Origin of the sequence: Amycolatopsis sp. CA-128772 (assembly GCF_002904295.1) — a bacterium.
Classification (GTDB): domain Bacteria; phylum Actinomycetota; class Actinomycetes; order Mycobacteriales; family Pseudonocardiaceae; genus Amycolatopsis.
In genome coordinates this window covers 112,809-160,838 of record NZ_PPHG01000069.1, presented here as the reverse complement: position 1 = coordinate 160,838, position 48,030 = coordinate 112,809, and the positions used below count along the sequence as shown (strand labels likewise).

Below are 48,030 nucleotides of genomic sequence, written 5' to 3'. Positions count from 1 at the left end.
CCCAGCCGCTGCCGCGGCCGGTGCCGCCGCCCCCGGCGCGGCCCGCCCCGGGTGGCGCCGAGTCCGGCCAGTACGCGCGCCCGGTCCCGCCGGAGCCGGGCCAGTTCGCTCGGCCGCCGCAGGAATCCGGGCAGTTCGCCCGCCCGCAGGAGCCCGCGCAGCCTCCCGCGCCGCCCCAGCCGTCGCAGCAGCTGCCCGTGCCGCCGCGCGGCGCGCCCCGCCGGCAGCCGCCCTCGCAGCAGCTGCCGACCCCGCCGCAGCCGTCGCAGCAGCTGCCGGTCCCGCCGGCGGCCGAGGAGACCCGCGGGGCCGTCCCGCCGGTCCGGCGCCGTCCCGGCCCGCCGCAGCCCTCGCAGCAGCTGCCGACCCCGCCCCAGCCGTCCCAGCAGCTGCCGGTGCCGCCGCCCGGCGGCCCGCTGTCGGCCCGGCTCGACGGCCTCAACGGCACCCCGGACGCCGAGATCGACGCCCCGCTGGGCCCGCCGATGCCCAGCGGCACGTTCGCGACGCCGCCCGCGGCGCCCGGCCGCCCGCGGCGGGCCCCGTCCCGCCGTCCCGAGCCGAAGCGCGAGGACCACACCGAGCAGTTCTCGGCGATCCCCGACGACGAGCCGCCGGCCCCGCCGGTGCCGCCGAAGGGCAAGAAGCCCGAGCCGCCGGAGCCGTCCTCGCCCGCGGGCCTGGCCAACTGGCGCAAGCGCCGCCAGAAGGAGCAGATGGAGGACACCGAGATCGGCGTCATGCCGGCGGTGCCCACCGACGCCCCGGACGACGGCTACCCCGAGGACGACTTCGAGCCCGACGGGTTCGCTCCGGAGGGCAGCGGCTACCAGGCCGCCTACGACGGGGGGCCGCCGACCGGCGCGTACCCGCCGCCGATGCCGTTCGCGCCCGGCGACCGCGCCTCGCGGGCGCCGATCCCGGACGACCTCGCGCCCTACGAGCGCGAGTTCGCCGACGACTACCCGGCGGACGGCCCGGACTTCGAGCAGGACGACTACGCCTACGAGCAGGGCGAAGGCTACGAGGACGACGAGTACGACGACGTCCCCGAGCCGGCCGCGGAGCCGGAACCCGCGGCCTCGCCGGGCAAGCAGTGGCTGGCCCTGGCCGGCCAGCTGGCGATGGGCGTGGTCGGCGGCGCTGCCGTCTGGCTGGGCTTCAACTGGCTGTGGGTGAACATCCCGGCCGCCGCGCTGGTCGCCGCGCTGCTGGTGGTCGTCGCGCTGGTCTGGATCGTGCGGAAGATCCGCCGTGCCGAAGACCTGCAGACGACGGTGCTCGCGGTGCTCGTGGGCCTGGTGGTGACCGTGTCGCCGGCCGCGCTGCTGCTCGTCGGCCGCTGACACGCGCGGTGATCCGCGTCGCGTTGGCGGCCCGGCGGCGCCGCCCGCCCAGCGCGGGCGGGGCAGGATGACGCGCGTGACAGACGAGCAGCCGGTCCCGGTGGGCCTCAGCACGGCGTCCGTGTGGCCCCTGAAAGCGGGCACGGCCTTCGAGCTGGCCGCCGAGCTGGGCTACGACGGCGTCGAGGTGATGGTCTGGGCCGACCCGGTCAGCCAGGACGTCACGGCGCTGCGGCGGCTGTCACGGCGCACGGGCGTGCCCGTGCTGTCGATCCATTCGCCGTCGCTGCTGATCACCCAGCGGATCTGGTCGCCGGACCCGGTGGTGCGGCTGCGGATGTCGGTCGACGCCGCCGTCGAGCTCGGCGCGCGCACGGTGGTGGTGCACCCGCCGTTCCGCTGGCAGCGCCGCTACGGCGACGCATTCGGCGATCTGGTCCGGGAACTGGAGGACTCGAGCGGCGTCGAAATCGCGGTCGAAAACATGTTCAAGGTCCGGCCGCCCGGTGGTTCGAAGAATTCGCGCGTGTCCGCGTTCCGGCCGTCGATCGACCCGACGGACGTCGGGTTCCGGCACTACACGCTCGACCTGTCCCACACAGCGGCAGCCGAGACGGACGCGCTGGCGCTCGCGCAGCGGATGGGGGCCGGCCTCTCGCACGTCCACCTGGCCGACGGCACCGGCGTCCCGAAGGACGAACACCTGGTACCCGGCCGTGGCGGCCAGCCCTGCGCCGAACTGCTCGAGAAGCTGGTCAGCAACGGTTTTGCCGGCCAGATCGTGCTGGAGATCAACACCCGGCACGCGGTCACCGCGGCCGAGCGCGTGCGGGATCTGGCCGAGGCGTTGTTGTTCGCGCGGTTCCACCTCGGGCAATAACTGAGCACGTTCCACCCGGACACCCCTGCTCCCGAGTGCATTTGCGCCGGTCCAACCCGTAAAGTTCGGACCGTGAACCCGTCGCTCTCGTTGCTCGTCACCTACCGGAATTCTCGAAACGGCGCGGACCGTTCGTGAGCGGAATGGACGGCACCGCCGTGTCCTTCGACACGGCGAGTGCGGCGCGGTCGCTGGGGGACGGCACCTTCACCGCGGTGCTGCGTGCGGAATGGGCCATCGGCTCCCACCCGCACGGGGGTTTCCTGCTCGCTCTGCTCGCCCGCGCGGCGATCTCCGCCCTGCACGAGCGCGGTGAGCCGCACGCGGAGCCCCTGGTGGTCAGCGCGGAGTTCCTGCACGCGCCGGCGCTCGGCCCGGTCCTGCTGCGCACGGACGTCCGCAAGGTCGGCCGCCGCGCGACGGTGGTCGAGGTCCGCCTGGAACAGCGCGGCCGCAGCTGCGTCGAGGCCAGGGTGACGACGGGCCGGCTCCCGATGCGCCGCCCGGAATGGACGGACGTGCCGTCGATGCCGGCCGAGCCCCCGCCGGGCGCGCTGGCGATGGCCGAGAGCACGGAGGGGCCGTTCAACCTGGCCAAGGGCTGCGAGGTCCGCCTGGACCCGGCCACGGCGGGTTATCTGGCGGGCCGCACGGACGAGCCGCCCCGGATGCGGCTGTGGGTGCGGCCGCGGCACAGCCTGGTGGACCCGTTCTTCACGCTGCTGGCCTCGGACGTGAACCCGCCGGTGGTGATGAACCTGGGCCGCATCGGCTGGGCCCCGACGGTCCAGCTGACGGCGCTGCTGCGGACGCGCCCGGCCCCGGGCTGGCTGCGGGTGGTGGTGGAGTCGAGGTCGGTGCACGAGTCGTGGTTCGACTCGGACGCAACGGTGGTGGACGCCCAGGGCCGCCTGGTGTGCCAGGCCCGCCAGCTGGGCCTGGCTCCGGCACCGGGCGGCTGAGCGCCGGCCGCGGGACGCCCGGGACGCCCGGGGCGGACGCACCGACCGTCCCGGTACGCGAGCCGACCGTCCCGGTACGCGAGCCGACCGCCGGGGTACGCACGCCCGCGCCCCGGCACCGGCGTCCTGGGCGGCGTTTGGCACGCTTGACCGCATGACGGTCATCGCGGTGCTGGGTGCGGGAAAGATCGGCGAGGCGTTGCTCTCGGGGCTGCTGCACGGCGGCCACGAACCCGGCGACCTCCTCTTCACCGAGCGGTACCACGCCCGCGTCGAGGAACTCACCACCCGCTACGGCGTCCGCGGCGTCGAGGTCGAGGAAGCCGCGAAGCGCGCCGATGTGCTCGTCGTCGCCGTCAAGCCGCAGGACATCGAGCCCGTTCTCGACGAACTCGCGCCGCTGCTCGGGCCGTCGTCGCTCGTCGTTTCGCTCTGCGCCGGGCTGCCCACCTCGCTCTACGAACGGCGCCTCGCCGCGGGCGTGCCCGTCGTGCGGGTGATGCCGAACACACCGATGCTGGTCAACGAGGCCATGAGCGCCATCTCCGCCGGGCGGTACGCCACCGCCGAGCACCTCGCCGTGGTGCGGGACCTGCTCGCGCACGTCGGGCGGGTCGTGGAGGTGCCCGAGGCGCAGCAGGACGCCGTCACCGCCCTGTCCGGGTCCGGCCCCGCCTACTTCTTCTACCTGGTCGAGGCCATGATCGACGCCGGGATCCTGCTCGGCCTGCCGCGGGCGCTGGCCGGCCAGCTGATCATCCAGTCGGCGGTCGGCGCGGCGAAGATGCTCGCCGAATCCGACGAACACCCCGTGCTGCTGCGCGAGGCCGTGACCTCGCCGGCCGGCACCACCATCAACGCCATCCGCGAGCTCGAGAAGCACGGCGTCCGCGCCGCCCTGCTGGCCGCCATCGAGGCCGCGAAGGACCGTTCCGTAGAGCTCGGGAAGGCGCACGACGAAGCCTGATTTCGCCGGAACGGGCGATTCCCCGGGTCTTGCACGCGCGGGTGCTTGTGCGTTAGCGCTGGTAGGAGCCCATCTCGGTGACAGGCGTCGCATTAGTCCCACCAGTCCCGCTACTCTCGATAGAGCACGTGCGTGTCGATACCACAGGTGGGGAAGCCTCGTGGCGCGACACGTGTCGAAGGACGCGGTAAACATGTCGCCGAACAAGAAGGAGGATTTGCCCGCCGTCGGGCAGGTCCAGTTCCTGACGGTCGCCGAGGTGGCCACGCTGATGCGGGTCTCCAAGATGACCGTCTACCGTCTCGTCCACTCGGGTGAGCTGCCCGCCGTCAGGGTCGGGAAGTCCTTCCGGGTGCCGGAGAAAGCAGTGCACGAGTACCTGCAGGGTGCCTATTACGACGTGGGTTGAACCGGTCTCCGGGCACGGGCGCACAGCGCTACAACGTGCCCGCCGACCGGCCCTCGCCGGGTGACGGGTAACCTGGAAAACCGCTCGTGCCTGTGCGCTCCACCCGTTGGACGCTGCGCCGGGCAGCGTGACCGACGACGACCTAAGGAGCGCCCATGGGCTCTGTGATCAAGAAGCGCCGCAAGCGCATGTCGAAGAAGAAGCACCGCAAGCTGCTGCGACGCACGCGAGTGCAGCGTCGTAAGGCCGGCAAGTAAATCCGGCAGAGCGTGACCGTGGCCCGTCCAGCTTCTGGACGGGCCACGTCCATGTGGTGGGCACGTTCCCCCCGTTCGAGTGAGGCGTTCGTCGCTTTCCGGGGGAACCGTGGTCGATAGCACGTGAGACCGGCCTGAGCTACCACTGAAGAGCGGTAACATCTCAAGGGCGTCCGCGCGATCCTTCCAGTGAGTGCAGGTTCGCGCGCCTCGGGTGACCGTCCACCCCCCACATGCCCTACGCCGCAGGGAGTCGCATGCCGTCGAACATCGTGCTCGTGACCGGGGTCGCCGGGGAACTGGGCGGGAAACTGCTCGCCCGGCTGGGCAACAACCCGGACTTCGAACGGGTCATCGGTGTCGACACGGTCCCGCCGGACAAGACGGTCCTGCAGCGCATGGGGCACGCGGAGTTCGTCCGCGCGGACATCAGGAACCCGTTGATCGCCAAGGTGATCAGCACCGCCCGGGTCGACACGGTGGTGCACGCGTCCTGCACCGCGCACCCGGCCGGGCCGGGCCGCCGCACGGCGATCAAGGAAGTCAACGTGATCGGCACCATGCGGCTGCTCGCGGCGTGCCAGCGCTCCCCGCTGGTGCAGAAGCTGGTGGTCAAGTCGACCGCGGCGGTCTACGGCGCCGGCGCCCGCTCGCAGGCGGTGTTCACCGAGGACTCCGAGCTGATCCCCACCTCCACCAGCGGCTACGCGAAGGACGCCGTCGAGATGGAGGGGTACGTCCGCGGCCTGGTGCGCCGCCGCCCGGACATCACCACGACGCTGTTCCGCTTCGCCAACATCATCGGGCCGGAGACCGACACCGTGCTGGCCCGCTACTTCGCGCTGCCGGTGGTGCCGACGGTCTTCGGCTTCGACGCGCGCATCCAGCTGCTGCACTCCGCGGACGCGCTGTCCGTGCTGGAGCGGGCCACCCTGACCGATCACCCGGGCGTGTTCAACGTCGGCGCGGAGGGGGTACTCACCCTTTCGCAGGCGATCCGGCGAGCCGGCCGGGTCGAGCTGCCGATGCCGCGGAGCGTGGTTCCGTCGGTCGGCAAGGTGCTGCGCGGCGCCCGCGTCGTGGACTTCTCCGCCGACCAGGTCCGGCTGCTGAACTTCGGCCGGGTCGTCGACATCGCCAAGCTGAAGCACGAGTTCGGGTACACCCCGCGGTGGACCACGCGAGAGGCGTTCGACGACTACATCGCCGGACGCGGGCTCCGTCCGGTGCTCGACGGCGGCAAGCTGGCCGGCCTGGCCGGCAAGGTGCTCGTCGCGGCCGCGACGGGACAGAGCCGGTGAGCAGGCCGCACGACTTGGACGACTTCGGAAGCGAGGCGGGAACGGTGGGCGGTGCCGAGGCGCAGGTCATCCCCCTGCACGGACCGGGCCGGGAGAAGCCGGAGGCGCCGGCGGCCGGGCGGGACCTCCGTGAGCAGGAGGGCGCGCCGGTCGTCGCCTTCCCCGGGGCGGACCAGCCGCCCGCTGCCGACCCCCTTTCGGACGCCGCCCGTTCGGCGCTCGGCTTCATCCGCGACCGGCTGACCGGCGACTACACGGTCGACGAGTTCGGTTTCGACGCCGAGCTGACCGAAGCGGTCTTCCTGCCGCCGCTGCGCGCGCTGTACAAGAAGTGGTTCCGCGTGGACACCCACGGCGTCGAGAACCTGCCGGCGGCCGGTGGCGCGCTGCTCGTGTCGAACCACTCGGGCACCATCCCGCTCGACTCCCTGATGACGGCCGTGGCGGTGCACGACGAGACAGGCGGCCGTCACCTGCGCGGCCTCGGCGCCGACCTCGTCTTCCAGGTGCCGCTGGTCGGGTCGTTCGCCCGCAAGTCCGGCCAGACGCTGGCCTGCCACGCGGACGCGGAACGCCTGCTGCGCAAGGGTGAGCTGGTCGGCGTGTGGCCGGAGGGCTTCAAGGGCGTCGGCAAGCCGTTCGCTTCGCGCTACAAGCTGCAGCGCTTCGGCCGCGGCGGGTTCGTGTCGGCCGCGCTGCGCGCCGGCGTGCCGATCATCCCGGTGTCGGTCATCGGCGCCGAGGAGATCTACCCGAAGCTGGGCGACATCAAGGTGCTGGCCCGCATGCTGGGCCTCCCGTACTTCCCGGTGACGCCGTTCTTCCCGCACTTCGGCCTGCTGGGCGCGCTCCCGCTCCCGACGAAGTGGAGCATCGAGTTCGGCGAGCCGATCCCGACGGACGCCTACGACCCGGACGCGGTCGACGACCCGATGCTGGTGTTCCAGCTGACCGACCAGGTCCGGGAGTCGATCCAGCAGACGCTGTACCGCCGCCTTTCGCAGCGGAAGTCGGTCTTCCGCGGCTGAGCGCCGGCGTCACGCGACCCAGTGCTGGGTCTCTGGCCCACGTGCCGGACCAGGTCGGTGACGGTCCACTCCGGAGCCGCCGGCACGGTTCGAACGACGGCGGCGAGGATCGACACGCTCCCGAAAAGACCGTCCGAACGGACCTCGCGTCAGCGGCGGCGGTAGGCCATCCCCGCCGCCACCGCGCCGGCCAGTGCGCCCGCGCCCAGCACCGATGGCACGCCGATCTTGGCTGCCTTGCGGCCGGTGCGGAAGTCGCGGATCTCCCAGCCGCGGGCCCGGGCCACGTCACGGAGGCCGCCGTCCGGGTTGACCGCCACCGCTGTGCCCACCGCCGAGAGCATCGGGATGTCGTTGGCCGAATCCGAATACGCCGTGCAGCGCTTGAGGTTCAGGCCCTCGCGGGATGCCAACGCCCGCACCGCGTGCGCCTTCGCGCGGCCGTGCAGGAGGTCGCCGACCAGGCGGCCCGTGTACACGCCGTCGCGGGTTTCGGCGACCGTGCCCAGTGCGCCCGTCAGGCCGAGGCGGCGGGAGATGATCGCCGCCAGCTCGATCGGGGTGGCCGTCACCAGCCAGACGCGCTGGCCCGCGTCGAGGTGCATCTGGGCCAACGCGCGCGTGCCGGACCAGATTTTGTCCGCCATCAGCTCGTCGTAGATCTCCTCGCTGATCGACGTCAGCTCGGCCACCGTGCGGCCGGCCACAAAGGACAGTGCGCGCTCGCGGTGGGTCTTGATGTCCTCTTTGTTCTCGCGGCCGCCGAGGCGGAACTTGATCTGGCCCCACACGAACCCGGCCAGGTCCGCCGACGTGAAGAACTTGCGCGCCGCGAGCCCGCGGGCGAAGTAGAAGATCGACGCGCCCATCATCATCGTGTTGTCGACGTCGAAGAACGCGGCCGCGGTGAGGTCCGGCGGGGCGGGCGGTGCGACGGGTCCCGCGGCCACCTGGGCGGCCTCGGCCGACGCCTCCCCCGCGAGCGCGGCGAGCCGTTCGAGCTCCTGACTCTTATCCCTGCCACGCCAAGCTGACACGCACACCGCCTCCACGTTCGCCCAGGTCCCGGCGACCGGGGAAGTCCGGGTCCTTCGCACAGCGTAGCGAGCCGCCCACCGCCCCGGCGCAGGTGTGGCCCGGACCTCAGCCGATGACGATGGGCGGCAGACCCGGCAGCAACGGCGGGATCGAAACCAGCGGCGGCGGGGTGGTCGTCGACGTCACCGGCGGCCGCGGCGACGTCGTCGGCACCTGGCCGTAGACCGGGGGCGGGGTCACCCCGCCGGTCGGCGCGGGGATGCCCGGGGTCGCCGCGGCGTCCGACGGCGGCAGCTGCGTGCCGGTCGGCGTCGGCGAAGTGCTGTCCGACGACGAAGGCGCGACGGACACGGGGGACTGGCTGACGCCGCCGGCCGCCGGAGCGGGCCGCTGCGTGCACTCGCCGGTCGCCGGGAGCGGGCCCAGGTCGTCGGACGTGCCGGTGGTGATCTGGTAGCAGTTCATCCGCGCGACCAGGCCGCTCGTGCGCTCCTGGACCTGGCCGAGCAGATCCCGGACGTTGCCGAACACCGGCGCCGCGTCCGCCGGGAGCGGCTGCGAAGCCAGCCTCGACGCCTGGTTGCGCGCCCACAGCCGGACGTCGGAGAGCGCCTGCGCCCCGCTGCCGTCGCTGGTCGCCACGGCCGACATCTGGGCGACGCCGGCCCGCAGGTCGGCGGCGAAGTCGTCGTAGGCGGTCCGGTAGTCGGCCTCGCTCCCGCCCTGGGCGGCCAGCTCGCCGAGCTCGGTGATCCGGTTGGTGGCGAACTCCAGGTGCTTGCGGGCCTTCTCCTGGTCGCCGAACGTCAGGCCGAGCGTCGTCGACTCCCCGGCGCGCTTGACGCCGTAGAGCGGGTCGCCCGGCAGTGCGGTGCGCGAGAGCACCAGCGACAGCCCGGCGAGGACGAGGAACAGGAAGAGCGCGGCGGCCACCAGGTCGGCGGTCCGCGGCCGCCACCTCCGACGGGGGGTGGTGGCCGCCGCCGTCTCCAGGCGGCCCGCGATCTCCGCGCGGATCCGCTGCCGCGTCTCCAGGTCGGGCGCCCCGGCCGCGCCGAGCTCGCGCAGCGCGCCGACGAGCGCGAGTTCGTCGGCGAACTCGCCGTCCCGGGGAACCGGGGACGGCTCGCAAGCACGCGCGAACCGCTCGCTCTCGGCTCGCTCCCGGGCAAACCTCACGGCGCTGTTCTTCCTCTCGGCCCACGGCCGGTCTGGCACCGGTCTGCGAGGGGTAACGATCCAGAAGCCGTGAGGGTTACCGGTTTGGGCCGACGAACGCAAAAGTTCGCGGGTTCAGCGCAATCCGGTGGGCAGAAGTTGTGCCAATCGGCGTACGGCGCGGTGCTGCAGCGCCTTGATGGCGCCTTCGTTGCGGTTCATGATCTCGGCCGTCTCGGCCACCGAGAGGCCCTGCAGGAACCGCAGGACGATGCATTCCCGCTGGTCTTCGCCCAGTTCCGCGACGCAGCGCAGCAGCTCGGTGCGGGTGGCGCGGCTGATCGCCTCCTGCTCGGGGCCCGCCTGCGCGGTCGCGCCGACGCTGAACGGCGCCGAGCCCGGCTCGGTCACCTCGTCGGTGACCACCTCGAGCTTGAACCGGCTCGACTTCACGTGGTCGAGCACCAGGTTGCGGGCGATGGTGACGAACCAGGCGCCGACGTCACGCCCCTGGTAGGTCACCGACGTGATCCGGCGCAGCGCACGCAGGAACGTCTCGCTGGTGACGTCCTCGGCCAGGTCGCGGTCGCCCAGCCGGAACAGCACGTAGCGGTAGACCACGTCGACGTAGCGGTCGTAGAGCCGGCCGAAGGCGGACGAGTCGCCGTCCTGCGCGGCTCGCACCAGTTCCCACGCCTCGGCCTTCGCCGCCTCGGCGCGCTCGTCGTCGGAGGCCTGCCGGCTCAGCGGTACGGCCGAGGGACGCCCGAAGACGCGCTCGGCGAACATGAAGACGGGCCCGCGGCTCACGGCGGTCGGGACGGTCATCGGGCGGCACCTCCGGCGGCGGCTTCGACCCAGCGGGCCACGGTACCCCCGGAACTCCGGCGAGCAGGGGCCGGCCGGCTCGCGTGCCCCACGACCTCGTGGGCAGGCAAGTTCGTCACGGCGACTCCCTCTCTCCGGTCGCTCCGGTGATCAACAACACCGGTGCGACGCAGTGCAGCATACGTGTTGTTACCGCTAAGTAGGTAGTGGTTCCGGGGTTGCGCAGACGGAACGCTCGCGGTCAGCACCCATGACGTCGCTTCAGATGACAGACTTGCAACGGTTCGGTTCGGGCGAGGAGAGGTGGGCCGCGGGTGAGCGCCGGAACGGAGACGCAATCGGGGGTCGGCGGGCTGCTCACGCGGGCCGCGGCCACGTGGCCGGAGCACCCGGCCGTGCGGGAGACCGGCACCGGGCGCGGCCTGACCTACCGCGAGCTGGCCGCCGCCGCCCAGGTCCAGGCCGGGCTGCTGGCGGAGGCCGGCGTCGGGCCGGGCGACCGGGTCGGGCTGCGGCTGCCGACGTCGGTCGACTTCGCGGTCGCCTTCTTCGGCGCGCTGCGGGCCGGGGCGGTCGTCGTGCCGCTGTCACCGCAGGTGCCGGGGCCCGAACTCGCGAAGCTGCTGGAGCACAGCGGCGCGAAAGTCGTCGTCCAGCGCGACGCGGACGCGGACCTGCCGGCGGGCGTGAGCGGAGTCACGCCGGCGGGTGACCCGGATGGAGTAGTCGAATCCGTCGAATCCGGCCGCTCCGGCGAGGACATCGCGGTCGTCTCGTACACGTCCGGCACCACCGGGCCGCCGCGCGGGGTGATGCTCTCGCACCGGGCGCTGCTGGCGAACCTCGAGCAGATCAGCGGGGTCGAGGGCGTCCTCGAACACGACGACCGCGTGCTGATCACCATCCCGCTCTTCCACGTCTACGGCCTCGGGCCGGGGCTGCTGCAGGCGGTCGCCGCCGGCGCCACCGCGATCCTTTCGGAACGCTTCGAAGCCCAGCGCACGCTGGACGACTGCGCCGAGCACGGCGTCACCTCGATCACCGGCGTCCCGACGATGTACGGCGAGTTCGCCGCCCTCGGCGCCGACGAGCTCCGCCGCGGGCTGGCGACCGTGCGGCGGATGACGTCGGGCGCGGCACCGCTGCACCCGAAGGTGCTGACCGCCATCCGCGAGGCCACCGGCCTCGACGTCTACGAGGGCTACGGCCTCACCGAGTGCGCGCCGGTGGTGACGTCGACGCTGGTCACGGGTTACCCGAAGCCCGGCTCGGTCGGCCGCCCGCTGCCCGGGATCGAGCTGCGGCTGGTGGACAGCGACGGCACCGACCAGGCCGTGCCGCTCGACCCGGACGACGTCGGCGACGTCTTCGAGGCCGTGGGCGAGACCGGGCTGGTGTCGATCCGCGGCGCCAACCTGTTCTCCGGCTACTGGCCGGACGGCGGCCACGGGCCCGACGACAAGGGCTGGTTCCGCACCGGCGACGTCGGCTACCTCGACACCGACGGCGACCTGCACCTGGTCGACCGGGCCAACGACCTGATCATCGTCAACGGCTTCAACGTCTTCCCCCGCGAGGTCGAGGAGGTCATCGGGCAGCTGCCGGAGGTGGCCGAGGCGGCGGTCGTCGGGGTCGTGGACGAGCGCAGCGGCGAAGCGGTGAAGGCGTTCGTCGTGCCGGCGGCCGGGGCGGCGCTGTCCGAGCAGCAGGTCGTCGACCACTGCGCGGCCCACCTGGCCGGGTACAAGGTGCCGCACCTGGTCGAGTTCGCCGAGTCGCTGCCGCACTCGGCCACCGGGAAGCTGCGCCGCCTGCGGCTGCGGTAGGAAGGACGGCATGGCGCACGAAGTGACGGTCATGGGCCGCGACGGCTGCCACCTCTGCGAGGTCGCCGAAGCCGAGGTCGCCCGGATCTGCGGCGAGCTGGGTGTCGCGTGGAAGGCCGAGGACGTCGACACGGACCCGGAGTGGCGCGCGGAGTACGGCGACCGCGTCCCGGTGATCCTGGTCGACGGCGCCGAGCACGGCTACTGGCGCGTCGAAGAGGACCGGCTGCGGCGAGCCCTTCAGCCGTAACACGTCCGTAAGCCGGATCCGGCCGCCGCTTCACGCTCTCGCTCCGAAGATGGAGGCGTGAGCACTCTGCAGGAAGCCCCGCCCGAAGCGCCCCGGCGGCTTTCGCTGCCCGTCGCGACCCTGATCGGGCTCCTCGCGCTGGCCGCGGCCCTCGGCGTGGGCCACCTCGTCGCCGGCTTCGTCGGGTACACCGCGTCGCCGTTCATCGCGGTGGCCAACTACGTGGTCGACCACAGCCCGACCGGCATCGTGAAGTGGGCCGAGCGGACCCTGGGCACCTGGGACAAGCCGGTGCTCAAGCTCGGGCTCGCCGTGGTGCTGGTGCTGTTCGCGCTGCTGGCCGGGCAGCTCTCGCGCCGGACGCCCCGGGCCGGGCAGGTGCTCGTCTTCCTGCTGGGCGCCGCCGGTGTCGCCGCCGTGTTCGTGCGCAGCGACCTCGGGCAGCTCTCCCTCCTCGCGCCGGTCGCCGCCCTGGTCGCCGGTCTGGCCGTCTTCACCCTCCTGCACCGGCTGGCACTTTCACGTGAAAGTGCCCACCAGGGGGCGGCACTTTCACGTGAAAGTGCCCACCAGGGGGCGGCACTTTCACGTGAAGGTGCCGCTTTGGGGGCGTCGAGGCGGAAGTTTTTGCAGGTGGGGGTGGGGGTCGCCGCGGGGTCGGGGCTGGCGGCTGTGGTGGGGCAGGTTGCCGGGACCAGCTCGGACGCCGAGGACTCGCGGGCCGCCGTCGGGCCGCTCGTGCCCGCGCGCACCGCGCCGCCGCTGCCCGCGGACGCCGACTTCGCGAAGCTCGGCTCGCCGCCGTTCCTCACGCCGAACGCGGACTTCTACCGGATCGACACCGCGCTGGTCGTGCCGCAGCTGCGCACCGAAGACTGGAGCCTGCGCATCCACGGGATGGTCGACCGCGAGGTGACGTTCTCCTACGCCGACATCCGCAACCGGCCGCTGGTCGAGCGCCGGGTGACGCTGACGTGTGTGTCCAACGAGGTCGGCGGCCCGCTGATCTCGAACGCGACCTGGCTCGGCGTCGACCTCGCCGACCTGCTGGCCGAAGCCGGCGTGCAGGCGGGCGCGCAGCAGATGTTCGCGACCAGCGTCGACGGCTGGACGTGCGGCACCCCGGCGAACGTTGCCCTCGACCCGGCCCGCGGCGCGATGCTGGCGATCGGGATGAACGGCGAGCCGCTGCCGGTCGAGCACGGCTTCCCGGCCCGGATCGTCATCCCGGGCCTGTACGGCTACGTGTCGGCGACGAAGTGGGTCAAGTCGCTCGAATTCACCCGGTGGACGGACCGGCAGGCGTACTGGCTCAGCCGGGGGTGGGCGGAACAGGCCCCGATCAAGACCGAATCGCGGATCGACACGCCCCGCGGCTTCGCCGGCGTCACCGCGGGAAAGGTCCGCCTGGCCGGCACGGCGTGGGCCCAGCACACCGGCATCGCGAAGGTCGAGGTCCGGCTCGACCAGGGCGCGTGGCGGCCGGCGGTGCTGTCGGCCGAGGTGAGCAAGGACACCTGGCGGATGTGGTGGATCGAGCTCGACGTGCCGAAGGGGACGCACCAGGCGTTCGTCCGGGCGACCGACCAGGACGGCTACACGCAGACGGAGAACCGCGCCGACCCGGTCCCGGACGGTGCGACCGGCTGGCACTCGGTGACGCTCAACGCGAGCTGACGCGGGAACTGCCTTGGCGGGCAAGGATTCTGACGCGGTGTCGTGATCCGCGGGGCCGGCACGCGCCCCCGGAACCGCCTCCGACCTGTGACTTTGTGCGTGCGTTCACAAGTGGTCTACCGTAGGGCCATCGCCCCCGGGCGTCCGGCATCGAACCGGACTCCGAGACCGGGGTCAAGACACAGTTCGGTACGGCCGTGGCGATGGCCGCCGGGTGCACAGCGAGCAGGAGACGACGGCGTGGTGACACAGCGGGGGAGGCGCGACGCGGCGGACTCCCCGGGCCGGGCCCCGCGACGGCCCCGCCGGCCGGCCACGCCGGACGCCGACAACGCCCCGACCGCCGAGATGCCCGCGGTGACCGCCGGTGAGCCGGGCCGCAACGGGGATGCCCCCGAGGCTGTCCGGGCGAAGTCGATTCCCGAGGCCGCGGTCGCGCGGCTCGCCGTCTACCTCCGCGTGTTGTCCGGAATGTCCGAACAGGGCGCGACGACCGTTTCGAGCGAAGAACTGTCGCAGGCCGCTGGGGTCAATTCCGCGAAGCTGCGCAAAGACCTCTCCTACCTGGGCTCCTACGGCACCCGCGGCGTCGGCTACGAGGTGGGCGTGCTGGTCAGCCAGATCGAGCGCATCCTCGGCCTGACCCGGCAGCACAAGGTCGCCGTGGTCGGGATCGGCAACCTGGGCCACGCGCTGGCCAACTACGGCGGCTTCCCGGGGCGCGGGTTCCCGGTCGAGGCCCTGTTCGACCTGGACGCGGACCTGATCGGCGTGCCGGTCGGCGGGCTGCCGGTGTCGCACATGGACGACATCCCCCGGATCTGCGCCGAGCGGGGCATTTCGATCGGCGTGATCGCCACCCCGCCCACCGCCGCGCAATCGGTGTGTGACCGCCTGGTCGCGGGCGGTGTCCAGTGCATCCTCAACTTCGCCCCGGTCGTCCTGCAGGTTCCGCCTCACATTGAGGTCCGGAAAGTGGATTTGGCCGTGGAGCTGCAGATACTCTCGTTCCATGTGGCCCGCCGCGCGGACAGTGAAGCTCCAGCCGCCGGAAATCAGGGCAATTCCGGGTTACCCGGCACGGCGCTCCCGTCCGAAAACGGGAACGGCAGGCGGAACGGCAGGGGTCCGGACGGCGGACGGGAAATGGTGGTGCGCTCATGAGCGTTTTGGCGGTCGGTCTCTCGCACCGGAGTGCGGAGCTGAGCACGCTCGAGCGCGTCGCGATCCCCGCGCCCGAGATCGGCAAGGTCCTCGACGAGCTGCAGCAGGCCGAGCACGTCAGTGAGGTCATGCTCGTCTCGACCTGCAACCGGATCGAGGTCTACGCGGTCGTCGAGACCTTCCACGGCGGCCTCGACGACGTCACCCGCGTGCTGTCCCGCCAGGCCGGGATGGCCCCCGCCGAGCTCTACGACAGCCTGTACGTCCATTACGCCGGTGCCGCGGTCGAGCACCTGTTCTCGGTCACGTCGGGCCTGGACTCGATGGTCGTCGGCGAGACGCAGATCCTCGGCCAGATCCGCTCCTCCTACGCCACCGCCCGCGAGGCCGGCACGGTCGGCCGCACGCTGCACGAGCTGATCCAGACCACGCTGCGCGTCGGCAAGCGCGTGCACACCGAGACGGGGCTCGACCAGCTCGGCGCGTCGGTCGTGTCCGAGGCGCTCGCCGCGGCCGGGGACGTCACCGGCCGGCACGCCGTCATCGTCGGCGCCGGCTCGATGGGCGCGCTGAGCGCGTCGCAGCTGCGCAAGGCCGGGATCGGCGAGATCACCGTGGCCAACCGCACCGACGCCCGCGCCCGCCGGCTCGCCGCGAACGTCACCGAGCAGGGCGTGCCGGCCCGCGCGGTCCCGCTGTCCGGGGTCGCCGGCGCGGTGCGGGACGCCGACATCGTGATCTGCTGCACCGGCGCGCAGGACGCCGTCTTCACTCCGGAGCACGTGCTGCCCCGAGGCGGCCGCGCGCTGGTCGTCTGCGACCTGGGCCTGCCCCGGGACGTCGACCCGGCGGTCGGGGGGCTGGCGGACGTCCGGGTCGTCGACCTGGCCACCATCCAGCGCCGGATGCGCGAAGCCGGCACGCCGACCACCGAGCGCCAGACCGCCAAGGCCACCGGGATCGTCCTCGACGAGGTGCGCGACTACCTCGCCGGGCAGCGCAGCGCCGAGGTGACGCCGACGGTGACCGCGCTACGCCGCCGCGCGGCCGAGGTCGTCGACGCCGAGCTGCTGCGGCTGGACAACCGCCTGCCCGACCTGGACGGCGCCGTCCGCGAGGAGGTCGGCCGCACGGTCCGCCGGGTGGTCGACAAGCTGCTGCACGCGCCGACGGTGCGCGTCAAGCAGCTGGCCGCCGAGACGGCCGAGACCGACTACGCGAACGCGTTGCGCGAACTGTTCTGCCTCGACCCGCAGGCGCCCGCCGCGGTGGCGAGCCCGAAGCCCCCCTCAGAGAAGAAGTAGTGGTGACCAGAGTCATTCGCATGGGCACGCGCGGTTCGAAGCTCGCGCTCACCCAGACCGGGACCGTCGCCGACGCCCTGCGCGCCACCGGCGTCGAGGTCGAGATCGTCAAGGTGACCACGCCCGGCGACAAGTCCCTGGCGCCGATCGCGACGATCGGCGTCGGCGTGTTCACCTCCGCGCTGCGCGAAGCCTTGCTACGCAACGAGGTCGACGTCATCGTCCACTCCTACAAGGACCTGCCGACGGCGCCGGAACCCGGCATCACGCTGGCCGCCGTGCCGCTGCGCGAGGACCCGCGGGACGCGTTGATCGCGCGTGACGGGCTCACGCTGGGTGAGCTGCCGCCGGGTTCGACGGTGGGCACGGGGGCCGCGCGGCGCACCGCGCAGCTGCGCGCACTGGGTCTCGGTTTGGAAATCGTGCCGATCCGCGGCAATATCGACACCCGCATGCGCAAGGTGACCGACGGCGAGCTCGATGCCGTGGTGCTCGCGCGTGCCGGACTGGCCAGGGTCGGACTGGTCGAGGCGATCACCGAGACCCTCGACCCGATCCAGATGCTGCCGGCGCCCGCCCAGGGCGCGCTGGCGGTGGAGTGCCGGACCGCCGACGTGGACCTCGAGCAGCTGCTCCGGTCCACTTTGGACGACGAGGGCACGCGGGCCGCGGTGACGGCCGAGCGGGCCCTGCTGGCCGCGCTCGAGGCGGGGTGCAGCGCGCCGGTGGGTGCGCTCGCCGAGATCGTCGAAGATCTCGACGCCGACGGCAAGGTCGTGGAACGGATCTCGCTGCGCGGCACCGCCGCTGCGGAGGGCGAAAACGGTGCGGTGGACATGGTCCGGGCCTCCGCGCTGGCCGACAAGGACCAGGCCGCCCAGCTGGGCAAGGACCTGGCCGCCGAGCTGCTGGACCTGGGAGCCGGAGCCTTCTCCGGCCCTGCCCGATAGCGCTCTCGCGAGCGCTTTCGAAGCTGTAGCTCTGAAAAGAGTGCTTCGAAAAGACATTCATAGGAGACCTGCGGCCATGCGATCCGGCACGGCCGCCGCAAGAGGAGAAACGCACAGATGACCCCCGCGCGAAAGACCACCGGGCGCGTAGCGTTCGTGGGCTCCGGCCCCGGCGACGCCGGCCTGCTCACGGTCCGTGCCCAGGAGCTGCTGACCAAGGCCGAGGTCGTGGTGACCGACCCCGACGTGCCGCAGGCCGTGCTGGCCATGGCCGCCGAGGGCGCCGAGGTCCGGCCCGCCGTCGGCGAGGCCGCCGAGGTCGCCAAGGACCTGACCACCGAGGCCAAGGCCGGCCGGCTGGTGCTGCGCCTGGTCGCGGGCGACCCGCTGACCACCCCGGCCGTGGTGGCCGAGGTCCAGGCGGTCGCGCGCACGAGCGCCGTGTTCGACGTCATCCCGGGTGTCTCCCCGGCCGCGGCCGTCCCGGCGTACGCGGGCGTCGCGCTGGGCGGCACGCACACCGAGGTCGACGTCCGCGGCGACGTCGACTGGGCGGCCCTGGCCGCCGCGCCCGGCCCGCTGGTGCTGCACGCGTCGTCGGCGCACCTGGCCGAGGCCGCGTCGGCGCTGACCGGCAACGGCGTCCCGGCGTCGACCCCGGTCGCGGTGACCGCGAACGGCACGATCAACACCCAGCGCACCCTCGACACCACGCTCGAGAAGCTGGCCAACGACGCCGGCGAGCTCGTCGGGCCGCTGATCGTCACGATCGGCCAGGCCGCCGGGCACCGCTCGAAGCTGTCGTGGTGGGAGTCGCGCGCGCTGTACGGCTGGAAGGTCCTGGTGCCGCGCACCAAGGAGCAGGCCGGCGAGATGGCCGAGCGCCTGCGCGGCCACGGCGCGACGTCGCACGAGGTGCCGACCATCTCGGTCGAGCCGCCCCGCAGCCCGGCGCAGATGGAGCGCTCGGTCAAGGGCCTGGTCGACGGCCGCTACCAGTGGATCGTGTTCACCTCGACCAACGCGGTCCGCGCGGTGTGGGAGAAGTTCGAGGAGTTCGGGCTCGACGCTCGCGCGTTCTCCGGCGTGAAGATCGCCTGTGTGGGTGAATCGACCGCGGCGAAGGTGCGCTCGTTCGGCATCATCCCGGAGCTGGTCCCGTCGGGCGAGCAGTCGTCGGAAGGCCTGCTGGCCGAGTTCCCGCCGTACGACGACGTGCTGGACCCGGTCGACCGCGTGCTGCTGCCGCGGGCGGACATCGCCACCGAGACGCTGTCGGCCGGCCTGCGCGAGCGCGGCTGGGAGATCGACGACGTGACGGCGTACCGGACGGTCCGGGCGGCGCCGCCGCCCGCCGAGACCCGCGAGATGATCAAGACCGGCGGCTTCGACGCGGTCTGCTTCACCTCGTCCTCGACCGTGCGGAACCTGGTCGGCATCGCCGGCAAGCCGCACACCCGCACGCTGGTCGCGTGCATCGGCCCGAAGACGGCCGAAACGGCGGTGGAGTTCGGCCTCCGGGTCGACGTCCAGCCGGAGAAGGCGGACGTCCCGCACCTGGTGGACGCCCTGGCCGAGCACGCCGCCCGGCTGCGCGCGGAGGGTGCGCTGCCGCCGCCGCGCAAGGCGAAGCGGGCTCGCCGCTCCTGAGTCCCAAGCGCCTCAATGTGGCGTTCGGTGCGTTGGATGCACCGAACGCCACGTTGGGTGCGTTGGATGCACCGAACGCCACATTGGGTGCGTTGGACGCACCCAACGCCACATTGGGGGGCTTTGGGGCCGCAGGTGGGGCAGGCCGCTTGGCGGTCGCCAATGCCGTGAGCACCCTTGCGGAACCCCGGCGATCAGCGCCGGAGTAACTTGGTAAGGGTGTTCCCCGAGCATCGTCCCCGCAGGCTTCGCACCACCCCGGCCATGCGCAGGCTGGTGGGCGAAACGACGCTGCGGCCACGCCAGCTGATCCTCCCCATGTTCGTCGCCGAAGGCATCGACGTGCCGCGGCCGATCTCGAGCATGCCCGGCGTCGTGCAGCACACCCGTGACACGCTGCGGAAGGCCGCCGTCGATGCGGTCAACGCCGGCGTCGGCGGGCTGATGCTGTTCGGCATCCCCAAAACCCGGGACGCCGAGGGGTCCGGCGCGGTCGACGAGAAGGGCATCCTCAACGTCGCCCTGCGCGACCTGCGCCACGAGCTCGGTGACGCCACCGTGCTGATGGCCGACACGTGCCTCGACGAGTTCACCGACCACGGCCACTGCGGCGTCCTCGACGCCGACGGCGCGGTCGACAACGACGCCACCCTGCGGATCTACGCGCAGATGGCGATCGCGCAGGTCGAAGCCGGGGCGCACGTGCTCGGGCCGTCCGGGATGATGGACGGCCAGATCGGCGTCATCCGCCGGGCGCTCGACGAGGTCGGGCACAAGGACGCGGCGATCCTCGCGTACGCCGCGAAGTACGCCAGCGCGTTCTACGGCCCCTTCCGCGAGGCCGTCGACTCGCAGCTCAAGGGCGACCGCAAGACCTACCAGCAGGACCCGGGCAACGCCCGCGAGGCGCTGCGCGAGATCGAGCTGGACCTCGCCGAGGGCGCGGACATGGTGATGGTCAAGCCCGCGCTGTCCTACCTCGACGTCATCAAGGCCGCGGCGGACATCTCGCCGGTGCCGGTGGCGGCGTACAACATCTCGGGCGAGTACGCGATGGTCGAAGCCGCCGCGGCGAACGGCTGGCTGGACCGCGAGCGGACCATCCTCGAGGTGCTCACGTCGATCCGCCGCGCGGGCGCCGACATGATCCTCACCTACTGGGCCGCCGAAGCCGCTGCCTGGCTGGATTGACCCGTTAGAGTCCTCGCGTGGAAGACAACGAAGACCTCACCGGTCTGACCGACGACGAACGGCGCAAGCTCGGCCGGTCACCCGATCCGGTCCTGCCCGGGGCGAAGGCCGCAAAGGCCAAGCCGCCGCGTCCGGTGACGGTGTCGTTCTGGCTGTGGCTGGCCGGCGGGGTGCTGCTGATCCTCGGGTACGTCCAGCTGATGGCGGGCAAGTCCGCGGTCATCGACCGGTACGTCAAGGGCACCACCAACCCGAAGATCTCGCCGCAGATGATCGCCGACGGCGTCACCGCGATGCTGTGGTACCTGCTGGTCGGGTCGGCCGTGTTCACCCTGCTGTTCCTGCTCTTCGCGTACAAGGCCCGCGAAGGCACCCGCTCGGCCCGGACGGTGCTCACCGTCCTGCCGATCGTGATGGTGCTGCTGATCTTCACGTTCGCGCCGGTGCTGACCTACCTGACGCTGGTCGCGGTGCTGCTGTTCGTCATCGCGCTGGTGCTGCTGTACCTGCCGTCGGTGGCGGGCTACTTCCCCAAGGTCGGCAAGAAGCTGTGAGGCTCTACGCCGAGTCCGGCGTGAGCTGGGCGGCGATCGGCTGGGGCCCGGTGTTCGCCCTGGTGGGCGCGCTCGCGGAACTCGTCACGGGCGGCCCGGTGCACGTCGTGGGCTGGCTGCTGGTCGGGCTCGGGCTGTGCGTGATCACGATGCCGTGGGTGTACGCGCGGCGCCGGTTCCTCTCGCTGGAGGTGACGACCGAACAGCTGCGCCAGGGCCGCGAGAAGCTCCCGGCGGCGGAGATCGCGTCGGTGACGGACGTCGGAACGCCGGTGGGCGCGCGGGTCCTCGGCGGCGGCTGGTCGGTGCCGCGCAAGTACGACTCGCTGCCGGTGCAGCTGGCCGACGGCACGGTCGTGCTGGCGTGGGCGAGGGACGTCGAGGCCCTGCAGGACGCGCTGGACCGGCTCGTCCGGGCGACGCCGCGTGAGGCATGAGAAAATCGGTGGCGTGATCGACCTTCCGCAGCCCACCGGGGCCGAGCTCTGGCCGCCGGAAGAACCCGGCTCGCGCGCGCGGCTGCACAAGCCGTGGCGGACGCTGGTTGCCGTCGTGGAGGTTCTGCTCGCCGTGCTGGCCGGGTGGGGCGCCTACGCCTGCTGGCACAGCAGCGTCGCCACCGTTGTCACGCGGACCGATGACGGGGCCGTGCTCGAGTCGCACCGGTACTTCGGCGGGCTGCTCGCCGCCGCCATCGGGCTCGGGACCGTGGCCGCGTTGCTGCTGGTCGACGCGGTGCGTCAGCTGTCGCTCGCGATCCGTGCGCGGGGCCGCAAGGCCAAGGGCTGATACACAGCCGGCGCACAGGTAACCAACAGTCAATTGCTAACGAGCGGCACCAAAGTTGCCGCATGACGCGCGTGCGTGCCTCGAAGGCATGGGTGATCAACGGTGCTCTGGTCGTACTGCTGGCCGGGGCGGGGTTCGGGATATACCAGGCGTTCAGCCCGGCACCGAGCTCGGCGCAGGCCCAGAGCCGCAGCACGCCGGTCCGCCGGGCGACGGTCACCGAGACCGTCTCCGCGGCCGGCACCCTCGCCAGCAGCTACACCGGCGCGGCCAGTTTCACGACCGCCGGCAAGGTCACCTCGATCGACGTGAAGGTCGGTGACGTCGTCAGCGCCGGGCAGAAGCTCGCCACCGTCGACAGCACCCAGGCGGCCAAACAGCTCCAGGTCGCGAAGGCGAACCTCGCCGTCGCGCAGGACAGCCTCGACACCGCCGAAACGGCCGAGAACACCCCGGCCACCGGGCAGAACGCCCAGAACAACGCGGCGAACAACGTCACCTCGGCGCAGGCGAAGCTCGACCAGGCCCAGCTCGACGTACAGACCGCGCAGCAGGCGCTCGACAACACCACGCTGTACGCGCCGGGTGCCGGCACGGTCACCGCGATCAACGGCACGGTCGGGCAGCAGTCCTCGAGCGGCTCGTCCGCCACCTCCCAGACGTCGAGCGGCAGCGGCCAGGGCGGCCAGGGCGCGGGGAATTCCGGAGCCGCTGCGGCCAGCAGCAGTAGCAGCTCCGGCAGCGGGTTCATCACCATCACGAACATGACCGGCCTGGTCGTCAACACCTCGGTCGCCGAGATCGACGTCAGCAAGGTCAAGACCGGCCAGAAGGCCACGGTGACGCTGAACGCGCTGCCGGACAAGCCGGTCCAGGCCACCGTGTCGAGCATCAACCTGACCCCGACCACGAGCGGCAGCGTCGTCTCCTACGGCGCACAGCTGGCGCTGACCAGCCCGCCGGACGGGCTGCGGCCCGGCCAGTCGGCGAGCGTCGTGATCACGGTCGCCGAGGCGGACAACGCGCTGAGCGTGCCGGCCGCGGCGGTGCAGAGCGCGGGCGGCACCAACCTCGTCACCGTGCAGGAGAACGGCCGGAACGTCACGCGCCAGGTGCAGGTCGGCCTGCGCGGCGAGTCGACGGTCCAGATCACCTCCGGGCTCACCGAGGGCGAGAACGTCGTGCTCACCGGGACGGCCACGACCGGCACCACCGGCGGGACCGGCCGCACGGGCGGCACCGGCGGGTTCCCTGGCGGGGGCACCGGCGGGTTCCCGGGCGGCGGCCAGCGCGGCACGGGCACCGGCACCGGCGGCGGCTTCGGCGGGCGCGGATGAACCCGGTGATCGCGGTCTCCGGGCTGCGCAAGACCTACGGCGCCGGCGAGACGGCGGTGCACGCGCTGCGCGGCGTCGACCTCGCCGTGTGGCCCGGCGAGTACGTGGCGATCATGGGTGCGTCCGGCTCGGGGAAGTCGACGCTGCTGAACATGCTCGGCTGCCTGGACGTGCCGACGTCCGGCCAGTACCTGCTGGACGGGTTCGGGGTCGCGAAGCTGAACGAACGGCAGCTGGCGTTGCTGCGCAACCGGAAGATCGGCTTCATCTTCCAGTCGTTCAACCTGGTGCCCCGGACGTCCGCCTTGTCCAATGTGGAGCTTCCACTGGTCTATAGTGGACTTAGGCGGTCGGAGCGGCGGCGGCGCGCGCTCGCGGCCCTGGAGATGGTGGGGCTGTCCGACCGGGCCAAGCACCTGCCCAGCGAGCTGTCCGGCGGCCAGATCCAGCGCGTCGCGGTGGCGCGGGCGCTGGTCACCGGGCCGGCGATGCTGCTGGCCGACGAACCGACCGGCAACCTCGACCGCCGTAGCACCGAGGACGTCCTCGGCGTGTTCGACCGGCTCAACGCCCTCGGCCGCACCATCGTCGTCATCACGCACGAGGACGAGGTCGCCCAGCACGCGCACCGCGTGGTGCGGGTGGACGACGGCCTGATCGTCTCGGACGAAGTGACACGCGCGGTGGGGGCGGTCTCGTGAACCTCCTCGAAATCCTGCGCTTCGCCGTCCGCGGCCTGACGGCGAACAAGCTGCGCTCGGCGCTCACCACGCTCGGCATCACCATCGGCGTCGCCGCGGTGATCCTGCTGGTCGCGGTGGGCAACGGCGCGTCGGCGGCCATCGCGGCCAGCATCCAGGGCCTCGGCACCAACGTCGTCAACGTCTCCCCGGCGCGCGGCGGCGGGCAGGGCGCGTCGGCGCGGCCGCTGACCGTCCAGGACGCGCACGCGCTCGTCGACCCCGTCGGCGCCCCGGACGTCAAGGCCGCGTCGCCGGTGGTCAACACGACGGCGACCGCGACCTACGGGCAGACGTCGTACGACATCTCCAGCGTCGCCGGCACCGAACCGGCGTACTTCACCACGACCAACCGCGAACTCGCCCAGGGGCAGCTGTTCACCAGCGAGGACGTCACGGCCGCGCGGAAGGTCGTCGTGCTCGGCCCGACGACCGCGGAGTCGATCTTCGGCACCGCCGACCCGGTGGGCAGGAACGTGCTGCTCAACAGCATCCAGTTCACCGTGATCGGGGTGCTCCAGGCCAAGGGCAGCACCGGCCTGCAGAACGCCGACGACGTCGCCATCGCGCCGATTTCGGCCGTGCAGAACTCGCTGGCCGGGTACGGCAACCTCAGCCAGATCGCCGTCCAGGCCACCAGCGCCGACTCCGTCTCGCTGGCCCAGTCCGAGATCACCGCGATCCTCAACGCCCGCCACGGCATCCGGCTCGGCGGCACCCCGGACTACCAGATCCAGAACTCCGAGCAGCTGCTCGCGACCCGCACGTCGGCGACCGAGACGTTCACCGTGCTGCTGGGCGCGGTCGCGGCCATCTCCCTGCTGGTCGGCGGGATCGGCGTCACGAACATCATGCTGGTCACGGTGACCGAGCGGATCCGCGAAATCGGCATCCGCAAGGCCATCGGCGCCCCGCGCTCGGCCATCCTCGGCCAGTTCCTCGCCGAGGCGACCATGCTCAGCCTGTTCGGCGGGCTGCTCGGCGTCGCGATCGGGGTGATCGGCAGCCGGTTCACCATCTCCGGGATCAAACCCGTCGTGGTGCCGTCCTCGATCCTGCTCGCCTTCGCGGTATCCGCCCTGATCGGGTTGTTCTTCGGCAGCTTCCCGGCGAACCGGGCCGCCAAGCTGAGGCCCATCGACGCCCTGCGTCACGAATAAGGAGTCCTGATGTCTTCGTCCACCGAACCGGCACTTTCACGTGAAAGTGCCGCCGCGGAGGAGATCGTGGCCAGCCCGGCTGTCGATGGCGACCTGAATGCCGAGATGCGCCGGGCCGCGAAGCCGTTTTCGCGCACCACGGTGGTGCTCGCCGGGCTCGTCGTGCTCGCGATCGCGTTCGGCGGTGGTGCCTGGACGCACGCGGCGTTCGGCTCCGCCACCTCGACGCCCACGCGTCCGGCGGGCGGGAACCAAGGTGGCCAGCAGGCGGGCGCCGGGCAGCAGGGCGGCGGGTTCCGCGGCGGCCGCGGCACCACCGGCACGGTCGACCGCGTCGAGGGCACCACCGTCTACGTGAAGACCGCGCAGGGCACCGACGTCAAGGTGTCCACATCGGACTCGACTACGGTCGGGGTCACCCAGCCGGGCAAGCTGGCCGACCTCAAGCCGGGGGCGGCCGTGGTCGTCCAGGGCCAGGCCGGCGAAGACGGCACGGTGACCGCGCAGGCCATCACGCAGCAGGCCGCGCGCTAGTTGAGCACCACGATCGCGGTGTTGAGGGCCGTCGCGTACAGGATCCAGCCCAGGTAGGGCACCAGGAGCGCGGCGGCGGCCTTCGACCGGCGGCCGAAGAGGACGATCGTCACGACCACGGTGACGTCCAGCAGCACGATGTCGGCCAGCGCGAGCCCGGCCGCGCCGCCCTCGAAGAACAGCGGCGTCCAGAGCAGGTTGAACAGCAGGCCGACGCCGTAGGCGGCGAACCCGCGGGTCTCGCCGTCGGTCCGCCAGTACAGCCACCCGGCCACCGCGATCATGACGTACAACACGGTCCACACCGGACCGAACAGCGACGCGGGCGGCGCCCACGGCGGCTGCTCCAGCCGCGCGTAGACGTCCTTCGCCGACGCCGCGGCCAGGCCGGCGACCACGGCCACCACGGCGACGACGCCCAGGAACCCGGCCAGCATGAGCCACGGGTTGCGGTGCGGCACGCGTTCGGTCACCGGCTGTTCCCCTCCCGGGCGGCGTCCGGCCATCCTAGGCGGGTTTGGGACACTGGAGGGGTGAGCACTGGAACCGAGCAGTCCAAAGCATGGTTCGACCGCGCGAAGACGGCCATCCCGGGCGGGGTGAACTCGCCGGTCCGGGCGTTCAACTCGGTCGGCGGCACCCCGCGGTTCATGGTCCGCGGCGAGGGCCCGCACCTGTGGGACGCCGACGGCAACCGCTACGTCGACCTGGTGTCGTCCTGGGGTCCGATGATCCTGGGCCACGCGCACCCGGCGGTCGTCGAGGCGGCGCGCGCGGCGGCGACGTCCGGGCTCTCGTTCGGCACGCCGACGATCGGCGAGGTCGAGCTGGCCGAGGAGATCATCGGCCGGGTCGGGCCGGTCGAGCGGGTGCGCCTGGTCAACTCGGGCACCGAAGCCACGATGAGCGCGATCCGGCTGGCCCGGGGGTTCACCGGCCGGACGAAGATCGTGAAGTTCGCCGGGTGTTACCACGGTCACGTCGACGCGCTGCTCGCCCAGGCCGGCTCCGGCGTCGCGACGCTCGGGCTGCCGACGTCGCCGGGTGTCACCGGCGCCCAGGCCGCGGACACGCTGGTGCTGCCCTACAACGACCTCGACGCGGTCCGCCAGTCCTTTGTGGACAATCCGGGCGAGATCGCCGCGGTGATCACCGAGGCGGCGGCCGGCAACATGGGCGCGGTCGCCCCGGCCGACGGCTTCAACGCGGGCCTGCGTGAGCTCGCCCACGAGCACGGCGCGCTGCTGATCATGGACGAGGTGATGACCGGCTTCCGCGTCTCGCACGCGGGCTGGTTCGGCCTCGAAGGCGTGGCCGGCGACCTCTACACGTTCGGCAAGGTGATGTCCGGCGGCCTGCCGGCGGCGGCCTTCGGCGGCCGCGCCGACGTGATGGCCAAGCTCGCCCCGGGCGGGCCGGTCTACCAGGCCGGGACGCTCTCCGGGAACCCCGTCGCGGTGGCCACGGGCCTCGCGACGCTGCGCGCGGCCGACCACGCCGTGTACGCGGCGCTCGACGCCAACGCGAAGCGCCTCGGCAACCTCTTCCGCGCGGCTCTGGGCGAAGCGGGGGTTGCGCACAACGTCCAGTACGCGGGCAACCTGGTGAGCGTGTTCTTCGGGGAGACGCCGGTCCGCGACTACGCCGGCGCACAGGCGTCCGAGACGTGGCGCTTCCCGCCGTTCTTCCACGCGTTGCTCGACGGAGGCGTGTACGCGCCGCCGAGCGCGTACGAGGCTTGGTTCGTCAACGCGGCGATGGACGACGAAGCGTTCTCGGTGATCGAAGCGGCTTTGCCCGCGGCGGCGCGCGCGGCGGCTGGGGCCGTCCAGTGACCACCGTCGTCCACATGCTGCGTCACGGCGAAGTGCACAACCCGACGAAGATCCTCTACGGCCGCCTGCCCGGTTACCGGCTCTCGGAGCGCGGGCAGCGGCAGGCGCTGACCGTCGCGGAGGCCGTTGCCGGCCACGACCTGGTGCACGTCGTGGCGTCGCCGCTGCAGCGCGCGCAGGAGACGGCGGCCCCGATCGCCGCCGCCCACCGGCTCGACATCGCGACCGACGAGGGCCTGATCGAAGCGGGCAACCAGTTCGAGGGCCTGCACGTGGCGGTCGGCGACGGCGCGCTGCGGGAGCCCCGCCACTGGCCGAAGCTGGTCAACCCGTTCAAGCCGTCGTGGGGCGAGCCCTACATCGAGATCGCGCACCGGATGCTCGGCGCGGTCCACCGCGCCCGCGAGGCGGCGGAGGGGCACGAGGCGCTGTGCGTGTCGCACCAGCTGCCGATCTGGACGCTGCGGCGGTTCCTCGAGGGCAAGCGCCTGTGGCACGACCCGCGGCGCCGCCAGTGCTCACTGGCGTCGCTGACGTCCCTGGTGTTCGACGGCGACGAGCTGCGCGAGATCGTCTACAGCGAGCCGGCGGGCTCCACGGACCCGAAGGTGACCGGGGCATGAGGTCTTTCGGGGCGCTGCTCGCGGTGGTGGCGCTGGCGCTCGCGGGCTGCAGCGCGGGCAAGGACGCGGTGGTGCAGGGGAGCAGCTTCAGCTTCGTCTCCCCGGGCGGCAAGATCGACATCACGTACGACGCCGCGGACCGCCAGACGGCCCCGGTCCTGGCCGGCGAGGACCTGATGAACGAGGGCAAGCAGCTCTCGCTGGCGGACTTCCCGGGCCGGGTCGTGGTGCTCAACCTGTGGGGCCAGTGGTGCGGCCCGTGCCGCACGGAGGTCCCGGAGCTGGAGACGGTGGCCAAGCAGGGCACCCAGGTGGTGGGCATCGACGTCCGCGACCCGGCCCGCGAGGTGGCCCAGGACTTCGTCCGCGACCGGAAGCTGACGTACCCGTCGATCTACGACCCGGACGGCCGGGTCCTGCTCAAGCTGAGCGGCTACCCGCGGAACATCATCCCGTCGACGATCGTCCTGGACAAGCAGCACCGCGTGGCGGCGGTGTTCCTGCGGCCGGTGCTGGCCCAGGACCTGCTGCCGGTGGTCCAGCGGCTGGCCGCGGAAGGCTGAGTCCCGTCCGCATGGCGACCGAGGAAGTGCTGCAGGACGAACCGCACCGGCGGGTCGTCCGCGTCGGCGACACGGTCCGCCGTCCGGTGCACCCGTGGACACCCGCGGTCCACGCGCTGCTCCGGCACCTGGCGGACGTCGGCTTTCCCGCCGCGCCCCGGGTGCTGGGCATCGACGACGAAGGCCGCGAGGTGCTGAGCTACCTGCCGGGCGAGTCCGGCCCGGACGGCTGGGCGAAGGTGGTCGGCGACGCCGGCCTCACCGCGTTCGCGCGGCTCCTGCGGGACTACCACGACGCGGTGGCCGGCTTCCGGCCGGCCGCGGACCTCACCTGGTTCACCGGGACCGGGACCGGGACCGGAGAGGTGGTCTGCCACGGCGATTTCGGTCCGTGGAACGTCGTCTGGCAGGACGAGCGGCCGGTCGGGATCCTGGACTGGGACTACGCCCGGCCCGGCGCCCGGCTCCACGACGTCGCCTACGCGCTGGAGTACGTCGCACCCTTCCGGGACGACGCCGAATGCCTGCGCAGCCTCCGTTATCCGGCACCGCCCGACCGGCGTCGCCGCCTCGAGCTGTTCGCGGAGGCATACGGCCTCGCGTCCGCGGCGGGACTGGCCGACGCCGTGATCGACGTCCAGGAGGCCGGGACGGAGGAGGTCCGGCAGGCGGCGCGGCAGGGCCACCAGCCGCAGGTCCGGTGGGTGGCGGAGGGCTACCTCGACGAGCTGGCGGCCCGGTCCGCGTGGAGCCGGGCCCACCGGCAGCTGTTCGGAGACTGACCGGGACCAAGGTCCTGAACTGCTGTGACCGAGGTCCTGTGAACCGGCCCCGGCGTTCTCACCGGGACCTCACTGCCTACCCTCAACGGAGTGAACTCCGTGACCGAGCTGGCGATCTCCGGACCGCTGCTGCTCGCGGCCGGAGTTGCCCTGCTGGCCGGGGCGGTCTCCTTCGCCTCGCCGTGCGTCGTGCCGCTCGTGCCCGGGTACCTCGCCTACCTCGCCGCGCTCGTCGGGGCCGATGCTCCCGCCGTCAAAGCCGACGAAGAGCGCAAGCAAGGCCGGTGGGCCGTCGTCGGGGCCGCTCTGCTCTTCGTCCTCGGGTTCACCGTCGTCTTCGTCGCCACCCTCGGCACGCTCGTCTGGCTCGCCGACACGCTCGTGCTCAACCAGAACCTGCTGCAGCGCCTCGGCGGCGTGCTGACCATCGCCATGGCCCTGGTCTTCCTCGGCTGGATCCCCGGCCTGCAGCGCGAGGTCCGCTCGCACCACGTGCCGCGCGGCGGGATCTGGAGCGCTCCGCTGCTCGGTGCCATCTTCGGGCTCGGGTGGACGCCGTGCATCGGCCCCACCCTCTCCGCCGTCATGACGCTGGCCAGCGCCACCGGTGGTGCCGAGGCCCGCGGGTACCTGCTGATCGCCGTCTACTGCCTCGGGCTCGGCGTGCCGTTCCTGCTCATCGCGCTCGGCGCCCGCTGGGCCGTGCGGGCCACCGACTGGGTCCGCCGGCACGGCCGGCAGGTGCAGGTCTTCGGCGGCGTGCTGCTGCTGGCCGTCGGCGTCCTGCTGGTCACCGGCGTCTGGGGGGATCTGATGGGCTGGCTCCGCAACGAGCTCACGGGCAGCCTGGAGCTGCCGCTGTGACGACCACGGAAGCCCCGCCCAAGACTCCGCCGGGGCCCACACCCGCGAAGCGCTCGCTCGCCTTCCTGCGCAACACCTGGCGCGGCCTGACGTCGATGCGCACCGCGCTCGTCCTGCTGTTCCTGCTCGCGCTCGCCGCGCTGCCGGGGGCGCTCCTGCCGCAGCGGAAGCTCAACGCGCCCAAGGTCGGCGAATACATCGCCGCGCACGGCTGGTGGGGGACGCTGCTCGACAAGCTCGAGTTCTACGACGTCTACTCCAGCATCTGGTTCTCCGCCATCTACCTGCTGCTGATGGTCTCGCTCGTGGGCTGCCTGACCCCGCGCAGCTTCGAGTACGTCAAGGCGATGCGGGCCAAGCCCGTGCTGACCCCGCGCAACCTGGCCCGGATGCCGCACTACCGGCTCGGCCGGGGCAAGACCGAGGTCGCCCCCGAGGTCGCCGCCGTCCACAAGCAGCTCTCCGGGTGGCGCCGGGTCGAGCGCGAAGAGGCCGGCGGCGTCCGGACGATCTCCGCCGAGCGCGGCTTCCTGCGCGAGACCGGCAACCTGCTCTTCCACTTCAGCATGCTCGGCCTGATCGTCTTCTTCGCCCTCGGCAAGCTCTACAGCTACGAGGGCCAGGTCATCGTCCAGGCCGACGGCGACAGCTTCTGCAACGCCGGCATCTACAACTACGACTCCTTCAACGCCGGCCTGCGCGTCGACGGCACCGACCTCAACCCGTTCTGCGTGAAGGTCGACGACTTCACCGCGCGCTACACCGCGTCCGGCCAGCCCGACTACTACCACTCGAACATCCGGTACCAGTCCGGTGCGGACCTGGACACGAACACCTGGCGCCCGTACGGCCTCGAGGTCAACTCGCCGCTGCGCACCGCCGGCGACCGCGTCTACCTGCTCGGGCACGGCTACTCGCCGAAGTTCACCGTCACCTTCCCGGACGGCACCCAGCGCACCCAGAACACCCAGTGGCGCACCGTCGACCCGGGCACCATGCTCGCCGAGGGCGCGACCAAGTTCGACCAGCCCGGCATCACCGACGAGGTCCAGCGGCGGACCCGGCAGCTGGCCATCACCGGCCTGTTCGCTCCGACCGCGTTCCTGCACGGCAGCGTCCTGACGTCGTCGGCGCCCGAGGCGAACGACCCGGCCGTCGCCGTCGACGTCCTGCGCGGTGACCTCGGCCTCGACGCCGGGCGCGGCCAGTCCGTCTTCGAGGTCGACCAGTCGCTCGTGGACGACGGCCGGTTGAAGAAGGTCGCCCGGCAGAACCTGAAGGTCGGCGAGGAGCTCAAGCTCGACGACGGCACGAAGGTCCGCTTCGACGGCGTCGGCCAGTGGGTCTCGCTGCAGGTTTCCCACGACCCGACGCAGGGGTTCGTGCTCGGCTTCGCCATCGCGATGTTCGTCGGGCTCGGCGCGTCCCTGCTGGTCAAGCGGCGCCGGCTGTGGGTGCGGGTGAAACCGGGGACCGAAGACCAGCCGGGTACCGTGATCGAGGTCGCCGGGCTGGCGCGCACCGACCAGGCCGGGTACGGCGAAGAGTTCCACCGGGTCAGTGAACGCCTGATCAGTGGGCAGAAGGGTTGAGGCATGCCGATCGACGAGACGCTGTCGACCTACAGCGACTGGCTGTACACCACCGCCGCGGCAATCTACGTCGTCGCGCTGATGTTCTCCCTGATCGAGCAGGGCTTCGGCGCGAAGGGGCGGCTCGCCACCGAGCGCGCCAAGCTGCGGGCGCGCGAGCTCGTCGGCGCCGGCGGGCCGCCGGTCGAGGACGTTCCGGCCGGGCAGCGCGAGGTCGGCCGCCCGGAGCGGATCGGCCGGATGGGCGCGTCGCTGCTCGTGCTCGGCGCGCTGCTGCAGCTGACGGCGATCGTGCTGCGCGGGCTCGCCGTGCACCGCGCGCCGTGGGGCAACATGTACGAGTACGGCATGGCGGTCACCTTCATCGCGGTGGTCACCTGGATCGTCGTGCTGTGGAAGTTCCCGGTCCGGCACCTCACCGGCTTCCTGCTGCTGCCCGTCGTGATCCTGATGTTCATCAACGGCACGCTGCTGTACACGACGGCGGCGCCGGTGCAGCCCGCGCTGCAGTCGTACTGGCTGGTCATCCACGTCTCGGCGGCCATCATCGGCTCCGGCGTCTTCCTGGTGCCGGGCGTCGCGAGCGTGCTCTACCTGTTCCGCGCGGCCTACGAAAAAAGCACAGCGACGGACACGCTTGAAAACCATACTGTGAAGTTCGCCCGGTTCGCCTCGAAGCTGCCCGCGGCCGACGTCCTCGACCGGATCGCCTACCGGACGACAATCTTCGCCTTCCCGATCTTCACCTTCGGCGTGCTGTGCGGCGCGGTGTGGGCCGAGTCGGCGTGGGGCCGGTTCTGGGGCTGGGACCCCAAGGAGACCTGCGCGTTCATCGCCTGGGTCGTCTACGCGGCCTACCTGCACTCGCGGGCGACCGCGGGCTGGCGCGGCGCCCGGGCCGCGGTCATCAACATCGTCGGCTTCGCCGCGATGATCTTCAACCTGTTCTTCGTGAACCTCGTCTCGGTCGGCCTGCACTCCTACGCCGGGGTGGGCTGAGCGTCCCGCGCGTCCGCCGACTACCGTCGACACCGGGGGACTGAGGTGTAGGCGGAGTGCGCGGAGGTTTTCACCGGTGACCGGACCCAGCGAAGAATCGGCTCCTGGCCACCCCGAACAGGCCGCTGCCTCGCCGCAGCCGGGCCTGTTCGCCGACGACCGGACGGATTCGCACCCGCACCCCGAGACGTCGGGGGCCTTCGACGTGCAGCCGACGCAGGCCGTCGCGCCGCCGCCCAACCCGGCGGTGTCGGGCCCCCACCAGGTGCCCAACCCCGCGGTGTCGGGGCCGCACCAGGTGCCCTGCGGCTACGACCGGAACCTCCCGCCGCTGCAGCCGCAGTACGGCGACCCGGCGCAGCAGTACCAGGCCGGCGCCCAGTACCCGCCGCAGCCGCCGTCCGGGCTGCCGCAGCCCCAGGGCGGCCGGCACGCGGCGCCGCCGCAGCAGCCGGGGCACGGGCACGACCTGTCGACCGCGCACCTGGTCAAGCAGACCAAGCGGCCCCCGCAGTCCGGCTGGCGCAAGGCGGTCTACGTCGGCAGCGGGAAGCTGGTCAACCCGGGGGAGAGCCCCGCGGACACCCGGCGCCGCGAGCTGATCGCGCGCGTCAACCAGCCGCTGCGCGGGTGCTACAAGATCGCGATGCTGTCGCTGAAGGGCGGCGTCGGCAAGACCACGGTGACGACCACGCTGGGCTCGACGTTCGCGTCCCTGCGCGGTGACCGCGTCGTCGCCGTCGACGCCAACCCGGACCGCGGCACGCTGTCGCAGAAGATCCCGCTGGAGACCACCGCGACCGTCCGCCACCTGCTGCGTGACGCCGCCCGCATCACGCGCTACAGCGACGTCCGGTCGTACACGTCACAGGGCTCCAGCCGGCTGGAGATCCTGGCCAGCGAGCAGGACCCGGCCGTGTCGGAGGCGTTCTCCGAGGACGACTACCGGCGGACGGTCAACCTGCTGGAGCACTTCTACAACATCGTGCTCACCGACTGCGGGACCGGCCTGATGCACTCGGCGATGAAGGGCGTCCTGGACGTCGCGGACGCGCTGGTCGTGGTGTCCTCCGGCTCGGTCGACGGCGCCCGCAGCGCCTCGGCGACGCTGGACTGGCTCGAGGCCCACGGCTACGGCGAGCTGGTCAAGCGCTCGGTGGCGGTGATCAACTCGGTCCGGCCGAAGGGCGGCTCGGTCGACCTCGACAAGCTGTCGGCGCACTTCGGCGCGAAGGTCCGGGCGGTCTGCAAGGTGCCGTTCGACCCGCACCTGGAGGAAGGCGCGGAGATCGAGCTGGACCGCCTGTCCGGCGACACCCGCCTGGCCCTGCTGGACCTGGCGGCCACGGTCGCCGACGGCTTCGCGACCCCGCTCTCGCAGGGCTACCGCTGACCGAACTCACGTGATCAGAGCCGGAACTGGCGTGATCAGAGCCGGAACTGGCGTGATCAGAGCCGGAACTCGTGAGTTACGGCCCCAATCACGCGGATGACGGGCTGGATCACGCGAGTTCGGTGTCCGATCACGCGAGTTCCGGGTTCGGTGAAGGTAAAGGGTGGCCTAGGAGTCTTCGTCCCGGCGTTTGCGCTGCTGTTCGGACAGCTGGCGCAGGAAATCGGGGTCGTCGTCCGGGGCGAGCGGGGCCCGGCGTGGGGCCGACGTCACCCCGATCCGCTGACCGGCGAACGACCGCCACAGGAGCAGGGCGACGACCAGCGCGCCGACCGCAGCGAGCAGAGCGAGCATGCCGGATCCTTCCGTGTGGCTGCCTGTCCACCCGAGGTTAACCCGTGCGGCCGTGTGGTGGGTCTGAAGCCGGGCCGGGAAATGCCCGGGGGCCGCGCGGGACGGGGTGGTTCCCGTACCCACACGGCCCCCGTGTGCGGATGGTTCAGGCGTTGCGCGCCGGTTCGCTGGCGTCGGTGGTCAGCTCGGCGAGGAGCTCGTTCACCTCGGACTCCCGGAATCGCCGGTGCCCGCCCGGGGTGCGGATCGAGCCGATCCGGCCCGCGGTCGCCCACCGCGTCACCGTCTTCGGGTCCACCCGGAAGAGCGCTGCCACCTCGCCTGGGGTGAGCAGGCGTCCGCCCATCGTCGCGGTCATTTTCCGCCTCCTTAACGAACTCACTGCTATACCGGAGGCGTCCGGGCCCTTCTGCCCGTCGCGCCGGGGTAGCCAACAAGGCAATCGTTGCACTTCACCCGTCGGGTACTCGAACGGTTGTCCACGAGTAAAGAGCCCTTAAAGGTCAAAACGGACAGATTGTTCCCCCTCGGTAACTACCGTCCGGTGAGCTGACGTGCGGAGACACCACCCGGGCCGGTCGGCGGCGGCGTGGCGTGGTGCCAATGGGGGATTGTCCAACCGCATAGAGTGATCCCCGTGGATCAGTTGGACCGGAAGATCATCGCAGCGTTGCGCATCAACGGACGGGCCACTTACGCCGACCTCGGGCGGGCCGTCGGGCTCTCCGCGTCTTCGGTGCACGAACGGGTGGGCAAGCTGGAAGCCGCCGGCGTGATCACCGGCTACCACGCGGTCGTCGACCCGAGCTCGGTCGGCCTCGGCGTCACGGCCCTCGTCAGCATCCACCCGACCGACACCGCGACGGAGGACGATGTCGCCGATGCGCTCGCCGAGCTCGACGAGGTCGAGAGCTGCTACGCGGTGGCGGGGGACGAGGCCTTCGTCGTCAAGGTGCGCGTGTCGACCGTCGACGAGCTGGAGCGCACGCTCGGCCGGCTCCGCCGCATCCCCGGCGTCGGGCGCACGAACACCACCGTCGTGCTCTCGACGCGCTTCGAGGGCCGCCCGAACAACGCGGGCCTGCAGAAGGACCGGCCGGGCGGGGCGTAGCCTGCGTTGATGTGAGCGACGTGAAGGCCGGCCACCTGCCCCGGGATCTGACGCTGTACCTGCTGGCGCGGTTCGTGCTGGTCGCGGTGATCGCCTGGGCGCTGTCCCTGGCCGGGGTGCCGCTGCTGGTCGCCCTGGTCATCGGCCTGGTCGTCGGGCTGCCGCTGGGCCTGCTGCTGTTCCGCCCGCTGAACGCGCGCGTGACCGCCGGGCTGGCGAAGCGCAACGAGAAGCGGGCCCGCGCCCGGGCCGAGCTGCGCGCGCAGCTGCGGGGCGACGGCGCCGGGCAGCCGGAGTGAGCCGGCTGCACAGCCGCAGCTGGGTCCGCGAGGCCGTCCGGATCATCGAGGCCGACGCCAACCGCAGCGCCGACACGCACCTGCACGTCTTCCCGCTGCCCCCGGAGTGGGGCATCGACCTCTACCTCAAGGACGAGTCGGTCCACCCGACCGGCTCGCTGAAGCACCGGCTGGCCCGGTCGCTGTTCCTCTACGGCCTGGTCAACGGCCAGATCGGGCCGGACACCGTGCTCGTCGAGGCCTCCAGCGGGTCGACCGCGGTGTCCGAGGCCTACTTCGCCCGGATGCTCGGGCTGCGCTTCATCACCGTCGTGCCGCGGCGCACGTCGAAGGAGAAGGTCGCGCTCATCGAGTTCTACGGCGGCGAGTGCCACTTCGTCGACGAGGCCCCGGCGATGTACCCGGAGGCGGAGCGGCTCGCGGCCGAGTGCGGCGGCCACTACCTCGACCAGTTCACCTACGCCGAGCGCGCGACGGACTGGCGCGGCAACAACAACATCGCCGAGTCGGTGTTCGCGCAGATGCGCTCGGAGCGCCACCCGATCCCGAAGTGGATCGTCGTCGGCGCGGGCACCGGCGGCACGAGCGCGACCTTCGGCCGGTACGTGCGCTACAAGCGGCACACCACGAAGGTCTGCGTCGTCGACCCGGAGAACTCCTCGTTCTACGGCGCGTGGGAGACCGGCGCGCTGGACTACGGGACCGGCATGCCGTCGCGGATCGAGGGCATCGGGCGGCCGCGCTGCGAGCCGTCGTTCGTCCCCGGCGTCATCGACGAGATGTTCCAGATCCCCGACGCCGGCTCCCTGGCGGCCATCCGGCTGCTGCGCGAGCGGACCGGGCACTGGGCGGGCGGCTCGACCGGCACCAACCTCTACGGCGCGTTCCGGCTGATTTCCCGGATGGTCGAGGACGGCCAGGCGGGCAGCGTCGTGACCCTGCTGTGCGACGGCGGCGAGCGGTACGCGCACACCTACTACAACGACGAGTGGCTGGCCCAGCAGGACTTGGACCTGGCGCCGCACACCGCGTTGTTCGAGGAGTTCCTGGCCACCGGGAAGTTCCCGGAGCGCTAGAGGTTGAGGCCGACGGCGGCCAGCACCGCCCAGGCGAGCATCGCGAGCCCGGTGTCGCGCAGGGCCGGGATGAGGTCGCGGCCGGTCGCGTTCCGCAGGATCGCCTTGACGGACTGGGGCAGCAGGGCGGCGCTCAGCACCGTGAGCGCGGCGAGCGAGTGCGTGGTGAACTGCAGGACGCCGCTGAGCACGTACGGCACGGCGATCAGCGCCAAGTAGAGCCGCCGCGTGCCCTGGTCGCCCAGGCGGGTCGCCAGGGTGCGCTTGCCGGCCTCGACGTCCGTGGGGATGTCACGCAGGTTGTTGGCCGTCAGGACCGCCGTCGAGAAGCAGCCGACCGCGACCGCGCACGCCAGCGCCGCCCAGCTGATCCGGCCCGCCTGGACGTACACCGTGCCGAGCACGCCGGCCAGGCCGAAGAACACGAACACGGCGATCTCGCCGAAGCCGTAGTAGCCGTAGGGCTTCTTGCCGCCGGTGTAGAACCACGCGCCGAGGATGCACAGCGCGCCCATCCCCAGCAGCCACCAGTGCCCGCTGACGGCCACCAGGACCAGCCCCAGCACCCCGGCCAGGCCCAGGGAGATCAGCGCGGCGGTCAGCACGGCCTTCGGGGCGGCGACGCCGGAACCGACCAGCCGGAGCGGGCCGACGCGGTTCTCGTCCGTGCCGCGGATACCGTCGGAGTAGTCGTTGGCGTAGTTGACGCCGACGATCAGCGAGAGGGAGACCAGCAGCGCCAGCACCGAACGCCACCAGGAGAACGCGTCCAGCGCGATCGCCGCGCCGACTCCCGCCACCACCGGCGCCACCGCGTTGGGCAGCGTCCGCGGCCGGGCCCCTTCGATCCACTCGCTCACACTCGCCATGGCGCCATTCAACGCCATGACGATCAAAGCCGAGCGGGAACCCGGGTACTCAGTCGGAGGTGGGCAGCTGCCAGACGAGCGACCCGCTGTTGGGGTCGACGCTGTCGGCGAGAGCCGCGCTCGCGGGCAGGAGAACGCCCAGCGTGACGGCGGTGGCGGCGAAGGCGATTCTGATCCAGCGCGTCATGGTGAGTAGCCAAGCGGGCGCACCCTGTGCGTGTCAACGAAGTACCGCCATTCAGCCGCGCAAACGCTACTGAAGACGGAGTTCGACCGCCTTCCGGTCGATCTTTCCCGGGCCGCGCAGGGGCAGTTCCGTGGCGAATTCGATGCGCTTGGGGGTCGCCGCCGCGCCGAGTTCCGCCCGGACCGCCGCCCGCAGGTCGCCGTGGTCCCCGTCCGGGACGACCAGCGCGACGACGGTTTCGCCCCACTCCGGGTCCGGCAGGCCGACGACGCACGCGTCACGCACCCCGGGCTGTGCGCACAGGCAGCGCTCGATCGCGTTCGCCGAGACCTTCACGCCACCGGTGTTGATCATGTCGTCGGCCCGGCCGAGCACCTCGATGCGGCCGTCGTCGTGCCGGATCCCGCGGTCGGACGTGGTGAACCAGCCCCCGGAGAACGCCTCCGCGGTCAGGTCCGGCTGCCGCCGGTAGCCGTGCGCGAGGACGTCTCCGGCGATGCGGATCCGGTCACCCGAGACGTCGACGCGGACGCCGTCGAGGGGAAGGCCGTCGTAGACGCAGCCGCTCGCCGTCTCGCTCATGCCGTAGGCGGGCACGATCCGGACGCCGGCGTCGGCGGCGCGCTCCCGCAGGCCCGCGGACGTCGCCGCGGCGCCGACCACGATGGCGTCGAACGTCTTCGCCGCGGCCAGGCCCGCACCGCCGTCGTCGAGCAGGCGGACCAGCTGGGTCGGCACCAGCGCCGTGTACCGCGGGCTGCCGGTCAGCCGGGCCGCCGCGGCCGCGAAGTCGTCCGGGCGGAAGCCGGTGCCGGTCAGCAGGGCCGGGGTCGTCCCGGCCAGCAGCGAGCGGACCAGCACCTGCAGCCCGCCGATGTAGTGCGCCGGGGTGGCCAGCAGCCAGTGGCCCGGCCCGCCGAGCCGCGCGTGCGTGGCCTCGGCCGACGCGGTCAGCGCGCGGGCCGACAGCAGCACGCCCTTGGGCGCGCCGGTCGAGCCCGACGTGGCGATGACCACGGCGGTGCCCGGCTCGGCGGGCTCGGCCGGCGCCATGGCGTCGCGCAGCGCGGGGTCGGTGAACGGCAGCACCGCCGGGCCACCGCCCAGGGCGTCGGCGACGGCGTTCTGCAGGGTCTCGAGCGCCTCGGGCGAGCCGTCGAGGTGGACGGGGCGCAGCTCAGTAGTAATAGGGGACGTCCTTGAAGTCGGGGTCGCGCTTTTCGAGGAACGCGTCGCGGCCTTCGACGGCCTCGTCCTGCATGTACGCCAGGCGGGTGGTCTCGCCGGCGAACAGCTGCTGGCCGACCATCCCGTCGTCGGTGAGGTTGAACGCGTACTTGAGCATCCGCTGCGCCGTCGGCGACTTGCGGGTGATCTCCCACGCCCAGGTCAGCGCCTCTTTTTCCAGGTCCGCGTGCGGTACGACGGCGTTGACCGCGCCCATCCGGTGCATCTGCTCGGCGGAGTACTCGCGGCCGAGGAAGAAGATCTCGCGGGCGAACTTCTGGCCGACCATCTTCGCCAGGTAGGCCGACCCGTAGCCGCCGTCGAACGAGCCGACGTCGGCGTCGGTCTGCTTGAACTTCGCGTGCTCGGCCGAGGCGAGGGTGAGATCGCACACGACGTGCAGGGAGTGCCCGCCGCCCGCGGCCCAGCCCGGGACCACCGCGATCACCGGTTTCGGCAGGAACCGGATCAGCCGCTGGACCTCGAGGATGTGCAGCCGGCCGGCCCGCGCCGGGTCCACCGTGTCGGAGGTCTCCCCGCTCGCGTACTGATACCCGGAGCGTCCGCGAATACGCTGGTCACCACCGGAGCAGAACGCCCAGCCGCCGTCCTTGGGCGACGGGCCGTTCCCGGTGAGCAGGACGCAGCCGACGTCCGAGCTCATCCGGGCGTGGTCGAGGGCCCGGTAGAGCTCGTCGACGGTGTGTGGCCGGAAGGCGTTGCGGACCTCGGGACGGTCGAACGCGATGCGCACGACGCGCTTGCCACCGCGGCTCTCAGCGGAGCGGTGGTAGGTGATGTCGGTGAAGGCGAAACCTTCGACCTCGATCCACGCGGCGGGGTCGAACAGCTCGGAAACTCGGGCGTCATCCACGTTTGGGAGAATAGGACCTGTGGACATGTGCGCTGTGCCTGATGCCGCCTCGGCGGGAAAGAGTGCCTCGGCGGAGTCTGGAGCCTGCCGGTGAACCCTTCCACCGCGCAGGCCCGGGTCATCGTCGACGAACTCGTCCGCAACACCGTTTCGCACGTCGTCCTCTGCCCCGGCTCCCGCAACGCGCCGCTGTCGATCGCGCTCTACGACGCGGCGAAGGCCGGAAAACTGCAGCTCCACGTCCGCATCGACGAGCGCGGCGCCGCCTTCCTCGCCCTCGGCATCGCCGCGCGCACCGGCCGCCCGGTGGCCGTGCTCTGCACGTCCGGGACCGCGGCCGCGAACTTCCACCCGGCGGTCCTCGAAGCCGACCGCGCGGGTGTCCCGCTGATCGTGATGACGGCCGACCGGCCGCCCGAGCTGCGGGCCGCGGGCGCGTCGCAGGTCATCGACCAGCACCAGCTCTACGGCGACGCCGTCCGCTACTTCGACGAGCTCGCCGTCGCCGAGCGGCGGGCCGGCCAGAACTCGTACTGGCGCAGCCAGATCTGCCGGGCCTGGAACGCGGCCTACGGCGAGTGGCGCTGCGGACCGGTGCACCTGAACATCCCGTTCCGCGAGCCGCTCGTGCCGGACCTGGACGACAGTGGTGCGGCCGGCGAGTGGTACGAATCGCTCGACGGCCGGGCCGACGGGTCCCGCTGGACCGAGCTGCCGGACTTCGGCGCGCTGCCGTCGTTCGTGGTGCCCTCGGCCCGGCACGGCCTGGTCATCGCGTGCGACACCGGTGTCCAGGCGGCCAGCGAGTGGGCCGAGCAGCACGGCTGGCCGGTGATCTCCGAAACCGGGGGGATCGGGCTGTCCGGCGGCACGGCGATCTCGTCCGGGGTGTGGCTGCTGGCCGTCGAGGAGTTCGTCAGCAGGCACAAGCCGGAGCAGGTGCTCTGCCTCGGCCGGCCGACGGTGTTCCGGCAGATCCAGAAGGTGCTCTCGGACGCCGACGTCGAGGTGCTGCTGGTGCGCCCGGACTCGGACTGGCCGGCGCCCGCGCACAACGTCCGGCAGGTCGGGCAGTGGTTCGACGAGCCGACCAAGCCCGCCGACCCGGAGTGGCTGGCGAGCTGGCGCCGGGCCGACGCGGCGGCCGCGGCGGCGGTGGCGTCGACACTGGCCGCGGAAGCGTGGCCGTCGGGGTTGCGGGTGGCGACCGAGCTGGTGGACGCGCTGCCCTCGGACTCGCTCCTGGTCGTGGGCTCGTCCAACCCGACCCGGGACGTCGCGCTGGCCGGCCGGCTGCGCCCGGACGTCCTCGTGCACCGCAACCGCGGCGTCGCGGGCATCGACGGCACGGTCTCGACGGCCATCGGGGCCGCGTACGTGCACCGGGGTCCGTCGTACGCGCTGCTGGGCGACCTGACGTTCCTGCACGACGCGTCCGGGCTGCTGACCGGGCCGGCCGAGCAGCGGCCCGACCTGACGATCGTGGTCCTCAACGACGACGGCGGCGGGATATTTTCGCTGCTGGAGCAGGGCGCGCCGGAGCACTCGGCGAGCTTCGAGCGCGTCTTCGGCACCCCGCACGGCGCCGACCTGGGCGCGCTGTGCGCCGGCTACCGCGTCCCGCACGTCGTCGCGGAGACGCTGACGGAGTTCCGGGCCGCCCTGGAGCCCGCGCCGGGGCTGCGCGTGGTCGAGGTGCGGGTGGACCGGGCGCGGCACCGCGACCTGCACGCCCGCCTGCGCGCGGCGGTGTCCGCAGCGGTCTCGGCGGGCTGAGTCAACCGCTTTCCGGGTGGTATCCCAGTAGGCAAGAAACCTCCCTTCGGCTGTTCCTGGGGTGTTCCTGGCTGGCTACGTTCGAGCGCGCTGCTTCTCACTCCTTCAGGAGGAAATCGAATGCGTGCAAGAACGCGCACCGGCCTCGGTGCGCTCGCGGCCGGCGTCGTCTCGGTGCTGCTCGCCGGCACCGCGAGCGCGGCGCCCTCGCCCGGCGCCCCCGGGGCCGGCGACCCGTACTACCCGAACGCCGGCAACGGCGGCACGGACGTGCTGCACTACGACATCCGGCTCACCTACCAGCCCGCGACCGACGTCCTGGCGGGCACCACGACGCTGCTGCTCACCGCGACGCAGGACCTTTCGCGGTTCGACCTGGACTTCGCGCTCAAGGCGTCGAGCGTGCGGGTGAACAACCGCCCGGCGCAGTTCACGAACCAGACCGGCAACGGCGAGCTCGTCGTCACGCCGGCGCAGCCGCTGCTCAAGGGCCAGACCGCGACCGTCGTCGTGGCCTACTCGGACACGCCGTCGACCGAGACGGTGGACGGCATCAACGCCTGGAAGAAGGGCTCGTTCGGGGCCCTGGGCATCGACGAGCCGCAGAGCTCGGCGTGGTGGTTCCCGGCCAACGACCACCCGACCGACAAGGCGACCTACGACGTCTCGATCGAAGCCCCGGACGACAACGTTGCCATCTCCAACGGCACGCTGGTCCGGACGCAGAAGAGCCGCGCGGGCTGGACGCGCTGGCAGTGGCGCAGCACGAAGCCGCAGGCCACGTACCTGACGTCGTTCATCGTCGGCAAGTACGAGCTGGTCCAGTCGACGACCCCGGACGGCAAGCCGTTCATCACGGCGTACGGCGCCGACCTGGGCGACTCGCTGTACGCGGCGAAGGCCAGCGTCGAGCGCACCCCGGAAATCGACGAGTTCCTGGCGACCCAGTTCGGCCCGTACCCGTTCGAGGCCGAGGGCGGCGTCGTGACCAGCGGGATCGGCTTCTCCCTGGAGAACCAGACGCGGCCGACGTACGGCGCGCGCAACTTCCGCGCGGGCTCGAACACGACGCTGATCGCGCACGAAAACGCCCACCAGTGGTTCGGCGACAACGTGTCGCTGGGCCGCTGGAGCGACATCTGGCTGAACGAGGGCTTCGCGTCGTACGCGGAGTGGCTGTGGTCGGAGCACGAGGGCGAGGGCACGGTCGCGGAGCTGGCCCAGTACACGTACGACTCGAACCCGGCCGACGGCGACCTGTGGAAGCTGGTCCCGGCCGACCCGGGCGCGGACAACCAGTTCGACAACGCGGTGTACGACCGGGGCGCGCTGGCCTTGCAGGCGCTGCGGACGGCCGTGGGTGACCAGGCGTTCTTCAAGATCCTGCAGACGTGGCAGGTGCAGAAGGCGGGTTCGGCCGGGCGGATCCTCGAGTTCATCGCGCTGGCGGAGAAGATCTCGGGCAAGCCGCTGCACGACCTGTTCCAGACGTGGCTGTACACGGCGGGCAAGCCGGCGGTGGGTCCGAACGGCGCGGCTGCGGCTGCTCCGGCTCTGCGTGCTGCTGCTCCGGGCTCTTCGGCTTCCGTGAAGCCGAAGTCGTACGACCAGATCCAGGCGAACCACCGGTTCCTCGCCGCCGAGCACGCGGGCTGAGCGGGACCGCTACGCTCGCGGCGTGAGCACGAGAAGTGAGCGGGTGAGGCGCGTCGGGTGGTGGACCACCCTCGGCGTCGCCTCACTCCTCACGGTGATGTGCGTGTGCCTGGTGTTCGCGGCGATCCGCAACGACAGCGCGATCTCGTCCCAGCTGGGCACGGCCACGGCAACGGTCGACTCGGTGGCGTTCGACCGCACGATCATCCACTTCGAGACACCGGACGGCATCGTGCACAGCCCGGCGAACGGGGTGCTGTACCCGGACGGGCTGGCGGCGGGTCAGCTGGTGCGGATCGAGTACGACGCGTCGGATCCCGAGCTGGCCCGGGTGGCGGGGCGGTCGGCTGCGCTGACGTTGCTGCCGCTGGGGAGTTTCGTGTTCTTCACGTGGCTGGTGGCGGGGCCGTTGCTTTGGTGGATCCGGCGGGTCGAGAAGCGGGCTGCGGTGGTGAGTGCGGCTTGACCGGTCTTATCTCGCCGTTTCGAACCAGCGTTCTCGCGTGATTTCGTACTCGACTTCGCCTTGGTCGGCGCCCGCGACCGGGTCGTCGTACTCCTCGGCTGAGGTGAACGCTCTTGCGAACGTCATGCCCGCTGAGGCCATCGTTGCTCGTGATGGCGTGTTGACCGCCATCGTCTGGGCGAAGATCCGGTTCAGCTTCAGCTGCTCGAAGCCGTACCGGAGCAGCTCTTGCGAGCCTTCGCGGGCGTATCCCTGTCGCCAGTGGCGGCGCAGCAGGCGGTAGCCCAGCTCGGCTTCGCCGTCGGTTTTCGGCTGGTCCGGGCCGTTTGGTGGGCGGAGGAGCCACCAGCCGATGAAGTCCTCGGCCGCGAAGCCCATCCAGAAGCCGAAGCCGGGCTCTGTGGCCATCCGTCGCGCGTGTGCTCGCGAGACTTCCTCGCGGGTTGATCCTCGCCCGGTCAGGTACCTCATCACTTCGGGGTCGGAGTCCAGCTCGTACTCCAGGTCGAGGTGCTCGTCCCGCAGCGGTATGAGGGTGAGGCGCGGTGTTCGAAGCATCGGCATTCTTCGATCTTCGTCATCCGCGCAACCTGATTGGGGCGGGTCGCGGACAGCCGGTTTTTGCCGGGGCGGGGGTTCCCCGCTCCTCGTCCTCGATTGTTCAACACCGGAGAGCCGGGCTCAAGGGCGCCTTCGGCGTCGCTTCGCGATGAGCAAGCTCACCCTTGACCCCGGCTCTCCGGTGCTGACTGCGGCTGGGACGAGGGGCGGGGAGGGGTGTAGGGCGAGTTGGGTTCTGCGGTCGGGTGCCGGTTGGGTGGTGGGAAACCGCTGTTCAGGCCGGGGCTGGGTGCTTGCTCAGCCCGCCGTCTCCTGCCACCAGCCCAGGACCTCGTCCGCCACCCCGGGGGCCGCCACCAGCAGCCCGTCCGTTGGCAACGCCGTGTCCTCTCCGTGCCTGTCCAGGACCACCGCTCCCGCCTCGATCGCCATCGCCACCGAGCCCGCTACGTCCCACTCGTGGTAGCTGTGCAACACCGCCGCTGCCGCGTGACCGAGTGCCACCTGGGCTATCGACAACGCTGCCGAGCCCAGGACCCGTACCCCTGCGTGGGCCGCTGCTGCTCGCTCGATGAAGCCGCCCATGCCCGGCCATGGGCCCCTGCGGGCGAACTCCGTGCAGACCAGTGCGCCCGCTGTTGCGCAGCGGTCCGTCAGCTTCACCGGTTTGCCGTTCGCCCGGGCTCCACGGCCGCGGGCGGCCGCGTAGATCTGGGCTCGGTACGGGTCCGCCACCACCCCGACCACCGGGCCCGCCGCGTCCACCAGGGCCAGGCTGTACGCGCACCACGGCACTCCGGCCACGTAGTTCGCCGTGCCGTCGACCGAGTCCACCACCCAGCGGTATTCGGCCACGTCCGCGCCGTGGTCCGCGCCGAACTCGTGGCCCACCACCGGGATGCCCGGGAACTCCGCCGTCAGCACCCGCCTGGTGTGGCGCTCCAGGATGCGGTCGGTGTCGGTGACCCAGTCGAACGGCGAATCCAGGGTCGACGGGTGGGCGCCGCGGCCGGCGGTCGCGGTGATCACGTCGGTGGCGTCGTTGGCCAGCCGTCCGGCCACTTCGAGCGCCCTCGACAGCAGGCCGGGCTCGACGGGCCGCGGCGGCCGTGAGGACAAGAGGGTCATGCCTGCTTAGTCTGGGCCACCCTGGTTTCCGGCACACGACCTTGAGATGACATGTCGTAGCCGATCTGTTCCGGCGCCGTTGGCTCCCACGTCACACCCGCGCCAGGATCGGGTGCGATCGTCCAGGGCGTGCGAGTCGCCATAGTCACCGAAAGTTTCCTGCCCCAGGTGAACGGCGTGACCAACTCCGTCCTGCGGGTCGTCGAGCACCTGCGTGAACGCGCCCACGACGTGCTGATCATCGCCCCCGGCCCGGGCCCGGACTCCTACCGCGGCGCCCCCGTGGTGCGGATCCCCGCGCTGGACTTCCCCGGGGTCGGCTCCCTGCCGATCGGCGTGCCGACGCGCACGGTGCTCACCGCGCTCACCGCGTTCGGCCCGGACGTCGTGCACCTGGCCTCGCCGTTCGTCGTCGGCGCGCGCGGGCTCGCCGCGGCGAGACGGCTGCGCGTCCCGTCGATCGCCGTCTACCAGACCGACATCGCCGGGTTCGCCGCCGCGTACGGCTTCGGCATCGCCGCCCGCGCCGCGTGGCGCTGGGTGCGGCGGCTGCACTCCCGCGCCGACCGGACGCTCGCGCCGTCGAGCGACTCGGTCGAGCAGCTGCAGCTCCACGGCGTCCCGCGGGTGCACCGCTGGGCGCGGGGTGTCGACATCGACCGCTTCTCCCCGGCCCACGCCGACCCGGCGCTGCGGGCCGAGCTGGCGCCGGACGGCGAGCTGCTCGTCGGGTTCGTCGGCCGGCTGGCGCCCGAGAAGGAGGTCGACCGGCTGGCCGCGCTGGCCGGGGTGCCCGGGATCCGCGTGGTCGTCGTCGGCGACGGGCCCGAACTCGGGAACCTCCGGGAACAGCTGCCCGGCGCGGCCTTCCTGGGTGCGAAGTACGGCGAAGAGCTCTCCAAGGCGTACGCGAGCTTCGACGTCTTCGTCCACACCGGCCCGCACGAGACGTTCTGCCAGGCGGTGCAGGAGGCGATGGCGTCCGGCCTGCCGGTGCTCGCGCCGGACGCGGGTGGCCCCAAGGACCTCGTGCTGCCCGGCCGCACCGGCTACCTGCTGCCCGCGGACCGCGAAGACTTCGGCCCGGCGCTCGTCGAGAAGGTCGACGCCCTGCGCGACGCCGCGTTGCGCGCCAGGCTCGGCGAGAAGGCGCGGAAGGTCGTGCTCGGCCGGACCTGGCCCGCCGTCTGCCATGAGCTCGTCGGGCACTACGAAGCCGTGCAGGGCCGGGCCGCCCGCGCGGCCTGACCGTGCACATCGTCCAGCTCGCGAACTTCTACGGGCCGCGCTCGGGCGGGCTGCGCACCGCGCTGCACCACCTCGGTGCCGGGTATGTCGCCAGCGGGCACGAGGTGACGCTGGTGGTGCCCGGCACCCGGTACGCCGACGAGGTGCTGCCGACCGGGGTGCGCCGGTTTTTACTGCCGGCGCCGAAGATCCCGGGCACCGGCGGGTACCGCGCGGTCGACCCGCACCGCGTCCGCGCGGTCCTGCGCCGGCTCGCACCCGACCGGCTGGAGGTGTCCGACCGGCTGACCCTGCGGGGGATGGGCGGCTGGGCGCGGCGCCACGGCGTCCCGAGCACGGTCATCTCCCACGAGCGGCTCGACCGCCTGCTGGAGCAGTTCCTGCTGCCCGAGCCGGTGGCGCGCCGCGTCGCCGACGTCGCGAACCGGCGGATGGCCGCGAGCTACGACACCGTCGTCTGCACGACGGCGTTCGCCCGCGCGGAGTTCGACCGGATCGCCGCGCCGAACGTCCGCCGCGTGCCGCTCGGCGTCGACTTGGCGACGTTCCGGCCCGCCATGCGCGACGCCGGCTGGCGCGCCGAGCTGGCCGGGAGCGCGGACGCCCTGCTGGTCCACTGTGGACGGCTGTCGCCGGAGAAGCACGTGGAGCGCAGCGTGGACACCGTCGCTTCGCTGACCGAGGCCGGGGTGAAGGTCCGGCTGGTGGTCGCGGGCGACGGGCCGCGGCGGCGAGCTCTGGAACGCCGGGCGCGCGGGCTGCCGGTGACGTTCCTCGGGTTCCTGCCGGGCCGCGGCGACGTCGCCCGGCTGCTGGCCAGCGCGGACATCTCGCTGGCGCCGGGGCCGCACGAGACGTTCGGCCTGGCGGCCCTGGAGGCGCTGGCGTCCGGGACGCCGGTCGTGGTGTCGGCCTCATCGGCACTGCGGGAGATCGTGCGGCCGGGGTGTGGCGCGGCGGTGGACGACCACGCGCCCGCGTTCGCCACCGCCGTCACAGACCTCCTGGACAGCCCGGAGGAGCTCCGGCGCGCTGCGGCCCGGGCGAGGGCGGAGGAGTTCACCTGGCCCGCGGCGGTGGCCGGGATGCTGGCCACCTTCCGCTGAGCGACCCGGCGGACCGGTCTAGATTCGTGTCATGTCACGCGCAAGCCTGGACAAGGACCCGCACGAAGTCGCCGCGATGTTCGACGGCGTCGCGGACGGGTACGACCGGGCGAACTCGTTCATGACCTTCGGCTTCGACCG

General features: G+C 72.1%; 52 protein-coding genes (1 of these 52 cut by a window edge). 40 read left to right on the top strand and 12 right to left on the bottom strand.

Going from position 1 to position 48,030, the window contains the following annotated elements; all coding sequences use genetic code 11:
* The 8 genes from C2L59_RS48200 to C2L59_RS24710 form a co-directional block, all read left to right on the top strand.
* Positions 1 to 1,346 (top strand): hypothetical protein (locus tag C2L59_RS48200; protein ID WP_199199237.1); only part of this gene is annotated, 1,346 nt, incomplete at its 5' end.
* A 67-nt stretch (positions 1,347 to 1,413) separates the two neighbouring features.
* Positions 1,414 to 2,226 carry a sugar phosphate isomerase/epimerase gene (locus tag C2L59_RS24740; protein WP_199199236.1) on the top strand — a complete coding sequence of 271 codons (813 nt, stop codon included), beginning with the start codon at positions 1,414 to 1,416 and terminating at the stop codon, positions 2,224 to 2,226.
* A 143-nt stretch (positions 2,227 to 2,369) separates the two neighbouring features.
* Positions 2,370 to 3,188 (top strand): thioesterase family protein, encoded by an 819-nt coding sequence (locus C2L59_RS24735; RefSeq protein ID WP_103351888.1) that lies wholly within the window; start codon positions 2,370 to 2,372, stop codon positions 3,186 to 3,188.
* 154 nt (positions 3,189 to 3,342) lie between these two features.
* Positions 3,343 to 4,155 carry a pyrroline-5-carboxylate reductase gene (proC, locus tag C2L59_RS24730; protein ID WP_103351887.1) on the top strand — a complete coding sequence of 271 codons (813 nt, stop codon included), beginning with the start codon at positions 3,343 to 3,345 and terminating at the stop codon, positions 4,153 to 4,155.
* A gap of 193 nt (positions 4,156 to 4,348) precedes the next feature.
* Positions 4,349 to 4,564 carry a helix-turn-helix domain-containing protein gene (locus tag C2L59_RS24725; RefSeq protein WP_013222402.1) on the top strand — a complete coding sequence of 72 codons (216 nt, stop codon included), beginning with the start codon at positions 4,349 to 4,351 and terminating at the stop codon, positions 4,562 to 4,564.
* Positions 4,565 to 4,719: 155 nt separating this feature from the next.
* Positions 4,720 to 4,821 (top strand): 30S ribosomal protein bS22, encoded by a 102-nt coding sequence (locus C2L59_RS24720; protein WP_007030867.1) that lies wholly within the window; start codon positions 4,720 to 4,722, stop codon positions 4,819 to 4,821.
* Positions 4,822 to 5,078: 257 nt separating this feature from the next.
* Positions 5,079 to 6,122 carry an NAD-dependent epimerase/dehydratase family protein gene (locus C2L59_RS24715; RefSeq protein ID WP_103351886.1) on the top strand — a complete coding sequence of 348 codons (1,044 nt, stop codon included), beginning with the start codon at positions 5,079 to 5,081 and terminating at the stop codon, positions 6,120 to 6,122.
* A 14-nt stretch (positions 6,123 to 6,136) separates the two neighbouring features.
* Positions 6,137 to 7,150 (top strand): lysophospholipid acyltransferase family protein, encoded by a 1,014-nt coding sequence (locus tag C2L59_RS24710; RefSeq protein WP_103351900.1) that lies wholly within the window; start codon positions 6,137 to 6,139, stop codon positions 7,148 to 7,150.
* Between the two features lie 149 nt (positions 7,151 to 7,299).
* Here C2L59_RS24710 and C2L59_RS24705 read toward each other — a convergent pair whose 3' ends face one another.
* The 3 genes from C2L59_RS24705 to C2L59_RS24695 all read right to left on the bottom strand — a co-directional run bounded on the left by C2L59_RS24705 (position 7,300) and on the right by C2L59_RS24695 (position 10,174).
* Positions 7,300 to 8,187, bottom strand: coding sequence for an HAD family phosphatase (locus C2L59_RS24705; RefSeq protein WP_233223656.1), 888 nt, complete (start codon positions 8,185 to 8,187; stop codon positions 7,300 to 7,302).
* Positions 8,188 to 8,293: 106 nt separating this feature from the next.
* Positions 8,294 to 9,367: a DUF5667 domain-containing protein gene (locus tag C2L59_RS24700; protein ID WP_103351884.1), complete on the bottom strand. Its 1,074-nt coding sequence runs from the start codon at positions 9,365 to 9,367 to the stop codon at positions 8,294 to 8,296.
* 114 nt (positions 9,368 to 9,481) lie between these two features.
* On the bottom strand, positions 9,482 to 10,174 hold the full coding sequence (locus C2L59_RS24695; protein WP_103351883.1) for a sigma-70 family RNA polymerase sigma factor: 693 nt from the start codon (positions 10,172 to 10,174) through the stop codon (positions 9,482 to 9,484).
* Between the two features lie 314 nt (positions 10,175 to 10,488).
* Here C2L59_RS24695 and C2L59_RS24690 point away from each other — a divergent pair, with 314 nt between their 5' ends.
* The 15 genes from C2L59_RS24690 (at position 10,489) to C2L59_RS24620 (ending at position 25,300) form a co-directional block, all read left to right on the top strand.
* Positions 10,489 to 12,000 (top strand): long-chain fatty acid--CoA ligase, encoded by a 1,512-nt coding sequence (locus C2L59_RS24690; RefSeq protein WP_103351882.1) that lies wholly within the window; start codon positions 10,489 to 10,491, stop codon positions 11,998 to 12,000.
* Positions 12,001 to 12,010: 10 nt separating this feature from the next.
* Positions 12,011 to 12,250, top strand: coding sequence for a glutaredoxin family protein (locus tag C2L59_RS24685; protein WP_103351881.1), 240 nt, complete (start codon positions 12,011 to 12,013; stop codon positions 12,248 to 12,250).
* 57 nt (positions 12,251 to 12,307) lie between these two features.
* Positions 12,308 to 13,927 (top strand): molybdopterin-dependent oxidoreductase, encoded by a 1,620-nt coding sequence (locus C2L59_RS24680; protein WP_103351880.1) that lies wholly within the window; start codon positions 12,308 to 12,310, stop codon positions 13,925 to 13,927.
* Between the two features lie 240 nt (positions 13,928 to 14,167).
* Positions 14,168 to 15,091 (top strand): redox-sensing transcriptional repressor Rex, encoded by a 924-nt coding sequence (locus tag C2L59_RS24675; protein WP_103351879.1) that lies wholly within the window; start codon positions 14,168 to 14,170, stop codon positions 15,089 to 15,091.
* Positions 15,088 to 16,395, top strand: coding sequence for a glutamyl-tRNA reductase (locus tag C2L59_RS24670; RefSeq protein WP_103351878.1), 1,308 nt, complete (start codon positions 15,088 to 15,090; stop codon positions 16,393 to 16,395). The genes C2L59_RS24675 and C2L59_RS24670 overlap by 4 nt, the downstream gene beginning before the upstream one ends.
* Positions 16,396 to 16,415: 20 nt before the next feature.
* Entirely contained in the window at positions 16,416 to 17,345 is a 930-nt protein-coding gene (gene hemC / locus C2L59_RS24665) for a hydroxymethylbilane synthase (RefSeq protein ID WP_103351877.1), read from the top strand.
* 117 nt (positions 17,346 to 17,462) lie between these two features.
* A complete protein-coding gene (locus C2L59_RS24660; protein WP_103351876.1) occupies positions 17,463 to 18,995 on the top strand; it encodes a bifunctional uroporphyrinogen-III C-methyltransferase/uroporphyrinogen-III synthase in 1,533 nt (510 codons plus the stop codon).
* Positions 18,996 to 19,214: 219 nt separating this feature from the next.
* Positions 19,215 to 20,186 carry a porphobilinogen synthase gene (hemB, locus tag C2L59_RS24655; RefSeq protein WP_103351875.1) on the top strand — a complete coding sequence of 324 codons (972 nt, stop codon included), beginning with the start codon at positions 19,215 to 19,217 and terminating at the stop codon, positions 20,184 to 20,186.
* 17 nt (positions 20,187 to 20,203) lie between these two features.
* Positions 20,204 to 20,740, top strand: a complete 537-nt coding sequence (locus C2L59_RS24650; protein WP_103351874.1) for a hypothetical protein — start codon at positions 20,204 to 20,206, stop codon at positions 20,738 to 20,740.
* Complete coding sequence (locus tag C2L59_RS24645) at positions 20,737 to 21,177, top strand: hypothetical protein (RefSeq protein ID WP_103351873.1); 441 nt, start codon at positions 20,737 to 20,739, stop codon at positions 21,175 to 21,177. The genes C2L59_RS24650 and C2L59_RS24645 overlap by 4 nt, the downstream gene beginning before the upstream one ends.
* 13 nt (positions 21,178 to 21,190) lie before the next feature.
* Positions 21,191 to 21,529: a hypothetical protein gene (locus C2L59_RS24640; protein WP_103351872.1), complete on the top strand. Its 339-nt coding sequence runs from the start codon at positions 21,191 to 21,193 to the stop codon at positions 21,527 to 21,529.
* Between the two features lie 62 nt (positions 21,530 to 21,591).
* Positions 21,592 to 22,866, top strand: a complete 1,275-nt coding sequence (locus tag C2L59_RS24635; protein ID WP_103351871.1) for an efflux RND transporter periplasmic adaptor subunit — start codon at positions 21,592 to 21,594, stop codon at positions 22,864 to 22,866.
* Entirely contained in the window at positions 22,863 to 23,567 is a 705-nt protein-coding gene (locus tag C2L59_RS24630) for an ABC transporter ATP-binding protein (RefSeq protein ID WP_103351870.1), read from the top strand. Before C2L59_RS24635 ends, C2L59_RS24630 begins: the two co-directional genes overlap by 4 nt.
* Positions 23,564 to 24,766: an ABC transporter permease gene (locus C2L59_RS24625; RefSeq protein ID WP_103351869.1), complete on the top strand. Its 1,203-nt coding sequence runs from the start codon at positions 23,564 to 23,566 to the stop codon at positions 24,764 to 24,766. The genes C2L59_RS24630 and C2L59_RS24625 overlap by 4 nt, the downstream gene beginning before the upstream one ends.
* 9 nt (positions 24,767 to 24,775) lie before the next feature.
* The gene (locus tag C2L59_RS24620; RefSeq protein ID WP_103351868.1) at positions 24,776 to 25,300 is read left to right on the top strand and encodes a hypothetical protein; all 525 of its coding nucleotides are present in this window, start codon (positions 24,776 to 24,778) and stop codon (positions 25,298 to 25,300) included.
* Here the strand turns inward: C2L59_RS24620 and C2L59_RS24615 are convergent.
* Positions 25,297 to 25,773: a TspO/MBR family protein gene (locus C2L59_RS24615; protein ID WP_103351867.1), complete on the bottom strand. Its 477-nt coding sequence runs from the start codon at positions 25,771 to 25,773 to the stop codon at positions 25,297 to 25,299. The two genes, C2L59_RS24620 and C2L59_RS24615, sit on opposite strands and share 4 nt — an antisense overlap.
* 60 nt (positions 25,774 to 25,833) lie before the next feature.
* Here C2L59_RS24615 and hemL point away from each other — a divergent pair, with 60 nt between their 5' ends.
* From hemL to C2L59_RS24575, 8 genes are all read left to right on the top strand, one after another.
* The gene (hemL, locus tag C2L59_RS24610) at positions 25,834 to 27,135 is read left to right on the top strand and encodes a glutamate-1-semialdehyde 2,1-aminomutase (RefSeq protein ID WP_103351866.1); all 1,302 of its coding nucleotides are present in this window, start codon (positions 25,834 to 25,836) and stop codon (positions 27,133 to 27,135) included.
* Positions 27,132 to 27,758, top strand: a complete 627-nt coding sequence (locus C2L59_RS24605; protein ID WP_103351865.1) for a histidine phosphatase family protein — start codon at positions 27,132 to 27,134, stop codon at positions 27,756 to 27,758. The genes hemL and C2L59_RS24605 overlap by 4 nt, the downstream gene beginning before the upstream one ends.
* Positions 27,755 to 28,321, top strand: coding sequence for a TlpA disulfide reductase family protein (locus C2L59_RS24600; protein ID WP_103351864.1), 567 nt, complete (start codon positions 27,755 to 27,757; stop codon positions 28,319 to 28,321). The genes C2L59_RS24605 and C2L59_RS24600 overlap by 4 nt, the downstream gene beginning before the upstream one ends.
* Positions 28,322 to 28,332: 11 nt before the next feature.
* Positions 28,333 to 29,103, top strand: coding sequence for an aminoglycoside phosphotransferase family protein (locus C2L59_RS24595; protein ID WP_103351863.1), 771 nt, complete (start codon positions 28,333 to 28,335; stop codon positions 29,101 to 29,103).
* Between the two features lie 90 nt (positions 29,104 to 29,193).
* The gene (locus tag C2L59_RS24590; protein WP_103351862.1) at positions 29,194 to 29,967 is read left to right on the top strand and encodes a cytochrome c biogenesis CcdA family protein; all 774 of its coding nucleotides are present in this window, start codon (positions 29,194 to 29,196) and stop codon (positions 29,965 to 29,967) included.
* Positions 29,964 to 31,559 carry a cytochrome c biogenesis protein ResB gene (locus tag C2L59_RS24585; protein ID WP_103351861.1) on the top strand — a complete coding sequence of 532 codons (1,596 nt, stop codon included), beginning with the start codon at positions 29,964 to 29,966 and terminating at the stop codon, positions 31,557 to 31,559. The genes C2L59_RS24590 and C2L59_RS24585 overlap by 4 nt, the downstream gene beginning before the upstream one ends.
* A gap of 3 nt (positions 31,560 to 31,562) precedes the next feature.
* Positions 31,563 to 32,558 (top strand): c-type cytochrome biogenesis protein CcsB, encoded by a 996-nt coding sequence (gene ccsB / locus C2L59_RS24580; protein ID WP_103351860.1) that lies wholly within the window; start codon positions 31,563 to 31,565, stop codon positions 32,556 to 32,558.
* A gap of 76 nt (positions 32,559 to 32,634) precedes the next feature.
* The gene (locus tag C2L59_RS24575; RefSeq protein ID WP_103351859.1) at positions 32,635 to 33,951 is read left to right on the top strand and encodes a MinD/ParA family protein; all 1,317 of its coding nucleotides are present in this window, start codon (positions 32,635 to 32,637) and stop codon (positions 33,949 to 33,951) included.
* A gap of 168 nt (positions 33,952 to 34,119) precedes the next feature.
* On the opposite strand, the gene C2L59_RS24570 is transcribed toward C2L59_RS24575, so the two are convergent.
* Positions 34,120 to 34,305 carry a hypothetical protein gene (locus C2L59_RS24570; protein WP_103351858.1) on the bottom strand — a complete coding sequence of 62 codons (186 nt, stop codon included), beginning with the start codon at positions 34,303 to 34,305 and terminating at the stop codon, positions 34,120 to 34,122.
* 145 nt (positions 34,306 to 34,450) lie between these two features.
* On the bottom strand, positions 34,451 to 34,663 hold the full coding sequence (locus tag C2L59_RS24565; protein WP_003081896.1) for a BldC family transcriptional regulator: 213 nt from the start codon (positions 34,661 to 34,663) through the stop codon (positions 34,451 to 34,453).
* A gap of 279 nt (positions 34,664 to 34,942) precedes the next feature.
* On the opposite strand from C2L59_RS24565, the gene C2L59_RS24560 reads away from it, so the two are divergent.
* Genes C2L59_RS24560 through C2L59_RS24550 form a run of 3 tightly spaced genes read left to right on the top strand, consistent with a single transcriptional unit; the run spans position 34,943 to position 36,791 of the window.
* Positions 34,943 to 35,416 (top strand): Lrp/AsnC family transcriptional regulator, encoded by a 474-nt coding sequence (locus C2L59_RS24560; protein ID WP_191311466.1) that lies wholly within the window; start codon positions 34,943 to 34,945, stop codon positions 35,414 to 35,416.
* Between the two features lie 11 nt (positions 35,417 to 35,427).
* Complete coding sequence (locus tag C2L59_RS24555; RefSeq protein ID WP_103351857.1) at positions 35,428 to 35,715, top strand: DUF4229 domain-containing protein; 288 nt, start codon at positions 35,428 to 35,430, stop codon at positions 35,713 to 35,715.
* A complete protein-coding gene (locus tag C2L59_RS24550; protein ID WP_103351856.1) occupies positions 35,712 to 36,791 on the top strand; it encodes a PLP-dependent cysteine synthase family protein in 1,080 nt (359 codons plus the stop codon). The genes C2L59_RS24555 and C2L59_RS24550 overlap by 4 nt, the downstream gene beginning before the upstream one ends.
* On the opposite strand, the gene C2L59_RS24545 is transcribed toward C2L59_RS24550, so the two are convergent.
* From C2L59_RS24545 to C2L59_RS24535, 4 genes are all read right to left on the bottom strand, one after another.
* Positions 36,788 to 37,660 carry a 1,4-dihydroxy-2-naphthoate polyprenyltransferase gene (locus C2L59_RS24545; RefSeq protein ID WP_199199234.1) on the bottom strand — a complete coding sequence of 291 codons (873 nt, stop codon included), beginning with the start codon at positions 37,658 to 37,660 and terminating at the stop codon, positions 36,788 to 36,790. The two genes, C2L59_RS24550 and C2L59_RS24545, sit on opposite strands and share 4 nt — an antisense overlap.
* A 49-nt stretch (positions 37,661 to 37,709) precedes the next feature.
* Positions 37,710 to 37,847: a hypothetical protein gene (locus tag C2L59_RS48195; protein WP_003081882.1), complete on the bottom strand. Its 138-nt coding sequence runs from the start codon at positions 37,845 to 37,847 to the stop codon at positions 37,710 to 37,712.
* Positions 37,848 to 37,913: 66 nt separating this feature from the next.
* Complete coding sequence (gene menE / locus C2L59_RS24540; protein WP_103351854.1) at positions 37,914 to 39,023, bottom strand: o-succinylbenzoate--CoA ligase; 1,110 nt, start codon at positions 39,021 to 39,023, stop codon at positions 37,914 to 37,916.
* A gap of 1 nt (position 39,024) precedes the next feature.
* Complete coding sequence (locus tag C2L59_RS24535) at positions 39,025 to 39,948, bottom strand: 1,4-dihydroxy-2-naphthoyl-CoA synthase (RefSeq protein WP_103351853.1); 924 nt, start codon at positions 39,946 to 39,948, stop codon at positions 39,025 to 39,027.
* 90 nt (positions 39,949 to 40,038) lie between these two features.
* Here C2L59_RS24535 and menD point away from each other — a divergent pair, with 90 nt between their 5' ends.
* The 3 genes from menD (at position 40,039) to C2L59_RS24520 (ending at position 43,846) form a co-directional block, all read left to right on the top strand.
* Positions 40,039 to 41,724 carry a 2-succinyl-5-enolpyruvyl-6-hydroxy-3-cyclohexene-1-carboxylic-acid synthase gene (gene menD, locus C2L59_RS24530; protein ID WP_199199233.1) on the top strand — a complete coding sequence of 562 codons (1,686 nt, stop codon included), beginning with the start codon at positions 40,039 to 40,041 and terminating at the stop codon, positions 41,722 to 41,724.
* 120 nt (positions 41,725 to 41,844) lie between these two features.
* The gene (locus C2L59_RS24525) at positions 41,845 to 43,380 is read left to right on the top strand and encodes a M1 family metallopeptidase (protein WP_103351851.1); all 1,536 of its coding nucleotides are present in this window, start codon (positions 41,845 to 41,847) and stop codon (positions 43,378 to 43,380) included.
* Positions 43,381 to 43,402: 22 nt separating this feature from the next.
* Positions 43,403 to 43,846: a DUF3592 domain-containing protein gene (locus C2L59_RS24520; RefSeq protein WP_103351850.1), complete on the top strand. Its 444-nt coding sequence runs from the start codon at positions 43,403 to 43,405 to the stop codon at positions 43,844 to 43,846.
* A gap of 6 nt (positions 43,847 to 43,852) precedes the next feature.
* Here the strand turns inward: C2L59_RS24520 and C2L59_RS24515 are convergent, their stop codons facing one another.
* Complete coding sequence (locus tag C2L59_RS24515; RefSeq protein WP_103351849.1) at positions 43,853 to 44,410, bottom strand: GNAT family N-acetyltransferase; 558 nt, start codon at positions 44,408 to 44,410, stop codon at positions 43,853 to 43,855.
* Positions 44,411 to 44,704: 294 nt separating this feature from the next.
* Positions 44,705 to 45,535, bottom strand: coding sequence for an inositol monophosphatase (locus C2L59_RS24510; protein WP_103351848.1), 831 nt, complete (start codon positions 45,533 to 45,535; stop codon positions 44,705 to 44,707).
* A 177-nt stretch (positions 45,536 to 45,712) separates the two neighbouring features.
* Between C2L59_RS24510 and C2L59_RS24505 the strand changes: the two genes are divergently transcribed.
* The 3 genes in view from C2L59_RS24505 to C2L59_RS24495 are tightly spaced (at most 31 nt apart) and all read left to right on the top strand, a layout consistent with a single transcriptional unit that may run on beyond the window.
* Positions 45,713 to 46,783, top strand: a complete 1,071-nt coding sequence (locus C2L59_RS24505; protein WP_304485944.1) for a glycosyltransferase family 1 protein — start codon at positions 45,713 to 45,715, stop codon at positions 46,781 to 46,783.
* A 2-nt stretch (positions 46,784 to 46,785) separates the two neighbouring features.
* The gene (locus C2L59_RS24500; RefSeq protein WP_103351846.1) at positions 46,786 to 47,889 is read left to right on the top strand and encodes a glycosyltransferase; all 1,104 of its coding nucleotides are present in this window, start codon (positions 46,786 to 46,788) and stop codon (positions 47,887 to 47,889) included.
* A gap of 31 nt (positions 47,890 to 47,920) precedes the next feature.
* Positions 47,921 to 48,030, top strand: partial view of a demethylmenaquinone methyltransferase gene (locus C2L59_RS24495; RefSeq protein WP_103351845.1) — the beginning only. It continues 580 nt past the right edge of the window; the window shows 110 of its 690 coding nt (coding positions 1-110); the start codon lies at positions 47,921 to 47,923; its stop codon lies beyond the right edge, outside the window.

What these genes read in the sequence shown, in the direction of transcription:
- C2L59_RS24740 (WP_199199236.1), top strand. Translation starts at nt 1,414, where the DNA reads ATGACGCGCGTGACAGACGAGCAGCCGGTCCCGGTGGGCCTCAGCACG.
- C2L59_RS24735 (WP_103351888.1), top strand. Translation starts at nt 2,370, where the DNA reads ATGGACGGCACCGCCGTGTCCTTCGACACGGCGAGTGCGGCGCGGTCG.
- proC (WP_103351887.1), top strand. Translation starts at nt 3,343, where the DNA reads ATGACGGTCATCGCGGTGCTGGGTGCGGGAAAGATCGGCGAGGCGTTG.
- C2L59_RS24725 (WP_013222402.1), top strand. Translation starts at nt 4,349, where the DNA reads ATGTCGCCGAACAAGAAGGAGGATTTGCCCGCCGTCGGGCAGGTCCAG.
- C2L59_RS24720 (WP_007030867.1), top strand. Translation starts at nt 4,720, where the DNA reads ATGGGCTCTGTGATCAAGAAGCGCCGCAAGCGCATGTCGAAGAAGAAG.
- C2L59_RS24715 (WP_103351886.1), top strand. Translation starts at nt 5,079, where the DNA reads ATGCCGTCGAACATCGTGCTCGTGACCGGGGTCGCCGGGGAACTGGGC.
- C2L59_RS24695 (WP_103351883.1), bottom strand. Translation starts at nt 10,174, where the DNA reads ATGACCGTCCCGACCGCCGTGAGCCGCGGGCCCGTCTTCATGTTCGCC.
- C2L59_RS24685 (WP_103351881.1), top strand. Translation starts at nt 12,011, where the DNA reads ATGGCGCACGAAGTGACGGTCATGGGCCGCGACGGCTGCCACCTCTGC.
- C2L59_RS24670 (WP_103351878.1), top strand. Translation starts at nt 15,088, where the DNA reads ATGAGCGTTTTGGCGGTCGGTCTCTCGCACCGGAGTGCGGAGCTGAGC.
- hemC (WP_103351877.1), top strand. Translation starts at nt 16,416, where the DNA reads ATGGGCACGCGCGGTTCGAAGCTCGCGCTCACCCAGACCGGGACCGTC.
- C2L59_RS24660 (WP_103351876.1), top strand. Translation starts at nt 17,463, where the DNA reads ATGACCCCCGCGCGAAAGACCACCGGGCGCGTAGCGTTCGTGGGCTCC.
- C2L59_RS24635 (WP_103351871.1), top strand. Translation starts at nt 21,592, where the DNA reads ATGACGCGCGTGCGTGCCTCGAAGGCATGGGTGATCAACGGTGCTCTG.
- C2L59_RS24630 (WP_103351870.1), top strand. Translation starts at nt 22,863, where the DNA reads ATGAACCCGGTGATCGCGGTCTCCGGGCTGCGCAAGACCTACGGCGCC.
- C2L59_RS24620 (WP_103351868.1), top strand. Translation starts at nt 24,776, where the DNA reads ATGTCTTCGTCCACCGAACCGGCACTTTCACGTGAAAGTGCCGCCGCG.
- C2L59_RS24600 (WP_103351864.1), top strand. Translation starts at nt 27,755, where the DNA reads ATGAGGTCTTTCGGGGCGCTGCTCGCGGTGGTGGCGCTGGCGCTCGCG.
- C2L59_RS24595 (WP_103351863.1), top strand. Translation starts at nt 28,333, where the DNA reads ATGGCGACCGAGGAAGTGCTGCAGGACGAACCGCACCGGCGGGTCGTC.
- ccsB (WP_103351860.1), top strand. Translation starts at nt 31,563, where the DNA reads ATGCCGATCGACGAGACGCTGTCGACCTACAGCGACTGGCTGTACACC.
- C2L59_RS24570 (WP_103351858.1), bottom strand. Translation starts at nt 34,305, where the DNA reads ATGCTCGCTCTGCTCGCTGCGGTCGGCGCGCTGGTCGTCGCCCTGCTC.
- C2L59_RS24565 (WP_003081896.1), bottom strand. Translation starts at nt 34,663, where the DNA reads ATGACCGCGACGATGGGCGGACGCCTGCTCACCCCAGGCGAGGTGGCA.
- C2L59_RS24545 (WP_199199234.1), bottom strand. Translation starts at nt 37,660, where the DNA reads ATGGCGAGTGTGAGCGAGTGGATCGAAGGGGCCCGGCCGCGGACGCTG.
- C2L59_RS48195 (WP_003081882.1), bottom strand. Translation starts at nt 37,847, where the DNA reads ATGACGCGCTGGATCAGAATCGCCTTCGCCGCCACCGCCGTCACGCTG.
- C2L59_RS24525 (WP_103351851.1), top strand. Translation starts at nt 41,845, where the DNA reads ATGCGTGCAAGAACGCGCACCGGCCTCGGTGCGCTCGCGGCCGGCGTC.
- C2L59_RS24515 (WP_103351849.1), bottom strand. Translation starts at nt 44,410, where the DNA reads ATGCCGATGCTTCGAACACCGCGCCTCACCCTCATACCGCTGCGGGAC.
- C2L59_RS24510 (WP_103351848.1), bottom strand. Translation starts at nt 45,535, where the DNA reads ATGACCCTCTTGTCCTCACGGCCGCCGCGGCCCGTCGAGCCCGGCCTG.